The organism is Mycobacterium sp. NGS18, assembly GCF_059813185.1.
Genome location: NZ_JCALEC010000009.1, coordinates 113,929 through 171,599, shown reverse-complemented (window position 1 = coordinate 171,599; position 57,671 = coordinate 113,929). Strand labels below are relative to the sequence as shown.

The following is a 57,671-nucleotide window of genomic DNA, read 5'->3' as shown; positions in this document are numbered from 1 at the left end:
GGTGCCCAGGATGCCCCCGACGAAACCCATGTCGTGGTACTGCGGCAACCAGGACACCCCGCTGATCGGGCTGTTGAGCACCGGAGCGTCGTCGGGCGGATTCAGGGCCCAGCGCATGACCTCGAGGTTGCTCACGTAGTTGCCGTGCGTCAGCACGCAACCCTTAGGCACCCCGGTCGAGCCCGAGGTGTACTGGATCATCGCGATGGTGTCTTTCTCGACGTCCTGCGGCACCCACGTCGCGCCGTCGTCATCGAGCTCATCCATCGCCAGCCAGGTCACCGATTTATCGGTCAGCCCTCCCACGGCGGCCTTCATCTTGGCCTGGGTCTTGGCGGTCGCCAACGCGAAGCGCGCCTGTGCCTCGGGCACGACCGTCTCGATCCGCCGGATCGGCCAGTGCTCGTCGACCGGGACCGCGACGGCGCCGGCGTAGAAGCAACCGAACAGCCCGGCGACGCTGTCCACACCGGGGCGGCACAACACCAGCACCCGCTGCCCGGCGGCGCCCTTGCGTTGAAGGCTCGCGGCGATCGCGCGGGCGCGACGATCCAGGTCGCGGTAGGTGATGCGGTCCTCTTCGATATCGCCTTCCGGGCAGAAGATGAACGCGGGCGTGTCCTGATGACGGGCAGCCTGCTGCTGCATCAGGTCAACCAGGGTGTCCAGAGCCAAAGGGGCCAAGGAAGTCGTCGGTTCTGCCATGTTCTGCCTTCGCCAGCTGCTTCGGTAACGGCCCACAGCGTAGCGGGATCGCACGCGCGGCGGAGCCGGGCGAAGGGATCCGCCATAAAGCCAGCCCGCGCGGCCGACTCGGCCGAGTCGTACTGCGTGTCGGGCGGCGCCGGATTCTGAAACATGGCGCCGGATTCTGAACCATATAGAGATGTGCCCGGCTCTGAGCGACAACGCGTGTTATGTCAAGCGCCGAAGCCGTTACCCGCGCGGACCGGCCTGACATAACGGCGGTTGTCGCTCAAAGGCGGGCACTCACCACACCCCTGCGGCCCGGTTACCGTTGGGGCAGATGGGATTTCGGTGTGCGAGAAACCGTCAGCCCAGCGAAGCCAGCGCACGCACCAGCTGGTCGACCTCGGCCATCGTCGAGTAGTGGCTCAACCCGACGGTGACCGCCCCGCCGATGTCGTTGACCCCGATCACGTCCAGCACCTGCGACCCGGCGTTGGCGATGGCCAGCACGCCGTTGTCGGCCAGCCGTTGCACCACCCGCTCGGCGGGCACCTTCTGCACCGCGAAACTGACCACCGGGATGCGCAGCTCGGGCTGGCCGATCATCATCACCAGCGGCAGCGATCGCAGCGCGCCGACCAGATAGTCGAACAGCCGGTCCAGGTACTGCCCGGCGGACTGCATGGAGATCGACAGCCGCTCGGGCCGGGTGCCCCGGGCGGACTCGTCGAGCGAGGCCAGGTATTCCACGCTGGCCACCACCCCGGCCAGCAGACCGAACTGGTGCAGGCCGACTTCCAGACGCGCCGGGCCCACGGCATGCGGATTCAGCGACACCGACCCGAACGTGTCGATCAGCGCCGGGTCGCGGAAGACCAGCGCGCCCACCGGCGGGCCGCCCCAGCTGGCCGCGTTGAGGGCCACCACGTCGGCCTCGATGTCGTTGATGTCGAGCAACTGGTAGGGCGCCGCCGCGCAATGGTCGACGACGGCCACCCCGCCCACGTCGTGGACCAGCTTGGTGACCGGTCGCAGGTCGGTGACGGTGCCCAGCACACCCGACGCCGAAGTGACGGCCACCAGCCGGGTCGACGGGGTGATCAGGTTCTCCCACTGCCAACTCGGCAGTTCCCCGGTCTCGATGTCCACCTCGGCCCATTTGAGTTTGGCGCCGTAGCGGTTGGCGGCGCGCACCCACGGCGCGATGTTGGCCTCGTCGTCGAGCCGGCTGACCACCGTCTCGTAGCCCAGGCTCACCCGCGACGACGCGGCATCGGCCAGCGCGCTCAGCAGCACCGCCCGGTCCGGGCCCAGCACCACCCCGGCGGGATCGCCGCCGACCAGGTCGGCCACCGCCTGTCGCGCCGCCACCAGCACCGCCGCACTGCGCCGGGCCGCCGGGTGCGGCCCCGCCGACGTCGCCAGCGAACCGCGGAACGCCGTCGATACCGTGGTCGCCACCGAGTCCGGGATCAACATGCCCGTCGGCGCGTCGAGGTGCACCCATCCGTCACCGAGCGTCGGGTGCAGTCCACGCACCCTGGCGACGTCGAAGGCCATGTCAGCCACCTTAGAACTTCTCAAAATCGGGTGATCAGGTGAAAGTCTCGGATAACCGGATAGCTCCCCCCGCAGCGCTGAGCCGTGTCACCTTGACAGACATACTAGTGCAGTGCTTCTGGGGTTCGGAATGGTTGCCGCGCTACTGCTGCTGGTCGCACCGGGGGCACTCGTCGCCGCCGCTGCACGGCTGACCTGGCCACTGGCCGTCACGGTCGGCCCGGCGCTGACGTATGGGCTGGTCGGCCTGGCCATCGTGCCGTTCGGCGCCTGGGGAATTCCCTGGAATGCGGGCACCGCACTGGCCACGCTGGTGGTGGTCGGCGCGCTGGTGGGCCTGCTGGCCCGAGGGGTTCGGGGGTTGCTGGACCGTCGTCCCGGCATCCACGTCGGGGCACCGACGGCGGGGGTCGCGACGATCCTCACCGTGGCCGCCGGGGTGTTGCTGGGCATGCTGCTGATCGGCTGGGCGGCGGTACGGGGCATTCCGGATTGGCAGAGCATCCCCAGCACCTGGGACGCGGTCTGGCACGCCAACACCGTCCGCTTCATTCTCGACACCGGCCAGGCCTCCCCCACCCACGCCGGTGAGCTGCGCAACGTCGAGACGCACGCCCCGCTCTACTATCCGTCGGCGTTTCACGCGCTGACCGCGGTGCTGTGCCAGCTGACCGGCGCCGCGCCCACCACCGGCTGCACGCTCGCCGGCCTGGCCGCCTCGGTGTGGCTGTTCCCGGTCAGCGCCGCACTGCTCACCTGGAATCTGCTGCAGCGGGTCACCACCACCCGGCGGCTTGCGGTGGCCTCCAGCACCGCCGCGGCGCTGTCGGCGTCGTTCACCGCGCTGCCCTACGTCGAGTTCGGTACCGCGGCCATGCCCAACCTGGTGGCCTACGGGCTGGTGGTGCCGACGTTCGCGCTGGTCACCAGCGTGCGCACCCTGCGGGACCGGGTGCCGGTGGCGGTCCTGGCACTGGTCGGGGTGTTCTCGGTGCATCTGACCGGGGGCGTGGTGACGGTGCTGCTGCTGGCGGCCTGGTGGCTGTGCCCCAAGGACGGGGCGCTGTGGAACCCGTTGCGCGGCAAGCGCCGTGACACCCTGGCACTGTTAGCGGTGCTGGTGCCGACCGGGTTGTTGCTGCTCCCGCAGCTGCTGAGCGTGCGCCAGCAGGCCGACATCATCGCCGGGCATTCGTTTCTGACCCATGAGGGCCGCAAGTCCGGGCTGCGCGACGCGCTGTTGCTGCACACCCGCCACCTCAATGACTTTCCGATCCAGTACACGCTGGTCGGCCTGACCGCCGTGGGCGCGGTGCTGCTGGTCGCGAAGAAGGTGTACTGGCCGCTGGCGCTGTGGGCGGTGCTGGTGGTCGGGGTGGTGCACTCCTCGGCGCCGCTCGGGGGCCCGGTGGGCGCCGTCGTCGGCCGCTTCACCGACCTGTTCTACAGCGACCCGCGCCGGATCATGGCGGCGATGACGTTGCTGTTGATCCCGATGGCCGGGGCGGGGCTGGCGTGGTTGGCTCTTTTCCTCGCCGAGCAGACGCGAAAGCCCCTAAAAAAGGGCCGTTTAGGGGGCTTTGACTGGGGGCACCTCCCGCTTGCGGGGGACTGCTCGCCGTTGGTGGCGGCGCTGCTGGTCGGGGCGACGGTCGGGCTGGCCTGGCACTACCTGCCGCGGCACGCTTTCTTGTTCGGCGACAAGTACGACTCGGTGATGATCGACGCCCGCGACCTGGAGGCCTTCACCTATCTGGCCCGGCTGCCCGGGGCCCGCGACACCGTGATCGGCAACGCCAACGTCGACGGCAGCGCCTGGATGTACGCGGTCGCGGGCCTGCATCCGCTGTGGACGCACTACGACTACCCCCAGCAGCAGGGGCCCGGGCCGCAGCGGTTCATCTTCTGGGCCTACGCCGACGACGCCGACACCGATCCGCGGGTGGCGCAAGCCGTGCAATCTTTGGGTATCCGGTACGTGCTGATCAGCAGTCCGACGGTGCGCGGGTTCACTCTGCCCGACGGGCTACTGTCTCTGGAGAAATCGCGGTCCTGGGCCAAGATCTACGACAATGGCGGGGCGAGCATCTACGAATGGCAGGGAGGCGGTGGCGGTGAGCACCGGCAGTAACGACGAAGATGGTGTCGAGATCATCAGCGGCGCGGACCCGCGGCTGCTGGCGGCCGGGATGTCGGGGGACGCCGAGTCCGAGGGTGACGAGCAGTCGCTGACCGACCTGATCGAGCAGCCCGCCAAGGTGATGCGGATCGGCACCATGATCAAGCAGCTGCTCGAGGAGGTGCGCTCGGCCCCGCTGGACGACGCCAGCCGGGTGCGGTTGCGTGAGGTGCACGCGGCTTCTATTCGCGAACTTGAGGACGGCCTGGCCCCGGAGCTGCGCGAGGAGCTGGAGCGGCTGACGCTGCCACTGCGCGAGGACGCCACCCCTTCGGACGCCGAGCTGCGGATCGCCCAGGCCCAGCTGGTGGGTTGGCTGGAAGGGCTGTTCCACGGCATCCAGACCGCGTTGTTCGCCCAGCAGATGGCTGCGCGCGCGCAGCTGGAGCAGATGCGCCACGGCGCGTTGCCGGCCGGGCCCACCGCCGGCGGGCACGCCGGACATGGCCACACCGGCTCCGGTCAGTACCTGTAGTCGCGTTGTCCGCCACCGAGCCCCGAATCGAGACCCAGGACGCCTGGGTCGAGTTCCCCATCTTCGACGCCAAGTCGCGGTCGTTGAAGAAGGCGTTCCTCGGCAAGGCCGGCGGGGCGATCGGGCGCAACAACTCCAACGTGGTGGTCGTCGAGGCGCTGCGCGACATCACCATGTCGCTGTCGCTCGGCGATCGGGTGGGTCTGGTCGGCCACAATGGCGCCGGCAAATCCACTCTGCTGCGGCTGCTTTCGGGTATCTACGAGCCGACCAGGGGTTCGGCTTCGGTGGTGGGCCGGGTGGCGCCGGTGTTCGACCTCGGCGTGGGCATGGACCCGGAGATCTCCGGGTTCGAGAACATCATCATCCGCGGGCTGTTCCTCGGGCAGACCCGCAAGCAGATGGCCGCCAAGGTCGACGAGATCGCCGAATTCACCGAGCTGGGCGACTACCTGGCGATGCCACTGCGCACCTACTCCACCGGCATGCGGGTGCGCCTGGCGATGGGCGTGGTCACCAGCATCGACCCGGAGATCCTGCTGCTCGACGAAGGCATCGGCGCGGTGGACGCCGAGTTCTTGAAGAAGGCCCAGACGCGGCTGCAGAAGCTGGTCGAACGCTCCGGAATCCTGGTGTTCGCCAGCCACTCCAACGAGTTTCTGGCCCGGCTGTGCAAGACCGCGATGTGGATCGACCACGGCACCATCAAGATGACCGGCGGAATCGAGGATGTGGTCGGCGCCTACGAGGGTCCCGACGCCGCCCGGCACGTGCGCGAGGTGCTCGCCGAGACGCGGGACCAGGCGTGAGCGAAACCGTTTACGCGGTCGTTGTCACCCACCGTCGGGTCGATCAGCTGGCCGAGTCGCTGAAGGCGCTGGTGAGCCAGAGTCGGGCGCCGGACCACGTGATCGTCGTCGACAACGACAACGATCCTGCGGTGGCGCGGCTGGTGGCCGGTGTGACGGTGCCCTCGACCTATCTCGGGTCGCAGCGAAACCTCGGCGGCGCAGGCGGTTTCGCGTTGGGGATCCTGCATGCTTTGGCTGCCGGCGCGGACTGGGTGTGGCTGGCCGACGACGACGGGCACCCGGCCGATTCCGGCGTGCTGGCCGCGTTGCTGGCATGCGCTGCACAGCACGGGCTGGCGGAGGTGTCGCCGATGGTGTGCAACATCGACGATCCGTCCCGGCTGGCGTTCCCGCTGCGACGCGGATTGGTGTGGCGACGGCTGGTGAGCGAATTACGCGAGGGCGGTGGGGACTTGCTGCCCGGGATCGCCTCGCTGTTCAACGGCGCACTGTTCACCGCCGACGCACTGGATGCGGTGGGGGTGCCGGATCTGCGGTTGTTCATGCGCGGCGACGAGGTGGAGGTGCACCGCCGGCTGGTGCGCTCCGGCTTGGCGTTCGGGACGTGTTTGAACGCGGCCTACCTGCACCCGTGCGGGTCGGCGGAGTTCAAGCCGATTCTGGCCGGCCGGATGCACACCCAGTACCCGGACAACGCCGCCAAGCGGTTTTACACCTACCGCAACCGCGGCTATTTGATGTCGCAGCCCGGGATGCGCCGGCTGCTGATCCAGGAGTGGCTGCGGTTCGGCTGGTTCTTCCTGGTGTCGCGCCGCGGGGACATGGCCGGCCTGGTCGAATGGGTCCGGCTGCGCCGGTTGGGGCGCCGCGAGCAGTTCGCCAAACCCGAGGGGCAGCAATGAGTTTCACTGATGTCGCCGCGCAGTCCAAGACGTTCGCGCGGGCGGGCGCCGATCTGGCCGGCGGGTTCCGCCGCCATGAGCTGTGGCTGCACCTGGGCTGGCAGGACATCAAGCAGCGGTACCGCCGCTCGGTCCTGGGGCCGTTCTGGATCACCATCGGCACCGCGACCACCGCGGTGGCGATGGGCGGGTTGTACTCCAAGCTGTTTCACCTCGACCTGGCGGTGCACCTGCCGTACGTGACGCTGGGACTGATCGTGTGGAACCTGCTGAACGCCGCCATCCTGGAGGGCGCCGACGTGTTCGTCGCCAACGAGGGTCTGATCAAGCAGTTGCCGACGCCGCTGAGCGTGCACGTCTACCGGCTGGTGTGGCGGCAGATGATCCTGTTCGCCCACAACATCGTCATCTATATACCGATCGCGCTGATCTTTCCGAAACCCTGGTCGTGGGCGGATCTTTCGGTGATTCCGGCACTGTTGATCATCGCGCTGAACTGCGTGTGGGTGTCGCTGTGTTTCGGGATTCTGGCCACCCGCTACCGCGACATCTCGCCGCTGTTGTTCTCGGTGGTGCAGCTGCTGTTCCTGATGACCCCGATCATCTGGAACTACGACACGCTGCGCGCCCAGGGGGCGTCGCGGTGGACCGCGGTGGTGGAGTTCAACCCGCTGATGCACTACCTGGAGATCGTGCGGGCTCCGTTGTTGGGCGCGCCCCAGCCGCTGCGGCACTGGGCGGTGGTGCTGGTGCTGACGGTGGTCGGTTGGTCGGTGGCCGCAATGGTGCTGCGCCAGTTCCGGGCGCGGGTGGCGTACTGGGTGTAGCCCGGCTGGCTGGCTTGGCGGGTTGGGTCCCATCCGTCACTTCCCTACCGTCAGGGGAACATGTGGATGTTGCCGAATCGGATAGCGCCAGTGATATCAGAGGGCGAAAACGCGCTGATCCGCCTGCGTAGGCGAGCGAACCTGCCGCCTTGCTATCGCCGCCGATATCCGATTCGGCAACATCCACATGGTTTCAACCAGGTACCCATGGGGCTGGTGTGATTCAGTGTCACCGTCTGGCGCCGTCGCAGCGGTAGGCGCTGATCACCTCGGGATCCGGGTCGATACCCAGGCCCGGCCCCTGCGGCACAGCGATCCGCCCGTCCGCCGGCGCCAGCGCGTCGCCGTAGATCGAGGCCTCCAGGTCGAACCAGCGCCACTCGATCATCGCGTCGGCACCGCCCAGCGCGGCGGCCACCTGGATCGCAGCGAGCAGCCCTGGCCCGTCGTAGAAGGAGTGCGTCATCACCGCGACGCCGTGGGCGGCAGCGAGTGGAAAAACCTTGCGCAGCTCGGTGATACCACCCATCTTTGCCGGGCTGGGTTGCACGAAATCCACCGCGCCCGCCGCGAGTAGCCGCTCGAATTCCAGGACGGTTCCGACGTTCTCGCCGGAGGCCACCGGCAGGCCGGTGCTGTGCCGCAGTTCGGCCAACCCGGCGAAGTTCTCCGGCGGCCACAGCGGCTCCTCCAGGAACAGCATGCCCACCGCGTGCAGGTCGGAGGCGACGGCTCGGGCTTGCTCAAGCGTCCAGGCACAACCGGCGTCCACGATCAGGGCGACCTCGGGCCCGGCCTCGTCGCGCGCTGATTGGATTGCGAGAAGCTGGGATTCGTGCAGTTTGATCGCAGTGAATCCGGCGTCGAGGACGCGGCGCACCGCGGCGCGGACTCGGCGCGGCTCGGTGTAGCAGGCCAGGCTGGCGTAGCAGGGCATGTCCCGAAGACCGTCCCCCAGCAACCTCGAGATCGGCACGCCGGCGCGCTTGCCGGCGATGTCCCACAGCGCGATGTCGACCGCGGACAGCGCGTAGGTGATCGCGCCGCCGCGGCCGAAGACGTGCAGCTTGCGTTGGACGCGGTCGGTCAGCGCCGCGATGTCGGCGGCGTCGCGACCCAGGCACAGCGGGGTGATGAGCTCGTCGAGCGCGTGGGCGGCCAGCGCGGTGCCGTAGAGCCCGAAGGCCTCGCCCCAGCCCACCGTGCCGTCGCTGACGGTCACCTTGACCAGCAACGAGTCCGCGGCGCTCAGCGCCTCACCCCACAACGCGGCCCCGGGCAGGTCGGGTTTGAGCGGGATGCGCAGCGGTATCGCCTCGATATCGGCGATGACCGCGGGCATGGTCTTCAGCCTAGGACTTAAGCTTCCCGGGTGGCCGAGACCGCTTCGACGAACACCAGCCTGCCGTTATCGACTCAAGTGTGGCGTTTCCTGGTCACCGGGGCGATGTCGGCGGTGGTGGACTTCGGGCTGTACCTGCTGCTGTACCTGGGCTTCGGCGTCAAGGTCGACCTGGCCAAGGCGATCAGCTTCATCGCCGGCACCATCACCGCGTATCTGATCAACCGGCGGTGGACGTTTCAGTCCTCGGCGCACACCGGCCGGTTCATCGCGGTGATGGCGCTCTACGCGCTCACGTTCGCCGTACAGGTGGGGATCAACCACCTGGTGCTGGAGCTGCTCGATTACCAGCGGTGGGCGCTGCCGGTGGCGTTCGTGGCCGCGCAGGGCACCGCGACCGTCATCAACTTCATCGTGCAGCGGACGGTGATCTTCCGGGTGCGCTGAGCTACCTGGCCTTCCACTCCCGGTACTCGTCGGAGGTCAGTTCCCGACCGAAGACGGTGGCGATAGCCGGATCCTGGGCCAGGTAGGCGTCCTCGTTGCCTCGCCAGGCCTGCGCATACCGGTAGAACGGCAACCACGGGTGCAGGTGGTGCACCAGGTGATAGGTCTGGGACAGCATGACCGGGATCAGCAACTGCTCCATGCCGACCCGGTTCCGGGTGGCGCGGTAGCGATTCTCCTGCTGGGTCTGCTCCAGCCCGTGGTGCGGCAACCAATCGAACCACCAGCCCAGGATCACCATCCCGATGCGCTGCGGAATCAGCAGCACGCTCGCGACGATCCAGAAGTTTTCGGTGGCAACCGCGATGCAGACACCCGCGAAACTCAACGAGAACACCACCGCCGTTTCGGCGACCTCGGTCAGCGGGCGGCGCCAGGACAGACGCACCCGCCGCTTGAGCTGGCGGCAGTACCAGACGGCATAGAAGACATCCATCAGCGCCCAGCGGAAGGGCAGCTGCCAGGCCGGCCCGTGGGTGGCGAACATATCCGGGTCGTTCTCGCCGTCGTTGGCGTTGCGGTGGTGCGTGAGGTGGACGTAGCTGAACGACGGCAACGAAAACGTCGGTGCGACAAAGAGCCAAGCCGCCCGACCGATCACCGAGTTCACCCAGTTCACCGAGGAGACCGAGTGGTGCAGCGCATCGTGGGCCACCATGAACATCGCATAGACGACCGCGGTGTTGACCGAGATGGTCAACCACGCGGGAGCGGAACCGCCGATCGCGGCGACCGTCGAAAAAGCGAAGACGATCAACGCCCCCGCGCCCAACGCTAGCGTGGGCCAGGCGAATTCGGGTATCGACTCGCCCGGGTGCGGGTGTCGTTGGCGTGCAACGGTTTTTGACGACGCATGATCCAACGCATCGAGCGGCGGCATGAACCTCCTTCGATACGCAATTTTGCGAGCGCGAAATAACCTAAGGCAAATAACAGGTTACGCGGTTGGAGGATGAGATCTCCTCCCGCGCGCTGCACGTTTGGTTAAAGAGCTGTCACGGTTTGGCATCGGCCGAACGCCCTTGAGGGGTATAGGTTTCCGACATCAGGGAGTAGCCGGGTTGTTCGGGCCGTTGCTTCCGCTCGCCGTCGCACCGTCCGTCTGCGTGCCACCGGTGTTGACGATGTTGCCGTCGCCGCCGTTGCCGCCGGTGTTGCCGACTCCGGTGCCGCTGCCGCCGTTGCCGCCGGTCGCGGTGCCATTAGTCGCGGTGGACGGAGTTGCCGGGTCGCCACCGTCGTTGCCGAAGGCGTCGAGCCGGCTCGAGCCGCCGAGACCACCGGCCCCGCCGTCCAGGCCGTCACCACCGGCGCCGCCGGTCGACGTTCCGTTGGCCAGGTTGCCAAGGTCGCCGCCGGTCGCGATGCTGGCCTTGCCGCCGTTACCGCCGGTGCCGCCGTTACCGTCGGCATCCGTAGTGGCATTGCCGCCGTTACCGCCGTGCGCGGTACCGCTGGCCGTGCCACCGGGACCACCGAGCGAGCCGGTCACCTTGGAGCTCTGGATGTCCGAGCTGCCGCCGTTACCGCCCTGGCTGCCCTCGCCGCTGGCGTTGCCGCCGTCACCGCCGGTGGAGGTGCCGTAGGAGTTGCCACCCGCAGCACTGGCCTGCCCGAGCTCGCCGGACTCCAGCTCGCCCCAGCCCCCCTTGCCGCCGACGCCACCGTCGGTACCGGAGCCGCCGTTGCCGCCCTGGGCCACCGCGTCGTTGCCGCCGCCGCCGATCGATCCGCCGGCATTGTCGACGACCAGGTAGCCGGCGCCGCCGTCGCCGCCGGTGCCGGCGTCACCGGTACCGCCGGTGCCGCCGGTAGCGCTACCGGTGATGGTGCTGTCGGCGCCGTTTGCCGAAGCAATGGCCTCACCGCCGGTACCGCCGGTTCCGGCGTTGACGCCGGCCCCACCGTCGCCGCCGGTGACCTCGCTGCCGGTGATCGAGCTACCCGCGTTTGCGTTGATGTAGCCGATCGCGCCGTTACCGCCGGTGCTGCCCTCGCCGGTGCCGTCGCCGCCGTTTCCGCCCTGGGCGGTGTTGTCGCTCCCGGTCGCCTTGTCGCCGAAGACGTTGATCTGGCCGCCCATGCCGTTGCCGCCGGTGCCGCCTTCGAGCCCGTCGCCGCCGCTGCCGCCGGTCGCGGTGCCCGATGCCTCGGCGCCGTTGCCGCCGGAGAGGATGCTGCCGTAGCTGCCGTTGCCGCCGGTGCCGCCGCCGGTGGCGTTGCCGCCGTTACCGCCGTGCGCGGTTCCGTGCGAGGTGCCGCCACTGCCGCCGCCCTCGGCCCGAGCGCTCTGAATGTTGCCGTTGCCGCCGTGGCCGCCGATGCTGCCGCTGCCGTCGGCGGAACCGCCGTCACCGCCGGTGGCACTGCCGTACGAGGTGCCGCCGGTGCCGGTGGCACCGGCGCCCTGACCGGCCTCGAGTTGGCCGAAGCCGGCCGTACCGCCGTGGCCGCCGTTGGTGGCCGCACCACCGGTGCCGCCGAGGGCGATGGCGCTGGCCGGGTCTCCACCGTTGCCGATGGTGCCGCCGGCCTGGTCGACAACCAGGTAGGCCCCGCCGCCGTCGCCGCCGATGCTGCCCTCACCGTCGCCGGTGCCGCCGGCGCCGCCGGTCGCGTTCCCGGTGACGGTGCTGCCGGCCCCGTGGGCTTCGGCGGCAGCTGCGCCGCCGGTACCACCGGTGCCGGAGTTGCTGCCCGCGCCGCCGACGCCACCGGTGACGGTGGCCTGGTCGATGACGGCGCCGTTGTTGGCGATGATGGCGGCCGTGCCGCCCGCGCCGCCGTTGCCACCGGTGGTCCCGACGCCGGCGTTACCACCGGTTGCGTGGCTGTTGGTGATCGCGCTGCCCGCGCCGATGGCGCTCAGGCTCGCGGCACCGCCGTCGGCGGTGGCGCTGGCGTCACCACCGGTCACCGAGCTGTGCAAGATGCTGCCGCCGTTGCCGACGTTGACCGTAGCGCCGCCGCCGACGTGGTCGCCGACGTTCGCGCCGCTCTTCACCGTGACGTCCTGGACGGCACCGCCGCCGTTGTTGATCAGCGTGTTGTTGGCGCCGTCCTGGCCGTTCACCCCGTTGGCGCCGCCGTTGGTGGCGTTACCACCGGCCACGTTGGCGCTATCGATGGTGCTGCCCTCGCCGTCGGCCTGGATGCCGCCGTAGCCGCCGGTGCCGCCCTGGCCGCCGACGCCGGTCAGGCTGCCTGCCCCACCGTCGCCGCCGTCGCCGCCGGTCGCGGTGCTGCGGGTGACCGTGCCGCCGTTGGTCTGCTGGATGATGGCGCCACCACCGCCGCCACCACCGCCGCCGCCCTGGCCGGCCGTCGTGCCGTCAGCGGCGCCACCGCTGCCGCCGTTGCCGCCCGTGCCGCCGGTCACGATGTTGGTGTCGTCGCCGCCGTTGATGGCGCCGCCGTTGGCGCCGGCCCCGCCGTCGCCGCCGTTGCCGGCAGTGCCGGTTCCGGCGCTGCCCTCGCTGTCCACGGCCACCGCGCCGCCGTTACCGCCGGCGCCGCCGTGCCCACCGGTGAAGCTGCCCGTGCCGCCGTCACCACCGTTGCCGCCGGAGCCGGCGGTGCCGCCGATGGTCGTACCGCCGTCGCCACCGGTACCGCCGGAGCCGCCGGTGCTGTAGAGCGGGTTGTTCAGGTCGTCACCGACGGGTGCGCCCATGCCGCCGTCGCCACCGTTACCACCGGCGCCGGCCGCGCCGTTCTCGGAGGAACCACCGACGCCGCCGTTACCGCCGTGGCCACCGGCCAGCGTGCCGTCGGTGCCGATGTTGCCCAGACCGGTGGTATCACCACCGGCGCCGCCGTCGCCGCCGTCGCCCGCGGTCTGATCGCCGGTCGCGTCGGCGCCGGCACCACCCTGGCCGCCGTAGCCGCCGTGACCGGAGCCTTCGCCGCCCTTTCCGCCGGAGCCACCGTTACCGCCGGTGTTGTTGCCGCCGTCGGCGGTGCTGGTCACCGCACCACCGGCACCACCGTTACCACCGGTGCCGCCGTAGACGCCCTGGCCGCCGGCGCCGCCGGCGCCACCGGTCCCGGCCGCATAGCCGGAGCCGCCGTTGCCGCCGTTGCCGCCGGAGCCGCCGACGCCGGTCGCGTCGTCGTGCGCCGGGCTCAGGCCGTTGCCGATGAAGTCGCCGCGGTCATCGGTGGCCGCGTCACCGCCGAGACCGCCGACACCGCCGTCGCCGCCGTTGCCGATCCGGCCGACGTTGCCGTCGGCCCCGTCGGTGTGGCCCTCGCCGCCGCCGGTGCCGCCGGTACCGACCACGGTGCCGGCCGCGCCGCCGTTACCGCCGTTGCCGCCGACACCACCGGAGCCGCCGACGCCGTTCTGGTCGGTCGGCACCAATTCCGTAATCAGCTGACCGTTGGCGCCCTTGCCGCCGTCACCGCCGACACCACCATTGCCGCCGTTGCCGGTGTCGCCGCCGTTGCCGCCGTTGCCGTTGGTCGCGTTACCGCCGTTGCCGCCGGCACCGCCTACGCCGCCATCACCGGCGTTGCCACCGGCTCCACCGGCCACCGTCGCGTCGAACGAATCCGCACCGGTACCACCGGTGCCGCCCGTGCCGCCGACACCGCCGGCGCCACCGTCGCCGCCGTTACCGGAGACCGAGCCGCCGGCACCACCGGTACCACCCGTGCCACCGGCGCCACCGGCGAAGCCGTCGCCGCCGGCGCCGGTGCCCTCGTTGTCGAAGGAGCCGGCCGCGCCCTCGCCACCCTGCGAGCCGGCGCCGCCGGCGCCGCCGTTGCCGCCGTTGCCGTGGTCGCCACCGGCACCACCGTTGCCACCGTTGCCGCCGGCCACACCGGTGTTGTCCGCGTTGAGGCCGTTACCGGCGCCACCCATACCGCCGTTACCGCCATTGCCCGAGACGGTGGTCGGCATCGTGCCGTCGACGCCGTCGGCACCCGCGGTGCCCGGCGTGCCACCGAAAAGAATCCCGGTGCTGGTGCCGGCCGCGCCACCCTTGCCGCCGAGACCGACCGATCCGAGGTTGCCGCCGTTACCGCCGGCGCCGCCGTTGCCGCCACCGACCAGGCCCGCCGGGGCTGCTGCCTCGGCGCGGACCAATCCGGCGGTACCGGCCTCTCCGGCGCCGCCGCCGCTACCACCCGTGCCACCGTTGCCGCCGTTGCCGGCCAGACCGGATCCGCCACCGTTACCGCCGGCGCCACCGTCACCGGCTGCACCCGCGGTGTGAATGCCGAAGAAGCCACCGGCGCCGCCGTTGCCGCCGGCACCACCCACGCCACCCGCGCCACCGGATCCGGCGTTACCGCCGTTGCCGCCCGCACCGCCGTCTCCGCCGGGACCGGTCGGGTCGACAGCAAGCGCGCTGATGCCTTCGGTGTCGCTGCCGGGAGGCTGGGTGTTGTCGTTGCCGTTGCCGCCGGCGCCGCCATCACCACCGTTGCCGCCGACGCCACCGTTACCGCCGGCGCCACCGGTGCCACCACCGCCGGACGTGCCGAACAGACCGGCCGCGCCGCCGTTACCACCGACACCACCAGCGCCACCGGCGAAGCCATCGCCACCGTCGGTGCCGTCGGTGCCCGCAATGCCGGTCGCGCCGTCGCCGCTGCCGGGGAAGCTGAGCCCGGCCGCGCCGGCATTGCCGTTCGTCCCGGCGGCACCGCTACCACCGGCGCCACCGGTGCCACCGTTGCCGCCATTGCCGAACAGGAAGCCGGCGACACCACCATTGCCGCCGGCCAGGCCGGCCCCACCCGCTGCGGCGACACCGTCGACACCGAACGCGCCCGCGCCACCGTCGCCACCGTTGCCCAACAGCCAACCGCCGGCGCCACCGTCGCCGCCGACCATGTCGAGGCCGACGCCGCTGCCGCCGGCCCCGCCGTCGCCGAGCATGCCGCCGGCGCCACCGTCGAGGTCAATCGCGCTGGCGTTCGCGAACGAGTAGGTGCCGGCCTCGACGTCGGCCAGGGTGATCACATCGCCGTCGGCGTCGGTCAGGGCCGAACCGTCGGCGCCGAGCAGATCGCCATCGGCGTTGAAGTACGTACCGCTGCCACCGTCACCGAACAGGAAGCCGCCCGCAGTGGCGGCGTGGTAGATCAGGTCGCCGTCGTCGAGACTGACGTAGGCGTTGGCGCCGTTGGCGAAGACGCCGTCGAGGGTGAACCCGCTGCCGATCAACATTTCGCCGAGACTGTGGAGCGGCTGGTAGATCACCATGTTGATCGAGTTGGCGACCAGGTCATCCAGCCACTGCAGCGGGTCTTGCATCTGCTCGGCCGAGCCCGGGATATCGCCGCCGAACAACGCGCCGAAGTCGGTGACCGACGACTCCAGCGCCGAGGAGTCGAACCACGTCGATGCCTGGCCGAACAGGGCGTCGAAGAGCTCGTCGAACCCGTCGGCTTGCGCCGGCGCTGCCGTCAGCGGCGTCATTCCGAAGGCGAGGAAAGCTCCCACTGCACTCGTCGCGCCGATCGCACGGCTGGTCCGGCGCTTGTTCTTCCCGACGAAATTCTTCGACGACATGATTTCTCCTTGTAGCGGCGGCGGAGCAGTTGACGAGACGGTAAGAGACTCAGTGTCGCTTAAGGTAACAGAAGATTCTTTGAAGAAGAAGGCTTATCCGAGTTTTTAATTCGATCCGCGGGCGCCCACGATTACGCCGGTCAGCGGCGTGCCGTGCAGGATGTTTGCTGGGTAATTTTGGGCGTCAGCAGCAACTGGCCCCCTATCAAGAACCTGATAATCGGTGGGCTAGAAGGTTATGTAGCTGTGGCAATTTCTTTGCTGATGGACTGTTCCCGACCGGTTGGTTGAACTCGCTGTCACGGCGGAAAAGCCCCGGCAGTGACGCTTTTCACAACCGCCTCGATGGAGGTGTCGGCGGCGGTCCGCCAGATGGCTGGACTATTTACTGTCGCCTGAGACCCTCCGACTCGGGGACCTCACCGCGCAGCTGGTCGCGCCCCATGCGGCACACGAGGCCGTTCGTCTAGTTCCCGCCCAGGCAGCTAACGTTCCGCATTTGCGGAGGTAGCGGCGGTAGCGCTGCGCTCGGGGCCGACGCCCAGTCAGGGCTAAGCAGCATCCTTAGCCCCGTGCGCAAGTTCTGTCACTTCTGCACCTCGGGGCGACCATGTAGGTGTGCTCGGATCGGATATCGCCGGTGATAGCACTGCGCTCCGGCGGGGCGACGGACCGGCCCCGAAAGCCACCGCGGCCCGGTCGAAAGACCGGGCCGCGGTGGTTTGGCGGGTTGGGGGTTACTAGTGGTCGGCGCCGTTCTCGCCGGAAGCGGTCTGTCCGTCCGACTGCGCGCCACCGGTGTTGACGATGTTGCCGTCGGTGCCGTCGCCGCCGGTGGCACCGTAGGCACCTCTGCCGCCGTTGCCGCCCGTGGCCGTGCCATTGGTGGCGGTAGAGGGGGTGCCGGCGCTGTCGTTGCCGAAGGCGTCGAGCCGGCTCGATCCTCCGTGGCCGCCGGTGCCGCCGTTGCCGGTGGACAGGCCCTCGCCACCGGCGCCACCTTGAGACGTCCCATTGGCAACGTTGTTCGGGTCACCGCCGGTGGCAATGCTTGCCTTGCCGCCGTCACCGCCGCGGCTACTGTCGCCGTTGGCGTTGCCGCCGTTACCGCCGGACGAAGTACCGCTGGCCGTACCACCCGGACCACCGAGGTTTCCGCCGTCGGTGGTCTTGGAGCTCTGGATGTCCGAGCTGCCACCGTTACCGCCGTGGCTGTTGACGCCGATGGCGTTCCCGCCGGAACCGCCAGTCGAAATGCCGTAGGAGTTACCGCCAGTGGCGGCGTAGCCGACCTCGCCGGACTCCAGCTCACCCCAGCTGCCCTTGCCGCCGACGCCGCCGTCGGTGCCGGTGCCGCCGTTGCCGCCGATCGCAGCAGCGGTGTTACCGCCCCCGCCGATACTGCCGCCAGCACCGTCGACCATCAGCTGGCCACTGCCGCCGTCGCCGCCGGTGCCGTTGTTACCGGCACCACCGTGACCGCCGGTTGCGGTACCGGTGATGGTGCTGTCGGCACCGGTCGCCGAGGCCAGACCGAAGCCGCCCAGGCCACCGTGGCCGCCGTTGGTACCGGCACCACCGTCTCCACCCTTAACGGTGGTGTCGGTGATTTGGGCACCGTCGGTGGCCGCGATATCGGCCGTACCGCCGCCACCGCCCTTGCCGCCGTTGCCGTCCCCAGATCCGCCGTTGCCACCTGTTACGTGGCTGCCGGTCACGGCGCTGTCGGTTCCGCCGGTGGTGATTGTCGCGGTGCCACCAGCGGCCGTATCGCTGCCGTCGCCACCATCCACGGTGCTGTCAGACACTGAGCCACCGTTCACAGTGAGGTAGGCCGCACCGCCCCGGCCGGTACCCGCACCCCCGTCACCACCCGTGAGATGTGTATCGGTAACGCTGCCGCCGCCGCTGACAGTCATTTGACCCTGACCGCCTAGGGAGGTGTCGGTGCTCTGTCCCGCCGTCACGGAGCTATCGGCTACGTGCCCGCCGTCAACAGTGATCCGTGCACCGGGACCTTGCAGGTTACCGGCGCTGTCACCACCGACCAGAGTGCTGTTTTCGATGGTGTCGCCCTCGCCCCTGGCAATCATGACGGTGTCAGAAGTCACTTTGCCGTTGACGCCGTCGTGACCGGTGCCTCCGTCGCCGCCGGTGAGGGTGCCGTTAGTGATAGACGAATCTTTACCCAGGGCCTGCATATAGGTATAACCGCCTTGGCCACCTGTGACACTGGCACCGGAATTCGTGAGACCGGTGCCGTCGCCGCCGGTACCGGCAGTGACGGTGCCGTCTGCGTGAGCTCCCTCGTTCAATGCCCCGATCTGACCGCTGAAGCCACGACCGCCGGTGCCGCCGTCGTACCCGTCGCCTCCGTTACCGCCGTAGGCATCACCGCTAGCGGTGGCGCCGGTGCCGCCGGCGACCACGCTGCCGGTACCGCCGTTACCGCCGTGGCCGCCGTCGTGCCCGGCGCCAGCCGCACCGCCGGTCGCGGTCCCGCTGGCCGACCCGTCGTTACCACCGATTCCTGTCCGGACAAAGCCGGCCTGGATGTTGCCACTTCCTCCGGTGCCACCGGTGCTTCCGTCGCCGTCGGCATTGCCGCCGGCACCACCTTGGCCAACACCCGAAGCACTACCACCGGTGCCGCCTTCCACGCCGGCGCTGACAACTGAGTAACCACCGGAGCCGCCGGCGCCCCCATCGCTACCGTTACCACCCGCGCCACCGGTCGCGGAGGCCGCGCTGACGGTACCGCCATTAGCTGCCCAGAGATCGGCATCCGAACCGGTTCCGCCGGTGCTGCCAGTGCCATCGGCGTTGCCGCCAGCGCCGCCGGTGACACCGGTGGGGTTGGTGGCATCGCCGCTGACGCTGCTGCCGGCGCCGTCGGCCGTGAGCCTGCCCATGCCGCCGGCGCCAGCAGCGCCACCGTTGAGGGCGGTCCCGCCGGCGCCACCTGTCGCCGTCGCCGTGTTAATGGCGCCACCGTTCGTTGCGACGGCAGAGGCCGCGCCGCCGTCACCGCCGGTCCCACCATTGCTGGCGGCGCCGCCGTCGGCGCCGGTCACCGTGGTGTCGGTGATGGCCGCGCCGTCGGTGGCGTCGATGAGGGCCGTGCCGCCGTTGGCGGTGGCACTGCCGCTACCGCCGGTGGCATGGCTGTCGGTGACGCTGCCGCCGCCGCTCGCGTTCACGTTGCTCGTCGCACCCGCACCGCCGGTGTGGCCGTCGCCGGCCCCGCCGTCGCCGCCGGTGCTGCTCGAGCCGGTGATGGTGCCGTCGGTACCCGCGTTGACGTAACCGATCGCCCCGTTGCCGCCGACACCACTCGCATGGGTGCCGTCGCCACCGCTACCACCCTGGGCGGCGCTGCCGGTGATCGAGGCGTTGTCGCCGAAGGCGTTGAGCTGGCCACCGAAGCCGGCGCCGCCGGTACCGCCGAGAAGGCCATCACCACCGTTACCGCCGTGAGCGGTGCCGGCCGACTCAGCGTCCTGACCACTGGAAAGGATGCTGCCGTAGCTGCCCTTCCCGCCCTGGCCGCCGGCAGTAGCGTTCCCACCATCGCCGCCCGTTGCGGTGCCATGCGAGGTGCCACCGCTGCCGCCACCCTCGGCGCGGCCGCTCTGGATGACGCCGTTACCGCCGTGACCGCCCTGGCTGGCATTGCCACCGCTGTCGGTCCCAGCGGCGTTGCCGCCATTACCACCGGTGGCAGTGCCGTAGGAGGTGCCACCGGTACCGGTCGCCCCGGCCGTCTGGCCGGCCTCCAGCTCACCGAAGCCGGCCGTACCGCCGTGACCGCCATTGGTCGCGTTACCGCCGATGCCGCCCTGGCCCAGTGCCGCATGACCGTCACCGCCGATGGTGCCGCCGGGCTGGTCGACCACCAGGTAGCCGCCGCCGCCGTCACCGCCGACGCTGTTCTTGCCGTCACCCGTGCCGCCGGCACCGCCCTTGGCAGTCCCCGTGATGGTGCTGCCAGCGCCATGCACCTCGGCAGCAGCCCCGCCACCAGTACCACCGGCGCCGCCATCGGTACCGGTGCCGCCGTCGCCGCCGGTCACGGTCGCGGCGTTGATGGCGCCGCCCTCGAACGCGTAGGCGGCGGCAATGCCACCGGTGCCGCCCGCTGCGCCAGCACTGCCGTCGTCGGTACCCGCCGCACCACCGGTCACATGCGTGTCGGTGATCGCGCTGTCACTGCCGGTCGCGAACACCGTCGCGAAGCCGCCACCAGCAGAGTCGCTGGCATCAGTGCCAGTCGCGGAGCTGCCGGTGACTGACCCGCCGTCCTGGGCGGACACCTGCGCTGCGCCGCCAAGCTGGCCACCGACACTGTTGCCGCCGGTAGCGGTGCTGTTCGACACGACGCCGCCACTCTGCGCCAACACGAGCCCATAGTCTCCGCCAGCACCGGCGCCGCCGTCGCCCGCGCCACCATTGCCGCCGCTAGCGACTCCGAAGGCGTTGGACCCGGCTCCCGTGGCCTGAACTTGGCCGGTGCCGCCGTGACCGCCGGAGCCCGCGTCGGTGGCAGCGCCGCCATCGCCTCCGCTAGCGACGCCGTGGGCGATCGAGCTCGTGCCCCAGATAAGGCCGATACCACCAGTACCACCGATACTGTGCTCGTCTGTACCGGTACCGCCGGCGCCGCCCGTGGCCTGGCCATAGGAGACACCTCCCGCGTCGGCACGGATTTGCCCCATACCACCGGCGCCGCCCTGGCCGCCGTCGACACCCGCACCGCCGACTCCACCGGTGGCGTTGCTGTTGGTGCCCGTCGGGGTGTCGCCGGTGACCGTGCCGTTGTCGGCGGTGATGAAGCCGGTACCGCCGACGCCACCTGTGCCGCCGTTGCTGCCGTTGCCGCCGGTGTTGCCGCTGGCGTTGGCGTAGCTGACCGAACCACCGTTGCTCGCCGAGATCACCGCGGCACCACCGTCGCCGCCGACGCCGCCCTTGGCGTCACCGGTTCCGGCGTTCCCACCGGTTGCCGTGGCGTGAGCGATACTGCTGCCGCTCCCGTTGGCTGCGATCGCGGCAAGGCCACCGGTGGCGCCGTTGCTGCCGACACCGGTGGTGCTACCCGCTGCACCCGCGCCACCGTCACCACCGGTTGCCGTGCTGTCAATGATGGTGGCGCCGTCGGTGCCCTGGATGATGGCGCCACCGCCACCGCCACCGCCGCCGCCGCCCTCGCCGGCGGTCTTGCCGTCGGCTGCCGCCCCGGCACCACCGGAGCCGCCGTTGCCGCCGGTGGTACCGGTACCAACGGCACCGCCTTGCGCACCGTCACCACCGTCGCCGCCGGCACCAGCCGTGCCCTTACCGCCGGTGGCCACCGCACCACCGTTACCGCCGGCACCGCCGTGGCCACCGGTGAAGCCTTCACCGCCGTCACCACCGGTGCCGCCGGAACCTGCGGTGCCGTCTGTAGTCGCGCCACCGTTGCCGCCGGTACCGCCCGAGCCGCCCGTGCTCAACGTGTTCAGCACGTTGTCGCTGGCCACCGGTGCGCCGGTGCCACCGTTGCCGCCGTTACCACCGGTACCGGCCTGACCGGCCGCGGAGGTACCGCCGACGCCACCGTTGCCGCCGTGACCGCCGGCCAACGTTCCGTACTGGCCGATGTTGCCCAGGCCGGTGGTGTTACCGCCGACGCCGCCGTCGCCGCCGTTGCCGGCGGTGTCGGTTCCGGTTGCGTTGGCACCGGCACCGCCCTGGCCGCCGTAGCCGCCGTGGCCGGAGCCCTCACCGCCGGCACCACCGGTGCCACCGTTGCCACCGACGTGGTCGCCGCCGACCGCGCCGCCGGTACCACCGTCACCACCGGTACCGCCGTAGACGCCCTTGCCGCCGACACCACCGTCACCACCGGTACCGGCGTGGAAGCCGGTGCCACCGTTACCGCCGGTGCCGCCGGAGGCGCCGACGCCGGTTGCGCCCGGGTGCGCCGGGCTCAGGCCGTTGCCGATGAAGTTGCCGTCGCCGTCCCTGGTGGCGTCGCCACCGGTGCCCCCGACGCCACCGTCACCGCCGTCACCCTGCTGGGCGTGCGTGGTGCCATCAGCCTCGAGGCCGCCCTGGCCGCCGTTACCACCGTTACCACCGGTACCGCCGGCAGTCGGCGAGTTGATGCCGCCCTGCGTGCCGGCAGCGCCGGCCGCGCCGTCGCCACCGTTACCGCCGACGCCGGCCGAGCCGGCGGCGGCGCGGGTGGTGCCGTCGGCCTCTAGGCCGCCCTTGCCGGCGTTGCCGCCGACACCACCGTTGCCACCGTTGGCACCTGCCACCGCGTTCGGGTCGGTGGCGGCGTCGTAGCCCTGGCCACCGGCGCCACCGTTGCCGCCCCCACCGGCGCTGCCGTCCGTTCCATCGGCGGCGTGGTTGCCGCCACCGGAGTCACCACCGGCGCCGCCGGCCCCCGCGTTACCACCGGTGCCGCCGTTACCGCCGGTGCCGCCGGTCGGACTGGCCGCCGTCCCGGCGCCGCCGACCGCGCCGTCCTCGCCATCGGTGCCGCTGCCGCCGTTGCCACCGACGCCACCGACGCCATGCGCACCCTGCGTCGAACCTGCACCGCCGACGCCACCGTCGCCGCCGGCACCACCGTTGCCCCCGGAGGTTCCAGGCGCGGCGCTGTCGTCCGAGGCGGCGTCGTAGCCGGCGCCACCGGCGCCACCTTCGCCACCGGCCCCGCCGACGCCTTGGATACTGGCCGCGCCGTCGGCGCCCTTGCTGGCAAACCACCCGCCCGCACCGCCCGCACCGGCCTTGCCGGCGGCGCCGCCGGCGCCACCCAGTCCGCCGTCGCCGCCGGCCGTGCCGTCGGGATGCGTCGCGGTGCCCGCGGCGCCGTCGTCGCCCTCGCCACCGACACCGCCGGTGCCGCCCATACCGGCCGCACCGCCCTTGCCGCCGGCCCCGAAGAACGTCGAGCCCTTACCGCCGGCGCCACCGTTACCGCCTGCGCCGCCGTTATTGCCGTTGCCACCGTTGCCCCCGAGGCCGGCAACGGCGCCGGCCGCGCCGGCAGCACCGACAGCACCGGCACCGCCGTCACCACCGTTACCGGCGGTGCTGAAAGCGCCCCACAGCGCGGCGTCACCGCCGTTGCCACCGTTGCCACCGGCGTTACCGCCCGCTCCACCGTCGCCACCATGGCTGAACCAGGAGAATGGCCCCGCGGCACCACCGTCGCCACCGTCGCCGGCCGCAAAGCCGTCACCGCCGGCACCGCCATCGCCGCCGAACAGACCGGCCTGACCACCATTGCCACCGTCGTCGTGGCTCCCCGCGCCCGTCGAGTCCCAACCGGCGCCACCGCTGCCCCAGATCCACCCGCCGGCGTAGCCGTCCGGGTGGTCGACGGTGCCAGCGGCGCCGTTACCGAACGGCATCGCCCAGTTGATGTCGTTCCAGTTGAACGCAGCGGCAGAACCCGGCAGGTCGGCGACGGCCGAGCCGGCGGCGTTCAGGTCGAGATCGGCCAGCACCGCATCCCAGGTGTTCTGACTGCCGAGGCCGTCGAAGAACGCCGACCAGCTAGCCGGGTCCAAGACCACCTCCCAGGCGCCCTGATCCCCAAAGTTGGCACCCAAACCGGCGACGGCGTCGCCCAGGTCCTGGCCGAGCAGATCGATGAGCACGTCATCGAAATCGGCGTGCGCGGCCGGTGCGGCCGCCAGCGGCCCCATCCCGAACGCGAGGAAGGCGCCAACCGCACTTCCTGCACCGATAACCCGGCCCGCGCGACGCCCCTTCGGCGCGCTTTGACTACGACGAGACATGGAAGATTCCCCTTAGCTTGCACATAACGGCGGCATAACAAGCCCTGCGGAGGGTTACGTTAACGCCAATTCTTGTGGCGTCAACCCCAGTGCACAAAGCCGGAATGACGCTGGCCGCTGGCGAAAATATAGGTTCACATGGGGTTATTGGGCTGAAAACCTAGTCTTCAGCCCGCGGAAATTCTTAGAAAAGTCGGTCCTTTTTCAGACACTTCGCGCGTGTCCTCGGTCCGGCTCCAGCGCGGCTACTCCGGCCGACGAACCGTATCTCTACAGCTCAGAGTGGATTTCACGGCGCTCCACGAGCCCGCTGCCGGGCTTGTCGCTTCACGGCGTGCGTGATCAGCGGTCACTTAAGACCGCGCCGACCCTACGGTGAAAGAATGTGCACGGCCGTCAATTAAGTACACCTGAGGTGAACTAGATCTCATCAGCCGCGGGTGCCCTTCCGGCACACGAAACACAGCCTCATAGAGGGTTTATGCTGCCGCGGCTCGTAGGGGCAGCCATGAAACTCGGCTCGGCATTCACTTAGTCGCAGCAATGGCTCTTGTCGGCGATCAGCAGCCCTGTTCGCTGCGACAGCGCCCCCATCCAGCGAAGCCGCACGTCGCAGACGTGCGCGGCGGTCTCGCGCGGGCCGCTCGCGCCGTGGACGACAGCTGCGGCCTGCCTACCAGATTGTCGCGCCTGCGCACCTCCCCCGCTTCTTACTGCATCGAAGGAAACTCAGTGTTGTCATAGGTGCCCGGGGTGAGGAGACAACCCAACCCGGCCGCATACTGGTGGACGTCGACGGACTTAGGTGCACGACAGATCCACCGCCCAGACCGCCTCCGCGGACGCCAACCCGGCGTTCGTCCTGGCCCGGTGGTCACCACCCCGCTGGCACAAGCCGAAGTATTTGACGACGCCGTCGACCAGATGCTGTCGCCGTTCCTGGATGGCACCGCCGCGCGGCTGGACTGGGACACGATGTCATCGCCGGCCGCCTGGAAGGCCTACTTCGACCCGGCGCACTTGGACGGCATGCGACCGGCCTGCCGGGTGCCCGACACCAACCATCAGATGAGCGTCACCGTGACGCCGGCACTGTCTCAGTACGGCCCCGCAAAACGACTCAGCGCCGGCTGCGTCATGCGCAACCGGCGCTGAGCCGGATTCAGGATCTAGGAAGTGCTACGGCTGGCAGAGGTTGTCCAGCACGTCGATCTGCCCACGCAGCTGGTCGCGCAGCGGCTGCTGCACCGCGTCGTCCGGCGAGTGCCCGGCCAGGTAGTTGATGCTCAGCGCCTCCAGCGTGTCGGCCATGTCGCCGACGGCCTTGCTCAGGTCTTCCGGCGCGGCCGGGTTGGCCTCCAGGCGCTGGTGCAGGAACGCACCGCCGGCGAACAGCGACAGCCGGGCGTTGGTGCCCACCGCCAGGTCACCGGCGAGGTCGCCGGGCACCGGGTTCTGCAGGTTGGTGTTGAACTGCGTGCCCTGGCGCACCACCGCCTGCGCGTCGCAGATCTTGCCCTTGGCTTCGTCGCGCTGGTCGCCGGAGAACTTGTGGCTCGTGGACGGGTAGAACCACCCGACAACGGCGAGCACGATGGCCAGCACCGCCAGGGCCAGAGCGGCGATCGTCGGCACCGACATGCCCTGCGACGAGGTGGAAGATTTCGGAAAACCCGCGCTCTTGGGCTTGGTGGACTTGGCCGCGGACGGGGAATCAGTGGGGGGAGTCTCAGGCATTGCGCGATCGTAACGGTAGTCACCCGATTAGTCACGCGAAACTGGGAAGCGGCGCGTTGGCGGTACCCTCATGTGCGATGTTGAGCACTGAGCTGCAGACCACCGCGCGGAAACTGACCGGTTGGGGCCGCACCGCGCCGAGTGTGGCGCAGGTGCTGTCGACCCCGGATGTCGAGGTCATCGCCAAGGCTGTGGCGCGCGCGTCCGACTCCCGAGGCGTGATCGCCCGCGGTCTGGGCCGCTCTTATGGCGACAACGCCCAGAACGGCGGCGGCCTGGTCGTCGATATGACCGCGCTGAACCGGATCCATTCGATGGACGCCGCCACCGCACTGGTCGACGTCGACGCCGGGGTCAACCTGGACCAGTTGATGCGGGCCGCGTTGCCGCTGGGGCTGTGGGTGCCGGTACTGCCCGGGACCCGGCAGGTCACCGTCGGCGGGGCGATCGCCTGCGACATCCACGGCAAGAACCACCACAGCGCCGGCAGCTTCGGCAACCACGTGGCGTCGATGGAGCTGCTGACCGCCGATGGGTCGGTGCGCCACCTGACCCCGGACGGCCCCGAATCAGAGTTGTTCTGGGCCACCGTCGGCGGCAACGGCCTGACCGGCATCGTGTTGCGCGCGACGATCGCGATGACCCCTACCGAGTCGGCGTACTTTATTGCCGACGGCGACGTCACCGCCTCGCTCGACGAGACCATCGCCTTCCACAGCGACGGCAGCGAAGCCGACTACACCTACTCCTCGGCGTGGTTCGACGCGATCAGCGCGCCGCCCAAGCTGGGCCGGGCCGCCATCTCGCGGGGCTCGCTGGCCAGGTTGGACCAGCTGCCCGACAAGCTGGCCCGCGACCCGCTGAAATTCGATGCGCCGCAGTTTTTCACCGCCCCGGACGTCTTCCCCAACGGGTTGGGCAACAAGTTGATCTTCGGTGCGATGACCGAGCTGTGGTACCGCAAGTCCGGCAGCTACCGCGGCAAGGCGCAGAACCTGACGCAGTTCTACCACCCGCTGGACATGGTCGGTGAGTGGAACCGGGCCTACGGCTCGGCCGGCTTCGGGCAATACCAGTTCGTGGTGCCCACCGAGGCGGTCGAGGAGTTCAAGGCCATCATGAGAGACATCCAGGCCAGCGGGCACTACTCGTTCCTCAACGTGTTCAAGCTGTTCGGCCCGGGCAACCAAGCGCCGCTGAGCTTCCCGATCCCCGGCTGGAACGTCTGCGTGGACTTTCAGATCAAGGCCGGCCTCAACGAATTCCTCAACGGCCTCGACCGCCGGGTGCTGGAGTTCGGCGGCCGGCTCTACACCGCCAAGGATTCCCGCACATGCGCGGAGATGTTCCACGCCATGTACCCGCGCATCGACGAATGGATTGCGGTGCGGCGCAAGGTCGATCCCGACGGGATCTTCGTCTCGGACATGGCCCGACGTTTGGAGCTTGTGTAGATGGTGTTCGACGCGACCGGTAATCCCCAGTCGATCCTGGTGCTGGGCGGCACGTCCGAGATCGGGCTGGCGATCTGCGCGCGCTACCTGCGCAACGCCTCGGCGAGCGTGGTGCTGGCCTGCCTGCCCGGCGACCCCGGCCGCGACGCCGCGGCGGCGGCGATGGAGGCCGCCGGCGCCAAGTCGGTGCGGGTGATCGACTTCGACGCCCTCGACACCGCGAGTCACCCGGCGATGATCGACTCCGCGTTCAGCGACGGCGATATAGATGTGGCGATCGTCGCCTTCGGCATGGACGCCGACGCCGAGGAGCTCTGGCACAACCAGGCCAAGGCCGTGCAGGTCGCCGGGATCAACTACACCGCAGCGGTGTCGGTCGGGGTGCTGCTGGCCAACAAGATGAGCGCCCAGGGGTTCGGCCAGATCATCGCGATGAGCTCGGTGGCCGGCGAGCGGGTGCGCCGGACCAACTTCGTCTACGGCTCGACCAAGGCCGGGCTCGACGGCTTCTACCTCGGCTTGGGCGAGGCGCTGCGCGAAGACGGGGTGCGGGTGCTGGTGATCCGGCCCGGCCAGGTGCGCACCCGGTTCTCCGCGCACGTCAAGGAAGCGCCGCTGACCGTCGACAAGGAGGACGTCGCCGAGCTGGCGGTGACCGCTGCCGCCAAGGGCAAGGAGATCGTCTGGGCGCCCGGGGCTTTCCGCTACGTGATGATGGTGCTGCGGCACGTCCCGCGGGCGATCTTCCGCAAGCTGCCCATCTAGTTCTTATGCCGAGCAGACGCGAAAGCCCCCAATCGGGGCGCGAAATGGGAGCTTTCATGTCTGCTCGCGCCGGGAAAACCGCGCTCACGACCGCCGGGCAGATGATTCTGGCGGGCCTCGTCGCCGTCGTCGTCGCGGTCATAGCCCTGGTGGCCATCGCCCGGGTGCAGTGGCCGGCCTACCCCTCGTCGAACCAACTGCATGCGCTGACCACCGTCGGGCAGGTCGGCTGCCTGGCCGCCCTGGGCGCCGCCGCGTGGCTGTGGCGGCGCGGCCGCCAAGCGCTGGGCTGGCTGGCCGCGGTGGTGTTCACCAGCGCGTTCTCGGTGGTGACGCTGGCGATGCCGTTGGGCGCCACCAAGCTCTACCTGTTCGGCATCTCGGTGGACCAGCAGTTCCGCACCGAATACCTGACCCGGATGGCCGACAGCCCCGCGCTACAAGACATGACCTATCTGGGCCTGCCGTCGTTCTACCCGCCGGGCTGGTTCTGGCTGGGCGGGCGAGCCGCGGCGCTGACCGGCATCCCGGCCTGGGAGATGTACAAGCCGTGGGCGATCACCTCGATGGCCATCGCGGTGGCCATCGCGCTGGTGCTGTGGAACAAGATGATCCGCTTCGAGTACGCGCTGCTGGTCACCCTCGCCGGTGCCGCAGTGACGCTGGCCTACAGCTCCCCGGAGCCCTACGCGGCGATGATCACCGTCCTGCTGCCGCCGGTGCTGGTCCTGGCCTGGTCGGGCCTGGGGGCCGGTGAACGCGGCGGCGGCTGGGGCGCAGTCGCCGGAGCCGGGATCTTCCTGGGCTTCGCGGCCACCTTCTACACCCTGCTGGTGGCCTACAGCGCGTTCACCGTGGTGCTGATGGCCCTGCTGCTGACGGCCGCCCGGCGCAGCGTGAATCCCCTGGCCCGGCTGGTGGTGACCGGCGTGATCGCCGCGGCCATCGCCGCGATCACCTGGACGCCGTACCTGCTGCGCGCCGCGAGCAACCCGACCAGCGACGCCGGCAGCGCCCGGCACTATCTGCCCGGCGACGGCGCCGAACTGAGCTTCCCGATGCTGCAGTTCACCCTGCTCGGCGCGCTGTGCCTGCTGGGTACGGGGTGGCTGGTGGTGCGGGCCCGAACCTCCACCCGCGCCGCGGCGCTGGCGATCGGCGTCGTCGGCGTCTACGCCTGGTCCATGCTGTCTATGTTGTCGACGCTGGCCCGCACCACACTGCTGAGCTTCCGGCTGCAGCCGACGCTGACGGTGCTGCTGGCCACCGCCGGGGTGTTCGGCTTCGTCGAGGCGGCCCGCGCATTGGGCGGGGCCGCGACCGGCTGGCACCGGGTGGTGTATCCGGCGGCGACGGCAGTCGGGCTGGCCGGGGCGATCGCGTTCAGCCAGGACATCCCCGAGGTGCTGCGGCCCGACATCACCGTCGCCTACACCGACACCGACGGCCACGGCCAACGCGGCGACCGGCGCCCGCCCGGCGCGGCCAAGTACTACGACGCCGTCGATGCGGCCATCACCAAGACCACCGGCAAGCCCCGCGATGAGACCGTGGTGCTCACCGCCGACTACAGCTTCCTGTCCTTCTACCCCTACTGGGGTTTCCAGGGCCTGACCTCGCACTACGCCAACCCGCTGGCACAGTTCTCCGCGCGCGCCGCCGCCATCGAGGCCTGGTCCAAACTGGAGACCGCCGAGCAGTTCACCCGCGCGCTCGACGACCTCCCGTGGCCGGCGCCGACCGTGTTTCTGATGCGCCCCGGTTCCGGGGACACCTACACGCTGCGGCTGGCCAAAGACGTCTACCCCAACCACCCCAACGTGCGCCGCTACACCGTCGACCTGGACGCCGCACTGTTCGACGGGCCGGCGTTCAGCGTGGAGAAGATCGGCCCGTTCGTGCTGGCGGTGCGGCGCTGATCCGCTCGGCTACCTCGGCGGCGAGCGCCAGCGTGTGGCGGTCGGTGGCGGCCGCATAGCTATCGGTCGCGGCGTCGTAGACGGCCCCGGCGATCGACCCGTGATCAGCAGGCAGCTCGGCCAGCTCCACCGGCCATTGGTGGTGGGCCAGGGCGGCGGCGAACTCGCGGCTGGCCGTCACCGGAACGACGTCGTCGAAGGTGCCGTGCAGCAACGTGATCGGGCAGCGCCGCACGCCCGGCAACCCGGTGGTCGGCTGCTGGCCGCTGATCGGGTCGGCAACCATGAACGCCCCGGCCAGACACACCACATGGGAGAAGCCGACGTCGTGCCGGCTGGCCTGGATCGCCAGTCCGGCCGCCGCCGCGCCACCCATCGACCAGCCCACCAGGACCAGGCCGTCGGGATCGGCAGCCCGGTCGCGGGCGAACCGCACCGACCCCAGCAGATCGGCGCGCCCGCCGTCGTCGTGGTGGGAATTCCAGTCGGCCACCACCACCTGCAGCCCGTGCGCGGCCACCCGCTCGGCCAGCGGCCGGACCGCCGTGCGGGCGTCGGGCTGCTTGCCGTGCCACAGCAGGGCGGTCCGCGGCGAACCCGCACCGAACACATCGGCCAGCCGGCCGGGGGCGTACTCGAGCGTCTCCACAGGGCAAGTCTGCCCGGCAGACACGCCAAGCGCCGCCGCCGAGCGCCCCGATAGCATCTAGGTCCGTGACCGATACGCGCGCCGACTTCCGGATCGCTCGGGCCGTCGCCGTCGTCGCCGGCGTACTGGGCACCTTGCTGGCGATCCTCACCCCGCTGTTGCCGGTCAAGCAGACCACCGCCGAGCTGAACTGGCCGCAAAACGGCGCGCTGACCAGCGTGCAAGCCCCGCTGATCGGCTACGTGGCCACCGACTTGGACATCGTCGTGCCGTGCCAGGCCGCGGCCGGGCTCACCAAGACCAAGACGGTGCTGCTGTCCACCGTGCCCAAGCAGGCGCCCAAGGCCGTCGACCGCGGGCTGCTCATCGAACGCGTCAACGACGACCTGGTCCTGGTGGTGCGCAACGTGCCGGTGGTGGTGGCGCCGCTGTCGCAGGTGCTAGGCCCGGACTGCCGGGAGCTGACGTTCACCGCGCACGCCGACCGCGTCACCGCCGAATTCGTCGGCCTCAAATACGGGCCGAACGCCGAGCACCCCGGCTCGCCGCTGACCGGCACCCGCAGCGGCTATGACTTCCGGCCGCAGATCGTCGGCGTCTACACCGACCTCGACGGGCCGGCCCCGGACGGACTGGCCTTCTCCGCCACCGTCGACACCCGCTTCTCCAGCGCCCCCACGCCGCTCAAGCTGGCCGCGATGATCCTCGGGGTGGCGCTGACGGTCATCGCGCTGATCGCCCTGCACATCCTGGACACCGCCGACGGCCACCGGCATCGCCGGTTCCTGCCCGCGCGTTGGTGGTCGATGTCGCCGCTGGACGCATTGGTGGCGCTGGTGCTGGTGTGGTGGCATTTCGTGGGCGCCAACACCAGCGACGACGGCTACATCCTGACCATGGCGCGGGTGTCGGAGAACGCCGGCTATATGGCCAACTTCTACCGCTGGTTCGGCACTCCGGAGGCGCCGTTCGGCTGGTACTACGACCTGCTGGCGCTGTGGTCGCACGTCTCCACGACCAGCATCTGGATGCGACTGCCTACCCTGGGCATGGCGCTGGCCTGCTGGTGGCTGATCAGCCGCGAAGTGCTGCCCCGGCTGGGGCATGCCGTCAAGCACAGCACCGCGGCGGCCTGGACCGCGGCCGGGATGTTCCTGGCGTTCTGGCTGCCGCTGAACAACGGGCTGCGCCCCGAGCCCATCATCGCGCTGGGCATCCTGGCGACCTGGTGCTCGGTGGAACGGGCGGTGGCCACCAGCCGGCTGTTGCCGCTGGCGATCGCCTGCATCATCGGCGCGATGACGTTGTTCTCCGGGCCGACGGGCATCGCCTCCATCGGGGCGCTGCTGGTTGCGATCGGGCCGCTGCGCACCATCTTGCACCGGCGCTCCGCGCAGTTCGGGCTGCTGCCGCTGCTGGCGCCGATCGCTGCCGCGGTCAGCATCACCGCGATCGTGATCTTCCGGGACCAGACCCTGGCCGGCGAGATCGAGGCCAGCACGCTCAAGTCCGCGGTCGGGCCCAGCCTGGCCTGGTTCGAAGAGCATGTCCGCTACGAGCGGCTGTTCCTGGCCACCCCGGACGGTTCGGTGGCGCGGCGGTTCCCGGTGCTGGCGCTCGGTGTCGCGCTGGTGGTGAGCGTGGCAATGGCGTTGCGCAAGGGCCGGATTCCCGGCACCGCGGCCGGGCCGAGCCGGCGCATCATCGGAATCACCATCATCTCGTTCATCGCGATGATGTTCACCCCCACCAAGTGGACACATCACTTCGGCGTGTTCGCAGGGCTGGCCGGATCCCTGGGCGCGCTGGCCGCCGTCGCGGTCGGCGCCGCGGCGATGCACTCCCGGCGCAACCGGACGCTGTTCACCGCGCTGGTGCTGTTCATCACCGCGCTGTCGTTCGCCAGCGTCAACGGCTGGTGGTACGTCTCCAACTTCGGGGTGCCGTGGTCGAACGCCTTCCCCAAGTGGCACCTGGCGTTCGCCACCATGGGCGTGGGGCTGACGGTGCTGGCGCTGCTGGTGGCGGCGTGGTTCCACTTCGTCAACGGCGAAGACCGCCCGCCGCGCTGGGCGGCGCTCTCCGGCTACCCGCTGGCGATCGCCTCCTGGGCGCTGATCGTCTTCCAGGTGGTGTCGCTGACGGTGTCGATGCTCGGCCAGTACCCGGCGTGGACGGTGGGCCGGTCCAACCTGGCCGCTCTGGCTGGCAAGACCTGCGGGTTGGCCGACGACGTGCTGGTCGAGCAGGACCCCAACGCCGGGATGCTCACGCCGGTCGGGGTGCCGGTCGCCGAGGCGCTGGGTGCGACGTTCTCGACGGGCTTCACCCCCAACGGGATTCCCACGGACGTCTCCGCCGACCAGGTGATCGGGCCGCCCGGATTGGGCAGGCTGGCCGACGACGATGCCCAGACCGGCGGTGAGTCCGGCAGCGAGTCCGGTGGCGAGGCCGGCACCGAAGGCGGCACCACGGCCCGCGAGGGCATCAACGGCTCGCGGGCCCGGCTGCCCTACAAGCTCGACCCGGCCCGGGTGCCGGTGCTGGGCAGTTGGCGCCCCGGTGTTCAGGTGCCCGCACAACTGCGCTCGGCGTGGTACCGGCTGCCCGCCGATCGGGCCAGCGCCGGGCCGCTTTTGGTGGTGGCGGCCGCGGGCCGCTTCGACCGCGGCGAGGTCACCGCTCAGTGGGCCACCGACGCCGGCGCCGCGGCCGACAAGCCGGGTGGCAGCATCGACTTCGGTGACATCGGGGCGGTGCCGGCATGGCGCAACCTGCGCGCGCCGATGTCGGCGATCCCGGCCCAGGCGACCCAGGTCCGGTTGGTGGTGCGCGACAACGATCTGGCGCCGCAGCACTGGATCGCGGTGACGCCACCGCGCGTCCCGCAGCTGAGCAGCCTGCAGGAGGTGGTCGGGTCGTCGGATCCGGTGCTGCTGGACTGGCTGGTCGGGTTGGCGTTCCCGTGCCAGCGCCCGTTCGGCCACCAGAACGGGGTGACCGAGGTGCCCAAGTGGCGAATCCTGCCGGACCGGTTCGGCGCCGAGGCGAACTCGCCGGTGATGGACAACAACGGCGGCGGCCCGCTGGGCATCACTGAACTGCTGGTGCGCGCGACCACGGTGCCCAGCTATCTGGCCGACGACTGGTTCCGCGACTGGGGTGCCCTGCAGCAGTTGACGCCGTATTACCCCGCGGCGACGCCGGCTGACCTGGACCTGGGCACCGCGGTCCGGTCCGGGCTGTGGAGCCCCGCGCCGCTGCGGCACTGATTTCCCGGCGCCGGTTTTCCCACCGCCGCGGCTCCGGACCATATGGATAGTTGCCCGCCTCTGAGCGACAACGTGCCTTATGTCAGGTCGACTTGGGGGATCCTCGCCCGCCGCTCGGGCACGTAGCGCCATCACCCGCTTATGGATCCGGTACTCGGTGCTGCGTGGCATTGATGCTGGCCGGTAGCAGCCTCGGCCGGCCCGGAAAACCCGGCCGTGTTCCCGCTCCCAGCGCAGCGCATCGGAGATTGCCTTCGACGGCCGGCCGCCGACAGTGAAGCCGCGGGAGTCCAGTTCGGCCGCCAGTTCGGTGATGCTGCACCGGCCGTGGTGGAGCAGGTAGTGGGTCAATACGTAGCGCAGTTCGATACCGCGCAGTGTTATCGCGTTCGTCATGGCCGGACCCTGTCATTCCGGTCTGACATAACGCACGTTGTCGCTCAAAGTCGGGCAACAACCACATATCTACCGGCCGCGACAGGCAGCGGCAGGGGTTCCCACCGGGACGGGCCGGACGGGGTCCCGGCGTCGCCTATCCCGTCGCATAGCATCGAGGCTCGTGTCCTCCCCCCACGACCGGCCCAATTATCGGCTCGCCCGGCTGATCGCGGTGGTCGCCGGAATCACCGGCGTATTGCTGTGCGGCATCACACCGCTGCTCCCGGTCAAGCAGACCACCGCCACCATCGCCTGGCCGCAGGGCACAAACGCCGACGGCCATATCACCGACGTCACCGCCCCCCTGGTCTCCGGCGCCCCCAAGGGCCTGGACATCACCATCCCCTGCGAGGCGATGTCCGCCCTGCCGGAAAAGGGCGGCCTGGTGCTCTCGACCGTGCCGGCCGGCGGCGTCGACGCCACCGCGCACGGCCTGTTCGTGCGGGCCAACAAGACCGCCGTGTTCGCCGCCTACCGCGACCAAGTGGCCGCGGCCGCCCCCCGGGACAAGCTCGGCGACTGCAGCCAACTGCGCCTGTGGGCCAACGCCGGTGAGGTCGGCGCGGAGTTCGTCGGCATCCCGGGCGCGGCCGGCAGCCTGCCTCCGGAGAACAAGCCGCAGATCGGCGGCATCTTCACCGAACTGAAGATCGGCCCGCAGCCCGGCTTGAGCGCGCACATCACCGTCGACACCCGGTTCATCACCAACCCCACCACGCTCAAGGCCGCGGTGATGGCGCTCGGGATCATCGCGGTGCTGGCATCGATTGCGGCCCTGGCGCTACTGGATCGCCGCCAGACCCACCGCACCCCGCGTAGCTGGCGGCACTGGCTCAAGGCCAACCCGATCACCTGGCTGGCCGACGTCGGCGTGCTGGGCATCCTGGCGCTGTGGCACGTCATCGGCGCGATTTCCAGCGATGACGGCTACAACCTGACGATGGCGCGCAATGTCGCGCACGCGGGATACGTCGCCAACTACTACCGGTTCTTCGGCGCCAGCGAGGCCCCGTTCGACTGGTATCCCGCCCTGCTGGGCCAGTTGAGCACGGTCAGCACCGCCGGAGTGTGGATGCGCTTGCCGGCCACCGCCGCCGGCATGGCGTGCTGGCTGATCATCAGCCGGATGATCCTGCCCCGGCTGGGCCGGCTGTCGGGCAACCGGATCGCGGTGTTCACCGCCGCGATGATGTTCGCCGCGGCCTGGCTGCCGTTCAACAACGGCCTGCGCCCGGAGCCGCTGATCGCGCTGGGCACCCTGGTGGTCTGGGTGCTGGTGGAGCGCACCATCGCCACCCGCCGGCTGGTGCCGACGGCGTGGGCGATCGTGGTGGCCGTCTTCACCGTCACGCTGGCCCCGCACGGGCTGATCGCGCTGGCCCCGCTGCTGACGGGCTCCCGCAAGATCGAAGCCGTCATCCGAACCCGGCGCCTTACCGACGGCCTCCTCGCCCCGCTGGCGGTGCTGGCCGCGGCCGGCTCGACCATCGCCGTGGTGGCCTGCCGGTCGCAGACCCTGGCCGCGGTCGCCGAATCTGCCCGGATCAAGTACGTCGTCGGCCCCACCATCGCCTGGTACCAGGAATTCCTGCGCTACTACTTCCTGACCGTCGAGGAGAACGTCGACGCCTCGCTGACCCGCCGGTTCGCCGTGCTGGTGCTGCTGTTCTGCATGTTCGCCATGCTGGTGGTGCTGCTGCGGCGCGGTCGGATCACCGGGGTGGCCAGCGGCCCGGCCTGGCGGCTGATCGGCTCGACCGCGGTGGGCCTGTTACTGCTGACGTTCACCCCGACCAAGTGGGCGGTGCAGTTCGGCGGGTTCGCCGGGCTGGCCGGGGCACTGGCCGCGCTCACCGCGTTCACCTTCGCCCGGGTCGGCCTGCACAGCCGACGCAACATGACCCTGTACGTCACCGCGCTGCTGTTCCTGGTGGCCGTGTCGACCTCGGGGGTCAACGGCTGGTTCTACGTCGGCGGCTACGGCGTGCCGTGGTTCGATATCCCGCCGGTGATCGCGAGCCGTCCGGTGACGTCGATGTTCCTGGCGGCCTCGATCGCCACCGGGCTGCTGGCCGGCTGGCAGCACTTCCGGCTGGACTACGCCGGCCACACCGAGGTCACCCCGAACCGGCGCAACCGGATCCTGGCCTCAACACCGCTGCTGGTGGTCGCGAGCCTGATGGTGCTGCTGATGGTCGGGTCGATGGCCAAGGCCGCCGCGGGCCGCTACCCGGCCTACACCACCGCCCGGGCCAACGCCGACGCTCTCATGTCCGGCCTGTCCTCCTGCGGCATGGCCGACGACGTGCTGGCCGAACCCGACACCAACGCCGGCCTGCTGCAACCGATCCCGGGCCAGAAATACGGCGAGCTCGGGCCGCTCGGCGGTGCCGACCCGTACGGCTTCGACCCCAACGCCATCGACGACGACCTCACCTCGCTGGCGGTGATCGCCAAGCCGGGCGTGCCCAACGCCGACGCCTCACCCAATAAACCCAGCGCCAACCAGAGCGACGCCGCGGGCACCGCCGGCGGCAAGCTGCCCGACGGCGCCCCCGACGGGGTGAACGGTTCCCGGGTGGCACTGCCGTTCGGCCTGGACCCGGCCGTCACCCCGGTGCTCGGCTCCTACAAGGAGCAGGTCGCCGCGCACGCCACCTCGGTCTGGTACCGGCTGCCCGAGCCGGCGAAGGACCGCGCGCCCATTGTCGTCGTCAGCGCCGCGGGCGCCATCTGGTCGCACGGCGAGGACGGCAAGCTCGACTACGGCCAGCCGCTCAAGCTGGAGTTCGGCACCACCGCCGGCGAAGGCTCAGACGGCACCGTGAAGGGCCTGGGTGAGGTGGAGCCGATCGACATCGGCCCGCAGAACTCTTGGCGCAACCTGCGTTTTCCGCTGGCCTGGGCGCCGCCGGGCACCGACACCGTGCGGATCGTCGCCAATGACCCGAACCTGTCCACCGAACAGTGGATCGCGTTCACCCCGCCGCGGGTGCCGGTGGTGCAGACCATCACCGAGCTGATGGGATCGCAGACCCCGGTGCTGATGGACATCGCGGTGGCGGCGAACTTCCCCTGCCAGCGGCCGTTCGCCGAACACCTGGGCATCGCCGAGCTGCCGGCGTACCGGATCATGCCGGATCACAAGCAGACCGCGGCGTCGTCGAACCTGTGGCAGTCCGCCGAAGACGGCGGGCCGTTCATGATCACCCAGGCGATGCTGTGGACGACCACCGTGCCGACCTACCTGCGCGACGACTGGTATCGCGACTGGGGTGCGGTGGAGGCCTATCACCGGCTGGTCCCGGCCAAGATCGCGCCCGACGCCGCGATCGACCAGGGCACCCTGACCGTTACCGGCTGGAGCCGGCCCGGACCGATTCGAGCACTGCCATGAGTATCCGCACCACGCGCCTGGTAGCGATCATCGCCGGCCTGGTCGGCTTCCTGCTGTCGGTGGCCACCCCGCTGCTGCCGGTGGTGCAGACCACCGCGACGCTGAACTGGCCGCAGCACGGCGAACTGAACAGTGTTACCGCGCCGCTGATCTCGCAGACCCCGGTATCGATGTCGGTGACGGCGCCGTGCGCGCTGGTGCGCGAACTACCGGCCGAGGGCGGGACGCTGCTGTCCACCGCCCCGGCCAAGGGCAAGGACGCCGCACTCAACGGGCTGTTCATCACCGTCACCGAGAAGCGCGTCGACGTCACCGACCGCAACGTGGTGCTGGCCACCGCGCCGCGGGCCAAGGTGGAAGGCCCCGGCTGCACCGACATCGAGGTCACCTCCTCGCACGCCGGAACGTTTGCCACCATCGGCGGGGTCACCCAGCGCTACGGCTGGGCCGACCCGAACCTGCGCCCGCAGATCGTCGGGGTGTTCACCGACCTGGCCGGCCCGGCGCCGCAGGGCCTTTCGCTGACCGCCGACATCGACACCCGGTTCTCCACCAAGCCCACCGTGCTCAAGCGCATCGCGATCTACGCGGCGATTCTGGCCACCGTGATCGCGGTGCTGGCGTTGTGGCGCCTGGACCGGCTCGACGGCCGGCGGATGCACCGGCTGATTCCCTCCCGCTGGCGGTTCTTCAGCATGGCCGACGTCGCCGTGGTGCTCGGGTTCGTGGTCTGGTACGTGATCGGCGCGAACTCCTCTGACGACGGCTACATCCTCGGCATGGCCCGGGTGGCCGACCACGCCGGCTACATGAGCAACTACTTCCGCTGGTTCGGCAGCCCCGAAGACCCGTTCGGCTGGTACTACAACCTGCTGGCGCTGATGACGCATGTCTCCGACGCCAGCATCTGGATCCGGCTGCCGGACTTGGTCGCCGGGCTGGTGTGCTGGCTGCTGCTGTCCCGCGAGGTGCTGCCGCGGTTCGGCCCCGCGGTGGCGGCCAGCAAGCCCGCGCTGTGGGCGGCCGGGATGGTGCTGCTGGCCGCATGGATGCCGTTCAACAACGGCCTGCGGCCCGAGGGCATCATCGCGGTCGGGGCGCTGATCACCTGGGTGCTGGTGGAACGCGCGATCATCTCCAGCCGGCTCACCCCGGCTGCGCTGGCGATCATCTGCGCGGCGTTCACCCTGGGCATCCAGCCGACCGGACTGATCGCGGTGGCCGCACTGTTGGCCGGTGGCCGGCCGCTGCTGCGGATCCTGGTGCGTCGTCATCGCATTCACGGCACCTGGGCGCTGGTGGCGCCGTTGCTGGCCGCCGGCGCGGTGATCCTGACCGTGGTCTTCGCCGACCAGACGATTCGGGCGGTGTTGGAAGCCACCAGGATTCGCACCGCGATCGGGCCCAGCCAGGCCTGGTACACCGAGAACCTGCGCTACTACTACCTGATCCTGCCCACCGTCGACGGCTCGCTGTCGCGCCGGTTCGGGTTCCTGATCTGCGCGCTGTGCCTGTTCACCGCGATGTTCATCATGTTGCGCCGCAAGCGGATCGCCGGAGTGGCCAGCGGCCCGGTGTGGCGGCTGATGGGCGTCATCCTGGCGACGATGTTCTCGCTGATGTTTGCCCCCACCAAGTGGGTGCACCACTTCGGACTGTTCGCCGCGGTGGCCGGAGCGATGGCCGCGCTGACCACGGTGCTGGTGTCCCGGCACGTGGTGCGCTGGTCGCGTAACCGGATGGCGTTCGCGGCGGCGGTGCTGTTCGTGCTGGCACTGTGTTTCGCCACCACCAACGGCTGGTGGTACGTCTCGAGCTACGGCGTGCCGTTCAACGCCGACATGCCGCGGATCGGCGGGATCACCGTCAGCACAATCTTCTTCGCGTTGTTCGCGGTTGCCGCCGGGTGGGCGGCGTGGCTGCACTTCGCACCGCGGGACCGCGGCGAGGGCCGGCTCGCGCGGGCGCTGACCGCCGCCCCGGTTCCGGTGGCGGCCGGCTTCATGGTGTGCGTTTTCGTGGCCTCGATGGCGATCGGGATCGTGCGCGAATACCCCAGCTACTCCAACGGCCTGGCCAACGTGCGCGCCTTCGTCGGCGGCTGCGGGCAGGCCGACAACGTGCTGGTCGAACCGGATGCCAATGACGGCGCGCTGACACCGCTGCCGGGCATGTACGGCGAGCTCGGTCCCCTCGGCGGCTCCGACCCCGTCGGCTTCACCGCCAGCGGGGTGCCGGAGAAGGTGGTGGCCGAGGCGCTGCGGATGTCGATCACCCAGCCGGGCACCGACTACGACTGGGATGCACCCAAGAAGCTGAAGGCTGCCGGCATTAACGGTTCCACCGTGCCGCTGCCTTACGGGCTGGATCCGGCGCGGATTCCGTTGGCCGGCAGCTACAGCACCGAGGGCCAGCAGGAGTCGAAGCTGACCTCCGCCTGGTACGCCCTGCCCCCGGCCGACGACGCCCACCCGCTGCTGGCGGTGACGGCGGCGGGCACCATCGCGGGCAACAGCGTGCTCAAGGGCTACACCACCGGCCAGGACGTGCAGCTGGAATACGGGCTGCCCGGACCGGAGGGCACCGTCGTTCCCGGCGGACGGCTGGTGCCCTACGACCTGTTCGGCGAGTGGCCGCGGATGTGGCGGAATCTGCGCTACCCGCGGGAGCAGATTCCCGCTGACGCGGTCGCGGTTCGCATTGTGGCCGTGGACAAGTCGCTGAACCCGCGGGACTGGATCGCGTTCACCCCGCCGCGGCTGCCCGAGGTCAAGACCATCCAGGAGTACATCGGATCCGAGCAGCCGGTGCTGCTGGACTGGGCGGTGGGCCTGGCCTTCCCGTGTCAGCACCCGATGCTGCACGCCAACGGTGTCACCGAGGTGCCCAAGTACCGGATCACCCCGGACTACAACGCCAAGAAGCAGGACACCGACACCTGGCAGGACGGGGTCAACGGCGGATTGTTGGGGATCTCCGACATGCTGCTGCGGGCGCACGTGATGGCCACGTATCTCAACCACGACTGGGGCCGGGACTGGGGCTCGCTGCGCAAGTTCGACGAGGTGACCCCGGCCTCGCCGGCCGAGCTGGAGCTGGGCAGCGCGACCCGCAGCGGCTGGTGGTCACCCGGTGAGATCCGCATCAAGGCCTGACCCTCGCCCCTTGGCGGCTCAGAACAGGTAGATCACGAAGATCGCCCCGATCAACGCGGCCAGCCAGCCGTCGGTGGCACGTCTGAGCCAGCGCGGCGCGGTATGGACTTCCATGAAGTGGCCGATGATCATGCGTGACTTGACGAATGTCAGCGCCAGCACCAGCGCGGTGACCGGCACGCTGGCCTGCGCGACATGGGTGATGTGCGCCGGCGCCAGGGTCCACGATCCGATGGTGATCGCCACCAGGACGAGCCAGACCCGGGTCAACGACCGCTCGGTGCCCTCTGAATGTTGGCGGTAGCCCAAGACCGTCATGCTCACCTCATCACGTAGAGCAGGCCAAAGATGATGACCCACAACAGATCGACCATGTGCCAGTAGATCGCTGCCGACTCGACCACCATGAGCCGGCGCCGCCCTGGGTTGTTCAGCTCCCGGACGACCACGCCGAGCGCGATCAGTCCGATCACCACGTGCACCAGATGCACACCGGTGATCACGTAGTAGAACGAGAAGAACAAGTCGGAGTTGGTGTGCCCGGCGCTGATCTTGGCGGCCCATTCGTAGCTCTTGAGCACCATGAACAACACCCCGCCGCCTGCCCCGGCATAGACGAACCGCACGGCCGAGCGGTGGTTTCCGGCCCTGGCGGCCAGCACACTGCGGGCCACGAACCAGGAACTGGTCAGCAGCACCACCGTGTTGATCACACCGATGTTGACGTTGAGATGTTGTTGGGCCGCAAGGAAATCAGCCGGATTCATGGTCCGGTAGACGATGAAGATGATGAAGTAGCCGGTGAAGATGAGCAGATCGCCCAACACCATCACCCAGATGTGGCCGTCGCCCGGCACCCGGGTTTCCGTTGTGGTCGGAGCGTCACGTTGCAACATGGGATTCCTTCCGGTGCTTCAGTCCAGGCCCGGCGAGTCGACCGGCTCGCGAATGGTGGCCGCCCGCAGCACGAAGATCAGCGCACCCAGCCACACCGAGAACACCACGACCGCCCACCAGAGGCTGAGCACCCCGTTCCAGGCGAGCGGCCCGGAGTAGAACAGGAAGAACTGCGTGGCGATCACCTCGGTGATGACCTGCCAAACGGTCACGTAGCCAAACCATTTCGGGAAAACGTTGTTCTTGTCGTACAGGACGGCGATGGCCAGCACCACGTAGGCGGTGGTGAAGCAACCCAGCGACCCGTTGTAGGACAGGTTGCCCAGGTCGTAGAGCCAGCCGATGAGCTCCGGATCACGGTCGGGCCGAAATGTGGCGGTCAGGTAGCAGACGCCCACCAGAAGGAATCCCGGCAGGGCGCCGACGCTCATGGCGCCGATGTAGCCGTAGGCGAGCACCGACCCCACCGACATCCGTTTCATGTGGTACAGGACCAGGCCGTTGGTGAGCGGGGCACCGCCCAGCAGGATCAGCAGCAGCACGAACCCGATCTGGATGGTCAGGTGATGTTCGGCGAAGAACGCGACCTTCCCGGCGGTGGTGACGTCCGGCCGCGGCGGCGGCGTCACCCGCGTCAGCACGCAGATGATGACGCCGAAGACGGTGTACCAGACCGGGAAGAACCAGGTCAGAAAGCGCACGTCGGGTTTGCCGGCCGGGACGCCGTCTGTCGTGGTGACGTACCGGTCGGGGGTCAGCAGGTTCACCCGGCCACCACTCCCTCGGCCACCGCCTGGCGCAGCACCGCACGACGCAGCACGAAGAACATCACCACGACGAACGCCGCGAACGCCCCGTTGCGCAACCAGAACGACAGCAGCCCATCCCAGGCCAGCGGGCCGGTCTGCCAGACCGCCGCGCCTGCCGCCGGGGTGATTGCCACACCGGTGGCCAGCGAGTAGGGCCCGACCCAGCGCGGGAAGACCGGGTCGGGTCCGTCGTCGAAATGAACCGCGGCGGCCAGCAGCAGGAACTGTGCCAGCACCATCCCGATGGGTGCGATGAACACGATCCAGGCCAGGTCGTTGAGCAACAGGGTCAGTTCCGGGTTGCGGTCCGGGCGAAACGCCGCGACCAGGAAGAAGACGTTCGACAGCGCGAAGATGGTGGTACCGCTGACGATCGCTGTCAGGTAGCAGTAGGCGAAGATGTGACTCTGGGTCTTCATGCGTTTCATCTGGACCACGATCACCATGAAGAACGGCAGCAGCATGATCCCGCACAGGTTGAAGGTGATCTGACTGAACCGGATCCAGTCGGTGTGCTCGGCGTAGTAGCGAGCGACTTGTTCGGCGGTCAGGGTGGGCGACATCGGGGGCCAGAAACCGGGGAACGCCAGCAGCGCGATCACCAGCACAGCACCGACCGCCGGCCCGGTCCACAAACTGACCCACTGGGCTTTGACACTGCCCGCACTGGGCAGGTCTTGAACTTCCTGGAGAATCTGCACCGAATCCCTCCGAGATGACTCGAGTCAACAAGCAGGCGATCGCTGGTGATCGCCGTTCTGCCACGAACGCCGAACTGAGCGCCTTGCTGTGGCGGTGATTACGCCACCAGTACCGTAGCGGCCCCGATCACCGATGCCAAGCATTTTTTTGATTACAGTCAGTTTTGCGATGGTTTAGACTCGACCCGACCAGTGCGCCGAACCCGGAGAAAGCCCGCCGTGCCCAATCCCAAGCCCGACAGTCGCAGCCGCAAAGGTCTGCAGACCCGCGAACGGCTGCTGGGGGCGGCCCTCGCCGAGTTCAAACGCGCCGGCATGGCCGCCGCCGACATCGGTGCTGTCGTCGCGGCGGCGGGCGTGGCCCACGGCACGTTCTTCTTCCACTTCCCCACCAAAGAACACGTCCTGCTGGAGCTGGAGCGCCGCGAGGAAGAACGGATGGCCGCCGAGCTGGCGCGCTTTTTCGCCCACGAGCATGATGTGCGGGCCACTTTGGCGCAGATCGTGCAGGTGCTGGAGAAGCTAGAACGTCGCCTGGGCGGTCACTTGTTCAAAGAGCTTCTGGTGCTGCACTTCTCACCGACCCGGCCGCCGTCGGAGGTGTGGCCCACGCACCCGGTGATCGTGGCAGTCATCGAGGAACTGGAGCGGGCCCGCGACCGCGGCGAGATCCCCGCCGAGGTCGACGTCATGCACAACGGCATCTCGTTTCTGGTCGGGCTGTACGCCTTGCTCATCACGATCCCCGAGGCCAAGGAGGTCCGGGCCCCGGTGATCGAGGAATACCTGACCACCTACCTCTATGGCATGCGGGTGATCAGACCCTGATCCGGGGCTGAGGTACCAGTGGTGCGCAACCTCAGTGCTGGTCGTGAAGCCTCGGGCGGCAGGAGTTAGCGGCGGGGTTGACCTGGTCGGCGGGTTCGGTCCCGGCCGAACGGACTTCGATGCGGCCACCGGCCAGGTGGGTCAAGAGGGCGGCGGCCATTTGGGAGCGGCCGGCGTTGTGCACGCAAACGAACAGCACACTGGGTTCCGTGGGCATCACGCGGCCGCGGTTTCGGATTGGGTGAAGCTGGACCGCAGCGCCAGGGAGGCGTAGACCAGGCCGACGAGGACGGGCACTTCGATCAGGGGGCCGACCACCCCGGCGAGGGCTTGGCCGCTGGTGGCGCCCCAGGTGGCGATCGCCACGGCGATGGCCAGTTCGAAGTTGTTGCCGGCTGCGGTGAACGCCAGGGTGGTGGTCCGTGCGTACCCCAAACCCAGTGCGGCGCCGAGGAGGTAGCCGCCGCCCCACATGATCGCGAAGTAGGCCAGCAGCGGCACGGCGATCCGGACCACGTCGAGGGGCTGGTGGGTGATCTGATCGCCTTGCAACGCAAAGAGGATCACGATGGTGAACAGCAGCCCATAGAGCGCCCACGGCCCGATGCGCGGCAGGAACCGGGTCTCATACCAGTCGCGGCCTTTCGTGCGTTCGCCGATACGCCGAGATAGGTATCCGGCCGCCAGCGGGATGCCCAGGAAGATCACCACAGATTTCGCGATCTGCCACGGGGACACCTCAATGCCGGCTTGCGGCAACCCGAGCCAACCGGGCAATACCGCCAGGTAGAACCAGCCGAGTGCGGCGAACATGACGACTTGGAAGATCGAGTTCAATGCGACCAGCACGGCGGCGGCTTCGCGGTCCCCGCAAGCCAGATCGTTCCAGATGATGACCATGGCGATGCAGCGCGCCAACCCGACCACGATCAGGCCGGTGCGGTATTCGGGCAGATCGGCCAGCAGCAGCCAGGCCAGCGCGAACATCACCGCCGGGCCCAGCACCCAGTTGAGCACCAGGGAACTGACCAGCAGTCGTCGATCGGAGGTGACGGTGTCGAGGCGGTCGTAGCGGACCTTGGCCAGCACCGGATACATCATGATCAGCAGTCCGGCCGCGATCGGCAGGGAGATCGCGTCGAGTTGCACGGCGCTGAGCGCGTTGCCCAGGCCGGGGATGACGCGCCCCAAGGTCAGGCCGGCGGCCATGGCCAGTCCGATCCAGAGCGGCAGCAGTCGGTCCAGGGTGGAAAGCCGTGCCGCCGCCGGGTGGATCGCGGTTGCGCTGTCAGTCATCCATCACCGCCTGTGGGGTTCGGTCGTGGGGTCAGCAGCACGAGGCCGGGGCGGCCGCGGACTCGTCGGGTGCGGCAGCGGTGCTGCTGCAGCACACCTGCTGACCGTCGACGTCATTATCGGGGTGTTGCGGGCTCGCGCCGAAGGTCTCGGTGTCGGCGAGTTTGGTGTACACCTCCCAGCGCTCGTTACCAGGGCCGGTGACCCAGACCTTGTCCTGGGTGGCGAAGCAACAGGTGGTGCCGATCTCCTCCTCGGTGAACATGCCCGCCTCACTCAACCGGGCGATCTCGGCGTGCACCACCTCGCTGGAGGCCACCTCCACACCGAGGTGGTTGAGCGTGCCACCCTGGCCTGGGTTTTCCAGTAGCACCAGCTTCAGCGGCGGGTCGGCGATCGCGAAGTTTGCGTAGCCGGGCTTGACCTTGGCCGGCTCGACATTGAACAGCGTGGAGTAGAACGCAATCGCGGCATCGAGGTCATCGACGTTGAGGGCGAGCTGGACCCGGGACATGGCAAACACCTCCGACTTGTGAGACATATATCGAACTAACCGATGCGACCCAGCATGCCACCTTTTCGACATATGTCAACATAGTGTGGCAGAATGGCGGCATGCCCAAAGCGTTGCCGGTGATCGACATGTCCGCCCCGGTGTGTTGCGCCCCGGTGGCCTCGGGGCCGATGAGCGATGCCGACGCGCTGGAGGTTGCGTTGCGGCTCAAGGCGTTAGCTGATCCGGCGCGGGTCAAGATCGTGTCGCATCTGTTCAGCTCGACCGCCGGTGAGGAGATTTCCGGTGACCTGGCTGCGGTGCTGGATCTGAGCGAGTCCACGGTCAGCCATCACCTGACCCAGCTGCGCAAGGCCGGCCTGGTGGTGTCGGAGCGGCGCGGGATGAATGTGTTCCACCGGGTCCGCCCGGAGGCCCTGCAGGCACTGTGCACCGCACTGGACCCTAACTGCTGCACCTGAAAGCCAGACCATCTGACGCCTCTGCCACGGTCGCCCGGCTGCGGAATCGATGTACCGAGCGTCAGACCCTGATCCGGGGGCCGCTCACACCGGCGAGTTGTGGGACGCCGCGATAGCCTGCGGGCGTGCGCTGCTGCGGCCGCAGGTATTTGTCGACCGCCCACTCCGCCTCGAACGCCGCATTGCGGCGCGCCTCGGCCGGCGGACCGGCGGTCAGCGCCGCCAGCTCGCGCTCGAGCTCGCCCTGCACACCGGGAATTCCGGTACCGCGCAGCGAGTAACCGACGGTCTCCGGCAAGAACCGCAGTGCCACCAGGCCGACCAGCGCGGCGGCCACCAGGTAGGCGGCCGGGAACAACTGCCATCCGGTGCGCTCGATGACGGTGTCGGCCACCACGGGCGCGGTGCCGCCGAACACCGCCACCGCCGCATTGTCGGCGATCGCGAATCCGGCGTAGCGCACCTGGGTGGGGAACAGCGCCGGGAACGTCGCCGACACCGTTGCCAACGGCGCCGCGAACAGCACGCTGAGCACCGTGAAACCCACTAGCGCCCACACGAAGCCGTGGCCCATCAGCCAGTACATCGGCAGCGCTAGCGCGGCGAATCCCAGCAGCGAGATCCGCCACAACGGCTTGCGGCCGACACGGTCCGACCAGGCGCCGGCGAACGGGATGCAGGCCATCATCGCCAGCTCCCCGATCAGCACCACCGTCGTCCGGCTGCGCTCGCCGAGTCCGGCCGTGGCGTGTAGATAGGTCGGCTGGTAGGTCACCAGGGTGTAGTCGATGATGTTGAGCACCACGATCAACGCGAACGTCACCGCGATCGGCCGGGTGTAGTTGGTGAGCAAGTCCACCAGGCGGTCCCATGCCGAACCGGTGATCTCCTCGCAGGCAACGCATTCGGTGAACACCGGCGTCTCTTCCATGCGGCTGCGCAACGCCAGGCCCACCACGCCCAGCGGCAGGGCCAACAGGAATGGGATCCGCCACCCCCAGGCCGCCATCTGCTCGTGGGTGAGCATCGCCTCCAGTGCGAGCACGACGGCGCTGCCGAGCACGAACCCGGCCACGGCGCCGAACTCCAGGAAGCTGCCGTAGGTTCCGCGTTTGGCGTCGGGTGCGCTTTCGGCCATAAATGTTGCGGCACCGCCGTATTCGCCGCCGGTGGAGAAGCCCTGCACCACCCTCAGCGCGATCAGCAGGCCCGGCGCCCACCAGCCGGCCGTGGCGTAGGTGGGCAACACACCCATCAGAGTGGTCGCGACCGCGATCAGCGCGATGGTGGCGACCAGCACCGACTTGCGCCCGAACCGGTCCCCGATCGGCCCCCAGATCATGCCGCCCAACGGCCGCAGCACGAACGACACCGCGAAACCGAGCATGGTGCCGACGTTGCCCAGCGTGCCCGGAAAGAACGCCCCAGTGAGGTAGGTCGCGACGACGGCGTAGACGCCGTAGTCATACCACTCGGTGGCGTTGCCGACCGCGGAGGCGATAATTGCCTTGCGCAGCACGCGGTTACGTTCATCGGCGGTGCTGCGCTGCGTTCTACCTGCCGGCGCCGGCGGCCGCGCCGCCGACAAAAGCAGGCTCATCGCACCTCGCCGCTAAGACGCACGCCGTCCCCCTCATCACACCACCGGAGGCCCCGGGAGGCGATCCGCGCAGCCGGGAATCACGTTCCGGCCCGGCGTTTTGGGTGCCTCGGCGGTCGGCCCTGCATGGGATCGCCTGGAGGAAACGATAACTGTTTTGGGACGAAAGTGACTGGTGTTGCTGAAGCGTTACGCAACACTTACCCGCCCGAGACCCCGCGCTTCGGCGCACGCGGCGATATGCGTCGGCACACCGGGCGCAATACCCTAGGACGGAACCGCGAACAGGCCACCCACCAGCGAGGACCACATCATGTTCGTCAACCCGGCGAGCAGGTCCGACACAGACGGGTCGTCCGCACCCGCGACGCCCGCAGCGAATCCCGCGTCCAACAGGGCCGCCAGCGCGGGATTGTCGACCAGGGCCGGGATCGCGAAGATGTCGTAGGTCGCCGGGTCCATCACGTCGGCGACGAACGCATCCCAGCCGGTCTGCGCGGCCCTGGCGAGCGCGTCGGAGACCTCGGCCCAGTCCATATCCGGCCCGTCCACCGACACCGGCGTCGGCACATCGGGCGGGCCGTCATTCCAGCCGTGATCGATGTTGCCGTAGCCCAGATTCACCAGGATCCGCGTGGTCGGTTCCATCAGGTCATACAGCGGCTGTCCGACCACCGGCACGAACAGCAGCGGCCACAGCAGCGGCAGGTACTCACTGGTGATCATGTAGGAGTTGATCAGGCTGTCCGGACTGGACTCCAGCAGCGTCGCCTCCGCGAGCTGCTCGGGGGTCAGGCCCAGGTAGGCGATGTGCTGGGTGGCCAGGCCCATGAGGGCGTTCATGCTGGACAGCAGATTCATCGGGTAGCGCGGGAAGTCAGCGTAGCCGTCGTACTCCAGGGTGTAGATGTCGGTGGGGTACAAGTCATTCGGCGTCGGGTGACCTAACGTGACCCCGCCTTGCTCCAGCGAGTCGAAGATGCCCGGCATATTGGCGAAGCCCACCAGCATCCCGCCGTTGGGGTACGCCGAGTCACCGATCAACACGAAGTGCACGGCCGAACTCGGCACCCCGGCCTCGTCGAGCTGTTGCATCGCCAGCGTCGTCAGCGCGGCGCTTTGCGAGTAGCCGAAGACCGTCACCGGATGGTCGGCGTCAGCCTGCCCGCCGTCGAGGAGGCTCTGTACCCGCTCGACCAAGATCTTTGCGCCCTCGGCCAGCGAGCTGTCCAGGTTGTAGGGCGACGCGGGCGTGGTCAGCACCTCGAGTTCGCCGGCGAAGCCGCGCGGCTGCAGAAACAGCGCATCCACGGTGTCGGCGTACTGCTGGCTCGGCGTCGGGATCATGCTGGGCCCCATGATCAGCGCGACGTTCGACCCCGCGAGTGAATCGGTGGCCGTCAGCGCAACGCCGACGTGCGCGAGCGCCGACGACGGCGGCGTCACCGGCGGCATTCCGCTCAGGACGACCGCCAGCGCGACGACTCCTAAGGCAGCACGCGGAGCACCAAACATCCCGACTTCCCCGTTGAGGTCTCGCGTCCGCGCGTGAGCGGGCCGCCGTCGAAATGGATGATGTCAATCACATTCTGTTATGTCAAATTAAGCTTCGCAGGGCCGTGAGCCCCGGAGTGACCTGCAGTGATGAACAGGCTTCCACGACAGCCGACGATTGTTCTGAGCGTTAACTTAAAGCAGGTAAAGCAGAACGCCCTAGATCGGCAGCAGCCCGTGCTTGCGCTGCACCTTGGGGAAGTTCTGCTTGTCGCGCAGCAGCCGCAGCGACTTACGCAGCAGCAGCCGGGTCTCGTGCGGCTGGATCACCGCATCGATGTAACCGCGCTCGGCCGCGGTCCACGGAATCGCCATGTTCTCGTTGTAGCCGGCGATGAAGTCCGCCTTGATCTTCTGCACCTCGGGCGCGGTCGGATCCGGGAAGCGCTTCACCAGCAGCTGGGCGGCGCCGTCGGCACCGATCACCGCGATGCGGGCCGTCGGCCAGGCGAAGTTGAGGTCGGCGGAGAGCTGCTTGGAGCCCATCACCGCATACCCGCCGCCGTAGGCCTTGCGGATGATGAAGGTCACCTTGGGCACGTCGGCCTCGACGATCGCGTTGAAGAACCGGCCGCCGCGCTTGATGATTCCGTTCTTCTCCTCCGAGACCCCGGGCATGGCGCCGGGGGTGTCGACGACGAACACCAGCGGCAGGTTGAACGAGTCGCAGAACCGGATGAAGCTGGCCGCCTTGTCGGAGGCCTCGGTGTCCACGGCCCCGGACATGAACATCGGCTGGTTGGCGATCACCCCGACCGGATGTCCGTCGACCCGGGCGAACGCGGTGATCATCGCCTGCCCGCGCTGTTCGGAGATCTCGAAGACGTCGCCGTCGTCGAACATCCGCAGCAGGATCTCGTGCATGTCGTAGGCGGTGTTGTCCGCGTCCGGCACGATCGCGTCCAGCTCCAGGTCGTGCGGGGTGATCTCCGGCTCCAGACCGGGGTTGACCACCGGCGCGTCGTCGAAGTGGTTGGCCGGCAGGAACGACAGGTAGTCGCGCACGTACTGGAACGCCTCGGCCTCGTCCGCGACCACCTTGTGGATGTTGCCGCGCTGCGCCTGCGCATCGGCGCCGCCCAGCTCGTCGAACGACACGTCCTCACCGGTGACGTCCTTGATGACGTCGGGTCCGGTGATGAACATGTAGCCCTGGTCGCGCACCGCCACCAGAAGGTCGGTCTGGATCGGCGAATACACCGCTCCCCCAGCACATTTGCCCAAAATGATGGAGATCTCGGGTACCAGGCCGCGCAGCATCTCGTGGCGCCGGCCCAACTCGGCGTACCAGGCCAGCGACGTGACCGCGTCCTGGATGCGGGCCCCGGCGGAGTCGTTGATGCCGATGATCGGGCAGCCCACCATCGCCACCCACTCCATCAGCTTGGCCACCTTGCGGCCGAACATCTCCCCGACCGAGCCCTGAAACACCGTCTGGTCGTGGCTGAACACCCCGACCGGTCGGCCGTTGATCCGGCCGTGCCCGGTCACCACACCGTCGCCGTAGAGCGCATCCGGGTCGCCGGGGGTCTTGCACAGCGCCCCGATCTCCAGGAAGGTGCCCGGGTCCAGCAGCGCGTGGATGCGGTCGCGGGCGCTGGGAATGCCCTTCTTCGCCCGCTTGGCGACGGCCTTCTCACCGCCGGGTTCCTTTGCCAGCTCGAGCTTTTCGCGCAGTTCGGCGAGCAGCTCGGCGGTGGTCTTCGACTTCGGAAGCGGGAGCTCGGTGGTCACTGCTCTCCTTCGATGCGGTCGAGCGCCTCGCTCATATGGGCGCCCACTTTGGCAATGTACGGCTCATCGATGGCCTGGATGTGCTCGCCCCCGATCGGCACGATCTCCAGATCGGAGATGTATTCGCCCCAGCCGCCGTCAGGCTTGCGGGTCGCGTACGCGGGCTCGAACACGATCGCGTCGTCGTGGTAGCGGTCGGCCATGTACAACGTGACGTGCCCGTCATACGGCTGGATCTCGATGGTGTCCAGGGCGCGGTTGTCCAGGTACGACGTGCGCTGGTGCTCGATGATGCCGCCCGGGATCTGCACACCGCTCTGCGCGACGACCTCCAGCACGAACTTCACCTGGCCCTCATCGTCGAGCTTCTCTAGCTCCTCGTAGGGGATTTCGGGAACCTCGACGTTGAAGGTGCGCTCGGCGAACCGGGCGTAGCGGTCCCAGCGTGCGCGCATCCCCTCCTTGCTCTGGTCGATCGGCTCGCCGGGAAGCACCAGGTCGATCAGGCCGACGTAACGGACGTCGGCGCCGGCGCGGGTGAGCCCGATCGCGCAGGCGTAGGCCAGCGCGCCACCCAGTGACCAACCGGCCAGCGCGAACGGACCGTCGTGCATCTCCAGCAGCTTGGGCACGTACTCGGCGGCACGCTCCTCGATGGAGCCCTCCACCCGCTCGATGCCGTACACCGGAGTGTCGGCGGGCAGGCGCTTCATCAGCGGTTCGTAGACCACGGTCGAGCCGCCCGCCGGGTGGAACACGAACAGCGGTACGGCTTTCGAGCCCTCTTTAGGTGCCCGCAGGGTGCGGACGAAACCGTCCACCACACCCTCTTCGAGCTGGTCGCGGACGACGGTCGCCAGGCCCTCGATGGTGGTCGCCGACATGACGTCATCGACGGTGATGATGCCCTCGGCCCGTTCGGACAGCCGCGCGGCCATCTGCTCGGCCGCTGCCTGGTCGAGTGCGGGTAGCTCGTTGAAGATGCCGCCCGGCGACTTGCCGGTGATGATCGCCCAGGTCGCGAACGTGACCCGCTCGGCGGCATCGCGCGGCGGCACGTCAGCGCCCAGCGCCTCGGTCACCGCCTCCTGGGTCAGCACCTTGGCGGCCGCGGCGGCAGCCGTCGCCTTGGCCACGCCGGTCTGGTTGGCACCCGGCCCCGACGGGTCGGTCGGCGGCGGCGGGACCGGGATGTCCGAGGCCGGCGGCGCCTGGGTCTCCGGCTCGGCCTGCGGGTCCGGTGCCGGCGCGGTCACGCTGGACGCCGTGGCGCCGGAAATGAGCGCAGCCTGCTCGGCGGCGATCTCCTCGGGCGTCAGGGTCTTCTGGTGTTCATGCAGCGCCTGGACCTCGTCGCGGTGCTCGACCGCGTACTTGATCATCTCCGCGACGTTGTAGAGGTTGGCGTCGCGAACCGCGGTCAGCTGGATCGGCGGCATGTCGAAGTCGTATTCGACCCGGTTCTTGATCCGCACGGCCATCAGCGAATCCAGGCCCAGCTCGATCAGCGGCACCTCCCAGGGCAGGTCCTCGGGCTCGTAACCCATTGCGCCGCCGACGATCGCACCCAGCCGGTCGGCGATGGTCTCGCCCGAATCCGGTGACCACTTGGCGAAGCCGGCCGCCAGTCCCGCTCCCGCGGTGAGGTTGTCGTGCAGAATCGCTGCGTCGTCGACCTCCGGCTCAGCCGGCGCCGCAACGGTATCGGCAGCCGTCACCGCGGTGCCGGCACCGACCGCCATCGGCAACACCCCCGCGGCGCCGCCGCGCGACACCAGGGCGTCGTAGACCAGCGTGAACGACTCGCCGATGCGGGAGTGCACCTGCACGGCCGCCCCACCCGGGTGCCGGGTCAGCGTCGTCACCAACCGAGAACCCTCGGCCGGCACCGCGCGCTGCTCGGAGGCCGCCAGCGTGGCATCCGGAAGCACCGCCGCCGCAGCCGATTTCACCAGTGCCGCCAGATCCACCTCTGATCCGCGGGCGGCGTACTCGAAGACGTGCCGGCCGTCCGGTGTCGAGATGTGGGAGCCGGGCATGACACCGGTGGCGTCGCCGGAGAAGTGCGCGTCGAGCCAGTACGGCTTGCGCTTGAACCGGGTCGGCGGAATGTTCGCGAACTCCTCGGGCCCCACCGGGCCCTGGGCGTGCCGCGGGAACAGTGTGCGGATGTCCAGGTCGTGGCCGTGGACGTAGAGCTGGGCCATCGCCATCGTCATCGAGTCGACTTCGTCGGCCTTGCGGGCCAGCGTGGCGATCAGCTGTGCGTCGGGCAGGCCGGCGTCGGCGGTGGTCAGCCCCACCTGCATCAGCGCCACCGGGTTGGGCGCCAGCTCCAGGAAAGTGGTGTAGCCGTTGTCGACGGCGTTGCGCACCCCGTGGGTGAAGTACACCGAGTGACGCAGACCCTTCTTCCAGTAGTCGACGTCGTGGATCGGCTCAGCGCCCGGACGGATGTAGCTGCCCTCGTGCACGGTGGAGAAGTAGCCGCAGGCCAGCGGCTTCGGCTCGATGCCCTGCAGATCGGCGGTGAATTCGCCCAGCAGCGGGTCCATCTGGGCGGTGTGGCTGGCGCCCTTGGTCTGGAACTTGCGGGCGAAGCGGCCCTCGGCCTCGGCGCGGGCGATGATCGCGTCGACCTGTTCGGGCGGCCCGCCGATCACGGTTTGAGTCGGTGCGGCGTAGACGCAGACCTCGAGGTCGGGGAAGTCGGCGAAGACGGTCTTGATCTCCTCGGCGGAGTACTCGACCAGCGCCATCAGCCGGATGTACTCGCCGAACAGCATCGCCTCGCCCTCGCCCATCAACCGGGCGCGCGGCACGATGATCCGGACGGTGTCGCGCAGCGACAGGCCCCCGGCGAAGTAGGCGGCGCCCGGCTCGCCGAGCGACTGGCCGATCATCGCCGCCGGCGTGGCACCGTGCGCGCGGAGCAGTTCGCCGAGCGCGATCTGGATCGCGAAGATCACCAGCTGGACCGCTTCGATCGGGTACTCGACGGTGTCGCCGGTGTAGTCCACCGCGTCGTCGAGGATCATCTCCAGAATCGAGATGCCGCGTTCGTCTTGGATCAGCGCGTCGACCTTTTCGATCCACTCGGCGAAGATCGGGTCCCGCAGATACAGCTCTTTGCCCATCTTGCGGTGCTGCGCACCGAATCCGGCCAGCACCCACACCGACCCGTTGGTCACCGGCCCGTCGACGGAGTAGACGGTGGGTTTGGATTTGCCCTCGGCGACCGCGCGCAGACCGGCGATGGCCTCGTCGTGATCCCGGGCCAGCACCACCGCACGTGAACGTCCGTGGTTGCGCCGCGACAACGCCCGGCCGATCGACTCCAGCGGAGTGGCCCGGCCTTCCTCGCTGTCGATCCAGTCGGCCAGTTCGGCGGCGGCGGCCTTCTTGCGGGAGGTCAAAAATGCTGAGATCGCCAGCGGGATCAGCGGTTTGAAGGGCTCGCGGGCGGCCAGCTCGGCCAGTGCGGCGTCGCGGAGGCGCACCGCCTCCTCGGTCAGCCCGGGCAGCGGGTACTCCTCGTCGTCGGCCGCGGCCGGTTCGTCGTGAATGAACTCGCCGTACTCGTCGAACCGGGGGGCCTCGTGCTCGAGTGCCGGATCCTCAGCGGCAACAGGCTCTTCGGGCTCCGTGGCGACTTCCTTTTCCACCACGTCGCGCGGCAGCACCTCGCGCACCACCAGGTGGGCGTTCGCGCCACCGAAGCCGAAGCCGGACACCCCGGCCACTGCGTAGCCGCCGTAGCGCGGCCAGTCGGTGACGGTATCGGCGACCTGCAGATGGGCGGCGTTGAAGTCGATGTAGGGGTTGGGCCCGGCGTAGTTGATCGACGGCGGGATCTTGTCGTGCTGGAGCGCGAGCACGATCTTGGCCAGGCTGGCCGCCCCGGCCGCCGACTCCAGGTGGCCCACATTGGATTTCACCGCGCCCAGCAGGGCGGGCTTGTCGGCGGCACGGCCGCGGCCGACCACCCGGCCCAGCGCCTCGGCCTCGATCGGGTCGCCCAGGATGGTGCCGGTGCCGTGCGCCTCGATGTAGTCGATGGTGCGCGGGTCGATGCCGGCGTTCTTGTAGGCCTTGCGCAGCACGGCCTCCTGCGCATCCGGGTTGGGCGCCAACAGCCCGTTGGATCGGCCGTCGTGGTTGACCGCGGAACCGGCGATCACCGCGAGGATCTGGTCGCCGTCGCGGCGGGCGTCGTCGACCCGCTTGAGCACCAGCACGCCGCCGCCTTCGGCGCGCGAGTAGCCGTCGGCGTCCGACGAGAACGACTTGATCCGCCCGTCGGCGGCCAGCACGCCGCCGACCTCGTCGAAGCCGACCGTGACCAGCGGGGTGACCAGCGCGTTCACGCCGCCGGCCACGGCCACGTCGGCCTCGCGGTTGCGCAGCGCCTGCACGCCCTGGTGCACCGCCACTAGCGACGACGAGCACGCGGTATCCACGGTCACCGACGGTCCGCGGAAGTCGTAGAAGTAGCTCACCCGGTTGGCGATGATCGAGCTGGAGTTACCGGTGATGGCATACGGGTGGGTGATGCTCGGGTCGGACAGCGCCAGGTTCTGGTAGTCGGCGTTGGACGAGCCCATGTAGACCCCGACCGCTTCACCGCGCAGCGCCGACGCTGGGATGCGGGCGTGTTCCAGTGCCTCCCAAGTCAATTCGAGCGCCATCCGCTGCTGCGGGTCGATGTTCTCGGCTTCCATCTTCGACAGCGCGAAGAACTCGGCGTCGAAACCCTTGATGTCGGAGAGGTATCCGCCGCGGGTGCGGGCCTTGGCGACCCGCTCGGCGATCCGCGGCTCCTCCAGGAACTCGCTCCAGCGGCCCTCGGGCAGGTCGGTGATCGCGTCGAACCCGGCCAGCAGCTTCTCCCAGGTCTCCTCGGGGGAGTTCATGTCGCCCGGGAAGCGGGTGGCCAGACCGACCACGGCGATGTCGTCGACATCGACCGCGCGCGACCAGTCCTCGTCGCCGGAATGATCGACCACCACGGGCTCGCCCTCGATGATCACCGTGGCCAGCGCCTCGATGGTCGGGTGGCGGAACGCCACCGTGGCCGACAGCGTCACGCCGGTGAAGTCCTCGATGTCGGAGGCCATCGCCACCGCGTCCCGCGAGGACAGCCCCAGTTCGATCAGCGGGGCGGTCTCGTTGATCTTCTCCGGCGACTGCGCGGTGGCGTTGGCCACCCAGTTGCGCAGCCAGGCCCGCATGTCGGCGACGGACAGGTCGGTGCGGCTGGTGCCGCGCAGGGTTGCGTCATCGCCGGTCATCTGCGGTGCCTCACTCATGGGACTCAGGCCTGGTCGGGGAAGGAGTTCGGGGCGGTGGTGCCGCCGCGCAGGCTGCCGTCCAGGTAGGCGGCCCGGCAGGCACGCCGGCCGATCTTGCCGCTGGAGGTGCGCGGCACCGACCCCGCCGACACCAGCAGCACGTCACGCACGGTCACCCCGTGGCGCACCGCGATCGCCGCGCGGATGTCGTCGGCGATCGGCTGGTGGTCCAGCTTGTGGGCGCCCGGGGCGCGCTCGGCGACGATCACCAGCTGTTCGGAGCTGTCCTCGGCGTCGAACTTCAGCCCGGAGTGCGGGTTGTCGAACGCCTCGGCCGGCAGCTGGTTGGCCGGCACCGAGAACGCCGCGACGTAGCCGGTGCGCAGCGCCCGGCTGGCCTCCTGCGCGGAGTACTCCAGGTCCTGCGGATAGTGGTTGCGGCCGTCGATGATCACCAGGTCCTTCACCCGGCCGGTGATGTAGAGCTCGTCCTGGTAGTAGGCGCCGTAGTCGCCGGTGCGCACCCAGAAGCCGTTCTCATCGGCGCCCTCGGCCCGCGACGGGCTGTTTCGCGCCTTCAGCACGTTCTTGAAGGTGTCGATGGTCTCCTGCTCGCGGTTCCAGTAGCCGCTGCCCATGTTGTTGCCCTGCAGCCAGATCTCGCCGATCTGACCGTCGGGCAGCTCGGTGGCGGTGTCGTAGTCGACGATCACCGTCCACTGGTCGACGCTGACCCGGCCGGCCGAGGCCTGGGCGACCGCGTTCGGGGCGTCCTCGGGGACCTCGACGAACCGGTTGCCGTTGTTGAGCTCCTCGCGGTCGACGTAAATGATCCGCGGGCCCTCGTCGGGCGGGGTGGTGGAGACGAACAGGGTGGCTTCGGCCAGCCCGTAGGACGGCTTGATCGCTTCTTCCCGGAAGCCGTACGGACCGAACGCCTCGTTGAACTTGCGCAGCGACGCCGCCGAGACCGGCTCGCTGCCGTTGAGGATCGCCTTGACGTTGCTGAGGTCCAGCGGCGGGTCGCCTTCTTTGGGCAGGCCGCGGGCTGCGGCGTGCTCGAAGGCGAAGTTGGGCGCCGCCGAGTAGACCTCGCCGGTCTCGCCCTCCTTGCGGGCCAGCTCGCGGATCCACCGGTGCGGCCGGCGCACGAAGGCCGCCGGACTCATGAAGGTGAACTGCTGACCGAGCACGCTGGACAGCAGGATGGTGACCAGGCCCATGTCGTGGAAGAACGGCAGCCAGCTGACGCCCCGGTCGCCTTCGCGGCCCTTGAGGGAATCCAGCAACTGGACGACGTTGGTGGGCAGGTTCAGTTGGGTGATCTGCACGCCGGTCGGGGTGCGGGTGGAGCCGGAGGTGTACTGCAGGTAGGCGATGGTGTCCCGTTCGTACTCGGGCATCACCCAGGTCGATCCCACCTCGGCGGGCACCGCGTCGACCGCGATGACGCGCGGCCGGGCGTTGGCCGGACGGCTGCGGAAGAACTTGCGCACCCCCTCGGCGGAATCGGTGGTGGTCAGCACCGCCGACGGGGTGCAGTCGTCGAGCACCGCGTGCAGCCGGCCCACGTGGCCGGGC

At 69.4% G+C, this 57,671-nt stretch carries 33 protein-coding genes and 2 pseudogenes (2 of these 35 only partly in view); 15 read left to right on the top strand and 20 right to left on the bottom strand.

Annotation, left to right across the window (positions count from 1 at the left end; translation table 11 throughout):
- Together AC5Y31_RS17290 and AC5Y31_RS17285 are read right to left on the bottom strand one after the other, a co-directional pair.
- On the bottom strand, window positions 1-705 hold the start of the coding sequence (locus AC5Y31_RS17290) for a fatty acyl-AMP ligase (protein WP_499981775.1). Its footprint begins 1,167 nt before the window's first position; only the first 705 of its 1,872 coding nucleotides appear in the window; the start codon lies at window positions 703-705; its stop codon lies off the left edge, out of view.
- Between the two features lie 348 nt (window positions 706-1,053).
- Window positions 1,054-2,250, bottom strand: coding sequence for a cysteine desulfurase-like protein (locus AC5Y31_RS17285; RefSeq protein WP_499981773.1), 1,197 nt, complete (start codon window positions 2,248-2,250; stop codon window positions 1,054-1,056).
- 130 nt (window positions 2,251-2,380) lie between these two features.
- Between AC5Y31_RS17285 and AC5Y31_RS17280 the strand changes: the two genes are divergently transcribed.
- The 5 genes from AC5Y31_RS17280 to wzm are packed head-to-tail and all read left to right on the top strand — an operon-like array spanning window position 2,381 to window position 7,445.
- Entirely contained in the window at window positions 2,381-4,381 is a 2,001-nt protein-coding gene (locus AC5Y31_RS17280; protein WP_499981795.1) for a DUF6541 family protein, read from the top strand.
- Window positions 4,323-4,904, top strand: coding sequence for a bacterial proteasome activator family protein (locus tag AC5Y31_RS17275; protein WP_109470722.1), 582 nt, complete (start codon window positions 4,323-4,325; stop codon window positions 4,902-4,904). The genes AC5Y31_RS17280 and AC5Y31_RS17275 overlap by 59 nt, the downstream gene beginning before the upstream one ends.
- 5 nt (window positions 4,905-4,909) lie before the next feature.
- Window positions 4,910-5,713 (top strand): galactan export ABC transporter ATP-binding subunit Wzt/RfbE, encoded by an 804-nt coding sequence (gene wzt / locus AC5Y31_RS17270; RefSeq protein WP_065024016.1) that lies wholly within the window; start codon window positions 4,910-4,912, stop codon window positions 5,711-5,713.
- Window positions 5,710-6,618 (top strand): galactofuranosyltransferase GlfT1, encoded by a 909-nt coding sequence (glfT1, locus tag AC5Y31_RS17265; RefSeq protein ID WP_499981772.1) that lies wholly within the window; start codon window positions 5,710-5,712, stop codon window positions 6,616-6,618. Before wzt ends, glfT1 begins: the two co-directional genes overlap by 4 nt.
- Complete coding sequence (gene wzm, locus AC5Y31_RS17260; RefSeq protein ID WP_499981770.1) at window positions 6,615-7,445, top strand: galactan export ABC transporter permease subunit Wzm/RfbD; 831 nt, start codon at window positions 6,615-6,617, stop codon at window positions 7,443-7,445. The genes glfT1 and wzm overlap by 4 nt, the downstream gene beginning before the upstream one ends.
- A 229-nt stretch (window positions 7,446-7,674) precedes the next feature.
- On the opposite strand, the gene AC5Y31_RS17255 is transcribed toward wzm, so the two are convergent.
- A complete protein-coding gene (locus AC5Y31_RS17255; RefSeq protein ID WP_499981769.1) occupies window positions 7,675-8,787 on the bottom strand; it encodes a mandelate racemase/muconate lactonizing enzyme family protein in 1,113 nt (370 codons plus the stop codon).
- Window positions 8,788-8,817: 30 nt separating this feature from the next.
- On the opposite strand from AC5Y31_RS17255, the gene AC5Y31_RS17250 reads away from it, so the two are divergent.
- Window positions 8,818-9,234, top strand: a complete 417-nt coding sequence (locus AC5Y31_RS17250; RefSeq protein ID WP_499981768.1) for a GtrA family protein — start codon at window positions 8,818-8,820, stop codon at window positions 9,232-9,234.
- 1 nt (window position 9,235) lies between these two features.
- Here the strand turns inward: AC5Y31_RS17250 and AC5Y31_RS17245 are convergent, their stop codons facing one another.
- From AC5Y31_RS17245 to AC5Y31_RS17235, 3 genes are all read right to left on the bottom strand, one after another.
- Window positions 9,236-10,174 carry a fatty acid desaturase gene (locus AC5Y31_RS17245; protein ID WP_499981767.1) on the bottom strand — a complete coding sequence of 313 codons (939 nt, stop codon included), beginning with the start codon at window positions 10,172-10,174 and terminating at the stop codon, window positions 9,236-9,238.
- A gap of 165 nt (window positions 10,175-10,339) precedes the next feature.
- Window positions 10,340-15,820 (bottom strand): beta strand repeat-containing protein, encoded by a 5,481-nt coding sequence (locus AC5Y31_RS17240; RefSeq protein WP_499981765.1) that lies wholly within the window; start codon window positions 15,818-15,820, stop codon window positions 10,340-10,342.
- 740 nt (window positions 15,821-16,560) lie between these two features.
- A complete protein-coding gene (locus tag AC5Y31_RS17235; RefSeq protein WP_499981764.1) occupies window positions 16,561-23,619 on the bottom strand; it encodes a beta strand repeat-containing protein in 7,059 nt (2,352 codons plus the stop codon).
- Window positions 23,620-24,489: 870 nt separating this feature from the next.
- On the opposite strand from AC5Y31_RS17235, the gene AC5Y31_RS17230 reads away from it, so the two are divergent.
- Window positions 24,490-24,774 (top strand): hypothetical protein, encoded by a 285-nt coding sequence (locus AC5Y31_RS17230; RefSeq protein WP_499981763.1) that lies wholly within the window; start codon window positions 24,490-24,492, stop codon window positions 24,772-24,774.
- A 24-nt stretch (window positions 24,775-24,798) separates the two neighbouring features.
- On the opposite strand, the gene AC5Y31_RS17225 is transcribed toward AC5Y31_RS17230, so the two are convergent.
- Entirely contained in the window at window positions 24,799-25,356 is a 558-nt protein-coding gene (locus tag AC5Y31_RS17225; RefSeq protein ID WP_499981762.1) for a hypothetical protein, read from the bottom strand.
- Between the two features lie 77 nt (window positions 25,357-25,433).
- Between AC5Y31_RS17225 and dprE1 the strand changes: the two genes are divergently transcribed.
- Genes dprE1 through AC5Y31_RS17210 form a run of 3 tightly spaced genes read left to right on the top strand, consistent with a single transcriptional unit; the run spans window position 25,434 to window position 29,494 of the window.
- Window positions 25,434-26,810 (top strand): decaprenylphosphoryl-beta-D-ribose oxidase, encoded by a 1,377-nt coding sequence (gene dprE1 / locus AC5Y31_RS17220; RefSeq protein WP_499981760.1) that lies wholly within the window; start codon window positions 25,434-25,436, stop codon window positions 26,808-26,810.
- Complete coding sequence (gene dprE2, locus AC5Y31_RS17215; protein ID WP_499981759.1) at window positions 26,811-27,575, top strand: decaprenylphospho-beta-D-erythro-pentofuranosid-2-ulose 2-reductase; 765 nt, start codon at window positions 26,811-26,813, stop codon at window positions 27,573-27,575.
- Between the two features lie 5 nt (window positions 27,576-27,580).
- Window positions 27,581-29,494: a galactan 5-O-arabinofuranosyltransferase gene (locus tag AC5Y31_RS17210; RefSeq protein ID WP_499981758.1), complete on the top strand. Its 1,914-nt coding sequence runs from the start codon at window positions 27,581-27,583 to the stop codon at window positions 29,492-29,494.
- Here the strand turns inward: AC5Y31_RS17210 and AC5Y31_RS17205 are convergent.
- Window positions 29,448-30,143, bottom strand: a complete 696-nt coding sequence (locus AC5Y31_RS17205) for an alpha/beta hydrolase family protein (RefSeq protein WP_499981756.1) — start codon at window positions 30,141-30,143, stop codon at window positions 29,448-29,450. The genes AC5Y31_RS17210 and AC5Y31_RS17205 overlap by 47 nt on opposite strands.
- Window positions 30,144-30,193: 50 nt before the next feature.
- Here AC5Y31_RS17205 and AC5Y31_RS17200 point away from each other — a divergent pair, with 50 nt between their 5' ends.
- Window positions 30,194-33,415, top strand: coding sequence for an arabinosyltransferase domain-containing protein (locus tag AC5Y31_RS17200; protein ID WP_499981794.1), 3,222 nt, complete (start codon window positions 30,194-30,196; stop codon window positions 33,413-33,415).
- A gap of 111 nt (window positions 33,416-33,526) precedes the next feature.
- Here AC5Y31_RS17200 and AC5Y31_RS17195 read toward each other — a convergent pair.
- A pseudogene (locus AC5Y31_RS17195) lies at window positions 33,527-33,811 on the bottom strand (hypothetical protein); the annotation flags it as partial.
- Between the two features lie 163 nt (window positions 33,812-33,974).
- Between AC5Y31_RS17195 and AC5Y31_RS17190 the strand changes: the two are divergent.
- Window positions 33,975-37,250: an arabinosyltransferase domain-containing protein gene (locus tag AC5Y31_RS17190; RefSeq protein ID WP_499981754.1), complete on the top strand. Its 3,276-nt coding sequence runs from the start codon at window positions 33,975-33,977 to the stop codon at window positions 37,248-37,250.
- Window positions 37,247-40,405 (top strand): arabinosyltransferase domain-containing protein, encoded by a 3,159-nt coding sequence (locus AC5Y31_RS17185; protein ID WP_301632728.1) that lies wholly within the window; start codon window positions 37,247-37,249, stop codon window positions 40,403-40,405. Before AC5Y31_RS17190 ends, AC5Y31_RS17185 begins: the two co-directional genes overlap by 4 nt.
- Before the next feature lie 18 nt (window positions 40,406-40,423).
- On the opposite strand, the gene AC5Y31_RS17180 is transcribed toward AC5Y31_RS17185, so the two are convergent.
- Genes AC5Y31_RS17180 through AC5Y31_RS17165 form a run of 4 tightly spaced genes read right to left on the bottom strand, consistent with a single transcriptional unit; the run spans window position 40,424 to window position 42,812 of the window.
- Window positions 40,424-40,723 (bottom strand): cytochrome C oxidase subunit IV family protein, encoded by a 300-nt coding sequence (locus AC5Y31_RS17180; protein ID WP_301632726.1) that lies wholly within the window; start codon window positions 40,721-40,723, stop codon window positions 40,424-40,426.
- A gap of 2 nt (window positions 40,724-40,725) precedes the next feature.
- Window positions 40,726-41,301 carry a cytochrome c oxidase subunit 3 family protein gene (locus AC5Y31_RS17175; RefSeq protein ID WP_499981752.1) on the bottom strand — a complete coding sequence of 192 codons (576 nt, stop codon included), beginning with the start codon at window positions 41,299-41,301 and terminating at the stop codon, window positions 40,726-40,728.
- 18 nt (window positions 41,302-41,319) lie between these two features.
- On the bottom strand, window positions 41,320-42,069 hold the full coding sequence (locus tag AC5Y31_RS17170; RefSeq protein ID WP_499981750.1) for a hypothetical protein: 750 nt from the start codon (window positions 42,067-42,069) through the stop codon (window positions 41,320-41,322).
- Entirely contained in the window at window positions 42,066-42,812 is a 747-nt protein-coding gene (locus AC5Y31_RS17165) for a hypothetical protein (RefSeq protein WP_499981749.1), read from the bottom strand. The genes AC5Y31_RS17170 and AC5Y31_RS17165 overlap by 4 nt, the downstream gene beginning before the upstream one ends.
- A gap of 219 nt (window positions 42,813-43,031) precedes the next feature.
- Here AC5Y31_RS17165 and AC5Y31_RS17160 point away from each other — a divergent pair, with 219 nt between their 5' ends.
- Window positions 43,032-43,640: a TetR family transcriptional regulator gene (locus AC5Y31_RS17160; RefSeq protein WP_499981748.1), complete on the top strand. Its 609-nt coding sequence runs from the start codon at window positions 43,032-43,034 to the stop codon at window positions 43,638-43,640.
- 67 nt (window positions 43,641-43,707) lie between these two features.
- Here the strand turns inward: AC5Y31_RS17160 and arsB are convergent.
- Window positions 43,708-44,936: pseudogene (gene arsB / locus AC5Y31_RS17155) on the bottom strand (ACR3 family arsenite efflux transporter); the annotation flags it as partial.
- 31 nt (window positions 44,937-44,967) lie between these two features.
- Window positions 44,968-45,450 carry an ArsI/CadI family heavy metal resistance metalloenzyme gene (locus tag AC5Y31_RS17150; protein ID WP_499981747.1) on the bottom strand — a complete coding sequence of 161 codons (483 nt, stop codon included), beginning with the start codon at window positions 45,448-45,450 and terminating at the stop codon, window positions 44,968-44,970.
- Between the two features lie 101 nt (window positions 45,451-45,551).
- Between AC5Y31_RS17150 and AC5Y31_RS17145 the strand changes: the two genes are divergently transcribed.
- Window positions 45,552-45,911, top strand: coding sequence for an Rv2640c family ArsR-like transcriptional regulator (locus AC5Y31_RS17145; RefSeq protein WP_499981745.1), 360 nt, complete (start codon window positions 45,552-45,554; stop codon window positions 45,909-45,911).
- 61 nt (window positions 45,912-45,972) lie between these two features.
- On the opposite strand, the gene AC5Y31_RS17140 is transcribed toward AC5Y31_RS17145, so the two are convergent.
- From AC5Y31_RS17140 to fadD32, 5 genes are all read right to left on the bottom strand, one after another.
- Entirely contained in the window at window positions 45,973-47,511 is a 1,539-nt protein-coding gene (locus AC5Y31_RS17140; RefSeq protein WP_499981744.1) for an MFS transporter, read from the bottom strand.
- A gap of 267 nt (window positions 47,512-47,778) precedes the next feature.
- Entirely contained in the window at window positions 47,779-49,026 is a 1,248-nt protein-coding gene (locus AC5Y31_RS17135; protein WP_499981743.1) for a PE-PPE domain-containing protein, read from the bottom strand.
- A gap of 198 nt (window positions 49,027-49,224) precedes the next feature.
- Window positions 49,225-50,799 (bottom strand): acyl-CoA carboxylase subunit beta, encoded by a 1,575-nt coding sequence (locus AC5Y31_RS17130; RefSeq protein WP_065024141.1) that lies wholly within the window; start codon window positions 50,797-50,799, stop codon window positions 49,225-49,227.
- Window positions 50,796-56,090: a polyketide synthase Pks13 gene (gene pks13 / locus AC5Y31_RS17125; protein ID WP_499981793.1), complete on the bottom strand. Its 5,295-nt coding sequence runs from the start codon at window positions 56,088-56,090 to the stop codon at window positions 50,796-50,798. Before pks13 ends, AC5Y31_RS17130 begins: the two co-directional genes overlap by 4 nt.
- A 23-nt stretch (window positions 56,091-56,113) precedes the next feature.
- Window positions 56,114-57,671, bottom strand: the 3' portion of a protein-coding gene (fadD32, locus tag AC5Y31_RS17120) for a long-chain-fatty-acid--AMP ligase FadD32 (protein ID WP_499981741.1). Its footprint extends 353 nt past the window's final position; the window shows 1,558 of its 1,911 coding nt (coding positions 354-1,911); the start codon falls outside the window, past its right edge — the gene reads right to left on this strand; it ends in the stop codon at window positions 56,114-56,116.

Excerpts from the sequence above, each read along its gene's own strand:
- AC5Y31_RS17210 (WP_499981758.1), top strand. The coding sequence starts at position 27,581 with ATGCCGAGCAGACGCGAAAGCCCCCAATCGGGGCGCGAAATGGGAGCT.
- AC5Y31_RS17150 (WP_499981747.1), bottom strand. The coding sequence starts at position 45,450 with ATGTCCCGGGTCCAGCTCGCCCTCAACGTCGATGACCTCGATGCCGCG.
- AC5Y31_RS17185 (WP_301632728.1), top strand. The coding sequence starts at position 37,247 with ATGAGTATCCGCACCACGCGCCTGGTAGCGATCATCGCCGGCCTGGTC.
- wzm (WP_499981770.1), top strand. The coding sequence starts at position 6,615 with ATGAGTTTCACTGATGTCGCCGCGCAGTCCAAGACGTTCGCGCGGGCG.
- pks13 (WP_499981793.1), bottom strand. The coding sequence starts at position 56,090 with ATGACCGGCGATGACGCAACCCTGCGCGGCACCAGCCGCACCGACCTG.
- dprE2 (WP_499981759.1), top strand. The coding sequence starts at position 26,811 with ATGGTGTTCGACGCGACCGGTAATCCCCAGTCGATCCTGGTGCTGGGC.
- AC5Y31_RS17235 (WP_499981764.1), bottom strand. The coding sequence starts at position 23,619 with ATGTCTCGTCGTAGTCAAAGCGCGCCGAAGGGGCGTCGCGCGGGCCGG.
- AC5Y31_RS17225 (WP_499981762.1), bottom strand. The coding sequence starts at position 25,356 with ATGCCTGAGACTCCCCCCACTGATTCCCCGTCCGCGGCCAAGTCCACC.
- AC5Y31_RS17280 (WP_499981795.1), top strand. The coding sequence starts at position 2,381 with ATGGTTGCCGCGCTACTGCTGCTGGTCGCACCGGGGGCACTCGTCGCC.
- AC5Y31_RS17175 (WP_499981752.1), bottom strand. The coding sequence starts at position 41,301 with ATGTTGCAACGTGACGCTCCGACCACAACGGAAACCCGGGTGCCGGGC.
- AC5Y31_RS17245 (WP_499981767.1), bottom strand. The coding sequence starts at position 10,174 with ATGCCGCCGCTCGATGCGTTGGATCATGCGTCGTCAAAAACCGTTGCA.
- AC5Y31_RS17135 (WP_499981743.1), bottom strand. The coding sequence starts at position 49,026 with ATGTTTGGTGCTCCGCGTGCTGCCTTAGGAGTCGTCGCGCTGGCGGTC.
- AC5Y31_RS17255 (WP_499981769.1), bottom strand. The coding sequence starts at position 8,787 with ATGCCCGCGGTCATCGCCGATATCGAGGCGATACCGCTGCGCATCCCG.
- dprE1 (WP_499981760.1), top strand. The coding sequence starts at position 25,434 with ATGTTGAGCACTGAGCTGCAGACCACCGCGCGGAAACTGACCGGTTGG.
- AC5Y31_RS17285 (WP_499981773.1), bottom strand. The coding sequence starts at position 2,250 with ATGGCCTTCGACGTCGCCAGGGTGCGTGGACTGCACCCGACGCTCGGT.
- AC5Y31_RS17140 (WP_499981744.1), bottom strand. The coding sequence starts at position 47,511 with ATGAGCCTGCTTTTGTCGGCGGCGCGGCCGCCGGCGCCGGCAGGTAGA.
- AC5Y31_RS17180 (WP_301632726.1), bottom strand. The coding sequence starts at position 40,723 with ATGACGGTCTTGGGCTACCGCCAACATTCAGAGGGCACCGAGCGGTCG.
- AC5Y31_RS17145 (WP_499981745.1), top strand. The coding sequence starts at position 45,552 with ATGCCCAAAGCGTTGCCGGTGATCGACATGTCCGCCCCGGTGTGTTGC.
- AC5Y31_RS17240 (WP_499981765.1), bottom strand. The coding sequence starts at position 15,820 with ATGTCGTCGAAGAATTTCGTCGGGAAGAACAAGCGCCGGACCAGCCGT.
- AC5Y31_RS17275 (WP_109470722.1), top strand. The coding sequence starts at position 4,323 with ATGGCGGGGCGAGCATCTACGAATGGCAGGGAGGCGGTGGCGGTGAGC.